At 31.9% G+C, this 57,671-nt stretch carries 58 protein-coding genes, 1 tRNA gene and 5 pseudogenes (1 of these 64 running past the window's edge); 50 read left to right on the top strand and 14 right to left on the bottom strand.

The window, feature by feature from the left end; translation table 11 throughout:
- Together purM and KAR67_RS07520 are read left to right on the top strand one after the other, a co-directional pair.
- Positions 1 to 271, top strand: partial view of a phosphoribosylformylglycinamidine cyclo-ligase gene (gene purM, locus KAR67_RS07525; protein ID WP_023362212.1) — the final stretch only. The gene continues 719 nt to the left of window position 1, outside the view; only the last 271 of its 990 coding nucleotides appear in the window; the start codon falls outside the window, past its left edge; the stop codon is at positions 269 to 271.
- 59 nt (positions 272 to 330) lie between these two features.
- The gene (locus KAR67_RS07520) at positions 331 to 1,308 is read left to right on the top strand and encodes a hypothetical protein (protein ID WP_002779495.1); all 978 of its coding nucleotides are present in this window, start codon (positions 331 to 333) and stop codon (positions 1,306 to 1,308) included.
- Here KAR67_RS07520 and dcuC read toward each other — a convergent pair.
- Positions 1,260 to 2,783 (bottom strand): C4-dicarboxylate transporter DcuC, encoded by a 1,524-nt coding sequence (gene dcuC, locus KAR67_RS07515; protein WP_002831351.1) that lies wholly within the window; start codon positions 2,781 to 2,783, stop codon positions 1,260 to 1,262. The genes KAR67_RS07520 and dcuC overlap by 49 nt on opposite strands.
- Positions 2,784 to 3,092: 309 nt before the next feature.
- Here dcuC and KAR67_RS07510 point away from each other — a divergent pair, with 309 nt between their 5' ends.
- From KAR67_RS07510 to KAR67_RS07500, 3 genes and pseudogenes are all read left to right on the top strand, one after another.
- A complete protein-coding gene (locus KAR67_RS07510; protein WP_041161619.1) occupies positions 3,093 to 3,395 on the top strand; it encodes a hypothetical protein in 303 nt (100 codons plus the stop codon).
- A 56-nt stretch (positions 3,396 to 3,451) separates the two neighbouring features.
- Entirely contained in the window at positions 3,452 to 3,847 is a 396-nt protein-coding gene (locus tag KAR67_RS07505) for a hypothetical protein (protein ID WP_051353860.1), read from the top strand.
- A 101-nt stretch (positions 3,848 to 3,948) separates the two neighbouring features.
- Positions 3,949 to 4,370: pseudogene (locus tag KAR67_RS07500) on the top strand (accessory regulator AgrC).
- 16 nt (positions 4,371 to 4,386) lie between these two features.
- Here KAR67_RS07500 and KAR67_RS07495 read toward each other — a convergent pair.
- Genes KAR67_RS07495 through cueO form a run of 4 tightly spaced genes read right to left on the bottom strand, consistent with a single transcriptional unit; the run spans position 4,387 to position 7,792 of the window.
- The gene (locus KAR67_RS07495; RefSeq protein ID WP_192801078.1) at positions 4,387 to 5,577 is read right to left on the bottom strand and encodes a molybdopterin molybdotransferase MoeA; all 1,191 of its coding nucleotides are present in this window, start codon (positions 5,575 to 5,577) and stop codon (positions 4,387 to 4,389) included.
- Positions 5,578 to 5,580: 3 nt separating this feature from the next.
- Positions 5,581 to 6,027, bottom strand: coding sequence for a molybdenum cofactor biosynthesis protein MoaE (locus KAR67_RS07490; protein ID WP_002779489.1), 447 nt, complete (start codon positions 6,025 to 6,027; stop codon positions 5,581 to 5,583).
- Positions 6,028 to 6,249, bottom strand: coding sequence for a MoaD/ThiS family protein (locus tag KAR67_RS07485; RefSeq protein WP_002779488.1), 222 nt, complete (start codon positions 6,247 to 6,249; stop codon positions 6,028 to 6,030).
- Position 6,250: 1 nt separating this feature from the next.
- On the bottom strand, positions 6,251 to 7,792 hold the full coding sequence (cueO, locus tag KAR67_RS07480) for a multicopper oxidase CueO (protein ID WP_002811072.1): 1,542 nt from the start codon (positions 7,790 to 7,792) through the stop codon (positions 6,251 to 6,253).
- Between the two features lie 123 nt (positions 7,793 to 7,915).
- On the opposite strand from cueO, the gene nspC reads away from it, so the two are divergent.
- The 6 genes from nspC (at position 7,916) to KAR67_RS07450 (ending at position 14,641) form a co-directional block, all read left to right on the top strand.
- Positions 7,916 to 9,064 (top strand): carboxynorspermidine decarboxylase, encoded by a 1,149-nt coding sequence (gene nspC, locus KAR67_RS07475; RefSeq protein ID WP_170876385.1) that lies wholly within the window; start codon positions 7,916 to 7,918, stop codon positions 9,062 to 9,064.
- Positions 9,065 to 9,395: 331 nt separating this feature from the next.
- On the top strand, positions 9,396 to 10,097 hold the full coding sequence (locus KAR67_RS07470) for a molecular chaperone TorD family protein (protein WP_002779485.1): 702 nt from the start codon (positions 9,396 to 9,398) through the stop codon (positions 10,095 to 10,097).
- Positions 10,072 to 10,263, top strand: a complete 192-nt coding sequence (locus tag KAR67_RS07465; protein WP_002779484.1) for a twin-arginine translocation signal domain-containing protein — start codon at positions 10,072 to 10,074, stop codon at positions 10,261 to 10,263. Before KAR67_RS07470 ends, KAR67_RS07465 begins: the two co-directional genes overlap by 26 nt.
- A complete protein-coding gene (locus KAR67_RS07460) occupies positions 10,263 to 13,067 on the top strand; it encodes a molybdopterin-dependent oxidoreductase (RefSeq protein WP_079263911.1) in 2,805 nt (934 codons plus the stop codon). Before KAR67_RS07465 ends, KAR67_RS07460 begins: the two co-directional genes overlap by 1 nt.
- A 3-nt stretch (positions 13,068 to 13,070) precedes the next feature.
- A complete protein-coding gene (gene fdh3B, locus KAR67_RS07455) occupies positions 13,071 to 13,712 on the top strand; it encodes a formate dehydrogenase FDH3 subunit beta (protein WP_002779352.1) in 642 nt (213 codons plus the stop codon).
- A complete protein-coding gene (locus tag KAR67_RS07450; protein ID WP_002781204.1) occupies positions 13,709 to 14,641 on the top strand; it encodes a formate dehydrogenase subunit gamma in 933 nt (310 codons plus the stop codon). Before fdh3B ends, KAR67_RS07450 begins: the two co-directional genes overlap by 4 nt.
- Before the next feature lie 1,350 nt (positions 14,642 to 15,991).
- Here the strand turns inward: KAR67_RS07450 and KAR67_RS07445 are convergent.
- Positions 15,992 to 18,232, bottom strand: a complete 2,241-nt coding sequence (locus KAR67_RS07445) for an autotransporter outer membrane beta-barrel domain-containing protein (RefSeq protein ID WP_002819964.1) — start codon at positions 18,230 to 18,232, stop codon at positions 15,992 to 15,994.
- A 153-nt stretch (positions 18,233 to 18,385) separates the two neighbouring features.
- Between KAR67_RS07445 and fdhD the strand changes: the two genes are divergently transcribed.
- From fdhD to putP, 6 genes are all read left to right on the top strand, one after another.
- Positions 18,386 to 19,168: a formate dehydrogenase accessory sulfurtransferase FdhD gene (gene fdhD, locus KAR67_RS07440; protein ID WP_002799829.1), complete on the top strand. Its 783-nt coding sequence runs from the start codon at positions 18,386 to 18,388 to the stop codon at positions 19,166 to 19,168.
- Complete coding sequence (locus KAR67_RS07435) at positions 19,161 to 19,892, top strand: winged helix-turn-helix domain-containing protein (protein WP_002790293.1); 732 nt, start codon at positions 19,161 to 19,163, stop codon at positions 19,890 to 19,892. Before fdhD ends, KAR67_RS07435 begins: the two co-directional genes overlap by 8 nt.
- A 124-nt stretch (positions 19,893 to 20,016) precedes the next feature.
- Entirely contained in the window at positions 20,017 to 20,589 is a 573-nt protein-coding gene (gene yedF / locus KAR67_RS07430; RefSeq protein WP_002779348.1) for a sulfurtransferase-like selenium metabolism protein YedF, read from the top strand.
- Between the two features lie 7 nt (positions 20,590 to 20,596).
- A complete protein-coding gene (gene selD, locus KAR67_RS07425) occupies positions 20,597 to 21,619 on the top strand; it encodes a selenide, water dikinase SelD (RefSeq protein ID WP_077289599.1) in 1,023 nt (340 codons plus the stop codon).
- A gap of 137 nt (positions 21,620 to 21,756) precedes the next feature.
- On the top strand, positions 21,757 to 25,260 hold the full coding sequence (locus tag KAR67_RS07420) for a proline dehydrogenase family protein (protein ID WP_162284624.1): 3,504 nt from the start codon (positions 21,757 to 21,759) through the stop codon (positions 25,258 to 25,260).
- A 14-nt stretch (positions 25,261 to 25,274) separates the two neighbouring features.
- A complete protein-coding gene (gene putP, locus KAR67_RS07415; protein WP_002779345.1) occupies positions 25,275 to 26,756 on the top strand; it encodes a sodium/proline symporter PutP in 1,482 nt (493 codons plus the stop codon).
- 141 nt (positions 26,757 to 26,897) lie between these two features.
- Here the strand turns inward: putP and yedF (KAR67_RS07410) are convergent, their stop codons facing one another.
- Positions 26,898 to 27,125: a sulfurtransferase-like selenium metabolism protein YedF gene (gene yedF / locus KAR67_RS07410; RefSeq protein ID WP_002816871.1), complete on the bottom strand. Its 228-nt coding sequence runs from the start codon at positions 27,123 to 27,125 to the stop codon at positions 26,898 to 26,900.
- A 3-nt stretch (positions 27,126 to 27,128) separates the two neighbouring features.
- Complete coding sequence (gene yedE / locus KAR67_RS07405; RefSeq protein ID WP_162284625.1) at positions 27,129 to 28,340, bottom strand: selenium metabolism membrane protein YedE/FdhT; 1,212 nt, start codon at positions 28,338 to 28,340, stop codon at positions 27,129 to 27,131.
- 156 nt (positions 28,341 to 28,496) lie between these two features.
- Here yedE and KAR67_RS07400 point away from each other — a divergent pair.
- The 19 genes from KAR67_RS07400 (at position 28,497) to KAR67_RS07310 (ending at position 45,050) form a co-directional block, all read left to right on the top strand.
- Positions 28,497 to 28,591: transfer RNA gene (locus tag KAR67_RS07400), tRNA-Sec, on the top strand.
- Positions 28,592 to 28,612: 21 nt separating this feature from the next.
- On the top strand, positions 28,613 to 29,863 hold the full coding sequence (locus tag KAR67_RS07395; protein ID WP_072214038.1) for an adenylosuccinate synthase: 1,251 nt from the start codon (positions 28,613 to 28,615) through the stop codon (positions 29,861 to 29,863).
- Positions 29,860 to 30,288: a flagellar export protein FliJ gene (locus tag KAR67_RS07390; protein WP_002779340.1), complete on the top strand. Its 429-nt coding sequence runs from the start codon at positions 29,860 to 29,862 to the stop codon at positions 30,286 to 30,288. Before KAR67_RS07395 ends, KAR67_RS07390 begins: the two co-directional genes overlap by 4 nt.
- Positions 30,281 to 30,799: a MotE family protein gene (locus tag KAR67_RS07385; RefSeq protein WP_002781188.1), complete on the top strand. Its 519-nt coding sequence runs from the start codon at positions 30,281 to 30,283 to the stop codon at positions 30,797 to 30,799. The genes KAR67_RS07390 and KAR67_RS07385 overlap by 8 nt, the downstream gene beginning before the upstream one ends.
- A 73-nt stretch (positions 30,800 to 30,872) precedes the next feature.
- Positions 30,873 to 31,424: a DUF507 family protein gene (locus KAR67_RS07380; RefSeq protein ID WP_131235412.1), complete on the top strand. Its 552-nt coding sequence runs from the start codon at positions 30,873 to 30,875 to the stop codon at positions 31,422 to 31,424.
- Positions 31,425 to 31,427: 3 nt separating this feature from the next.
- Entirely contained in the window at positions 31,428 to 32,546 is a 1,119-nt protein-coding gene (gene carA / locus KAR67_RS07375; RefSeq protein WP_002779337.1) for a glutamine-hydrolyzing carbamoyl-phosphate synthase small subunit, read from the top strand.
- Entirely contained in the window at positions 32,543 to 33,214 is a 672-nt protein-coding gene (locus tag KAR67_RS07370) for a sulfite exporter TauE/SafE family protein (protein ID WP_002781185.1), read from the top strand. Before carA ends, KAR67_RS07370 begins: the two co-directional genes overlap by 4 nt.
- Complete coding sequence (bumS, locus tag KAR67_RS07365; RefSeq protein ID WP_002779335.1) at positions 33,215 to 34,429, top strand: butyrate sensor histidiine kinase-like phosphatase BumS; 1,215 nt, start codon at positions 33,215 to 33,217, stop codon at positions 34,427 to 34,429.
- A 3-nt stretch (positions 34,430 to 34,432) separates the two neighbouring features.
- Positions 34,433 to 35,101, top strand: coding sequence for a butyrate response regulator transcription factor BumR (bumR, locus tag KAR67_RS07360; RefSeq protein ID WP_002779334.1), 669 nt, complete (start codon positions 34,433 to 34,435; stop codon positions 35,099 to 35,101).
- 128 nt (positions 35,102 to 35,229) lie between these two features.
- The gene (ccoN, locus tag KAR67_RS07355; protein WP_002781183.1) at positions 35,230 to 36,696 is read left to right on the top strand and encodes a cytochrome-c oxidase, cbb3-type subunit I; all 1,467 of its coding nucleotides are present in this window, start codon (positions 35,230 to 35,232) and stop codon (positions 36,694 to 36,696) included.
- A 12-nt stretch (positions 36,697 to 36,708) separates the two neighbouring features.
- Positions 36,709 to 37,374, top strand: coding sequence for a cytochrome-c oxidase, cbb3-type subunit II (gene ccoO, locus KAR67_RS07350; protein ID WP_002779332.1), 666 nt, complete (start codon positions 36,709 to 36,711; stop codon positions 37,372 to 37,374).
- A gap of 4 nt (positions 37,375 to 37,378) precedes the next feature.
- On the top strand, positions 37,379 to 37,642 hold the full coding sequence (locus KAR67_RS07345; protein ID WP_002779331.1) for a cytochrome c oxidase, cbb3-type, CcoQ subunit: 264 nt from the start codon (positions 37,379 to 37,381) through the stop codon (positions 37,640 to 37,642).
- The gene (locus KAR67_RS07340) at positions 37,642 to 38,505 is read left to right on the top strand and encodes a c-type cytochrome (RefSeq protein WP_002779330.1); all 864 of its coding nucleotides are present in this window, start codon (positions 37,642 to 37,644) and stop codon (positions 38,503 to 38,505) included. The genes KAR67_RS07345 and KAR67_RS07340 overlap by 1 nt, the downstream gene beginning before the upstream one ends.
- Positions 38,502 to 38,726 carry a DUF4006 family protein gene (locus KAR67_RS07335; RefSeq protein ID WP_162829289.1) on the top strand — a complete coding sequence of 75 codons (225 nt, stop codon included), beginning with the start codon at positions 38,502 to 38,504 and terminating at the stop codon, positions 38,724 to 38,726. The genes KAR67_RS07340 and KAR67_RS07335 overlap by 4 nt, the downstream gene beginning before the upstream one ends.
- Positions 38,723 to 38,824: a hypothetical protein gene (locus tag KAR67_RS07330; RefSeq protein ID WP_002779328.1), complete on the top strand. Its 102-nt coding sequence runs from the start codon at positions 38,723 to 38,725 to the stop codon at positions 38,822 to 38,824. Before KAR67_RS07335 ends, KAR67_RS07330 begins: the two co-directional genes overlap by 4 nt.
- Entirely contained in the window at positions 38,821 to 39,411 is a 591-nt protein-coding gene (locus KAR67_RS07325; RefSeq protein WP_002785855.1) for a hypothetical protein, read from the top strand. Before KAR67_RS07330 ends, KAR67_RS07325 begins: the two co-directional genes overlap by 4 nt.
- On the top strand, positions 39,404 to 39,928 hold the full coding sequence (locus tag KAR67_RS07320; RefSeq protein WP_002785857.1) for a FixH family protein: 525 nt from the start codon (positions 39,404 to 39,406) through the stop codon (positions 39,926 to 39,928). The genes KAR67_RS07325 and KAR67_RS07320 overlap by 8 nt, the downstream gene beginning before the upstream one ends.
- Positions 39,925 to 42,291, top strand: a complete 2,367-nt coding sequence (locus tag KAR67_RS07315) for a PD-(D/E)XK nuclease family protein (RefSeq protein WP_002810822.1) — start codon at positions 39,925 to 39,927, stop codon at positions 42,289 to 42,291. The genes KAR67_RS07320 and KAR67_RS07315 overlap by 4 nt, the downstream gene beginning before the upstream one ends.
- Complete coding sequence (locus KAR67_RS07310; protein ID WP_002799023.1) at positions 42,288 to 45,050, top strand: RecB-like helicase; 2,763 nt, start codon at positions 42,288 to 42,290, stop codon at positions 45,048 to 45,050. Before KAR67_RS07315 ends, KAR67_RS07310 begins: the two co-directional genes overlap by 4 nt.
- Here the strand turns inward: KAR67_RS07310 and KAR67_RS07305 are convergent.
- Positions 45,047 to 45,751: a WG repeat-containing protein gene (locus KAR67_RS07305; protein WP_060800821.1), complete on the bottom strand. Its 705-nt coding sequence runs from the start codon at positions 45,749 to 45,751 to the stop codon at positions 45,047 to 45,049. The two genes, KAR67_RS07310 and KAR67_RS07305, sit on opposite strands and share 4 nt — an antisense overlap.
- 322 nt (positions 45,752 to 46,073) lie before the next feature.
- On the opposite strand from KAR67_RS07305, the gene KAR67_RS07295 reads away from it, so the two are divergent.
- From KAR67_RS07295 to aph(3')-IIIa, 3 genes and pseudogenes are all read left to right on the top strand, one after another.
- Complete coding sequence (locus KAR67_RS07295) at positions 46,074 to 46,697, top strand: type A-13 chloramphenicol O-acetyltransferase (RefSeq protein ID WP_040564913.1); 624 nt, start codon at positions 46,074 to 46,076, stop codon at positions 46,695 to 46,697.
- Between the two features lie 103 nt (positions 46,698 to 46,800).
- A pseudogene (locus KAR67_RS07290) lies at positions 46,801 to 47,031 on the top strand (GNAT family N-acetyltransferase); the annotation flags it as partial.
- Positions 47,032 to 47,061: 30 nt separating this feature from the next.
- Positions 47,062 to 47,856 carry an aminoglycoside O-phosphotransferase APH(3')-IIIa gene (aph(3')-IIIa, locus tag KAR67_RS07285; protein ID WP_001096887.1) on the top strand — a complete coding sequence of 265 codons (795 nt, stop codon included), beginning with the start codon at positions 47,062 to 47,064 and terminating at the stop codon, positions 47,854 to 47,856.
- A 659-nt stretch (positions 47,857 to 48,515) separates the two neighbouring features.
- Here aph(3')-IIIa and KAR67_RS09705 read toward each other — a convergent pair.
- From KAR67_RS09705 to KAR67_RS09695, 3 genes and pseudogenes are all read right to left on the bottom strand, one after another.
- A pseudogene (locus KAR67_RS09705) lies at positions 48,516 to 48,629 on the bottom strand (zf-HC2 domain-containing protein); the annotation flags it as partial.
- The gene (locus tag KAR67_RS09700) at positions 48,622 to 48,888 is read right to left on the bottom strand and encodes a sigma factor-like helix-turn-helix DNA-binding protein (RefSeq protein WP_223201969.1); all 267 of its coding nucleotides are present in this window, start codon (positions 48,886 to 48,888) and stop codon (positions 48,622 to 48,624) included. The pseudogene KAR67_RS09705 and the gene KAR67_RS09700, both read right to left, overlap by 8 nt.
- 15 nt (positions 48,889 to 48,903) lie before the next feature.
- Positions 48,904 to 49,107 (bottom strand): annotated as a pseudogene (locus KAR67_RS09695) (hypothetical protein); the annotation flags it as partial.
- A gap of 36 nt (positions 49,108 to 49,143) precedes the next feature.
- Here KAR67_RS09695 and KAR67_RS07270 point away from each other — a divergent pair.
- From KAR67_RS07270 to KAR67_RS07250, 5 genes and pseudogenes are all read left to right on the top strand, one after another.
- Positions 49,144 to 49,437 carry a peptidase C15 gene (locus KAR67_RS07270; RefSeq protein ID WP_009145957.1) on the top strand — a complete coding sequence of 98 codons (294 nt, stop codon included), beginning with the start codon at positions 49,144 to 49,146 and terminating at the stop codon, positions 49,435 to 49,437.
- Between the two features lie 153 nt (positions 49,438 to 49,590).
- Positions 49,591 to 50,019, top strand: a complete 429-nt coding sequence (locus tag KAR67_RS07265) for a GNAT family N-acetyltransferase (RefSeq protein WP_025096305.1) — start codon at positions 49,591 to 49,593, stop codon at positions 50,017 to 50,019.
- A gap of 31 nt (positions 50,020 to 50,050) precedes the next feature.
- Positions 50,051 to 50,596: an AAA family ATPase gene (locus tag KAR67_RS07260; protein WP_060787550.1), complete on the top strand. Its 546-nt coding sequence runs from the start codon at positions 50,051 to 50,053 to the stop codon at positions 50,594 to 50,596.
- A 115-nt stretch (positions 50,597 to 50,711) separates the two neighbouring features.
- Complete coding sequence (locus KAR67_RS07255; protein WP_057031881.1) at positions 50,712 to 51,509, top strand: aminoglycoside 3'-phosphotransferase/choline kinase family protein; 798 nt, start codon at positions 50,712 to 50,714, stop codon at positions 51,507 to 51,509.
- 171 nt (positions 51,510 to 51,680) lie between these two features.
- A pseudogene (locus KAR67_RS07250) lies at positions 51,681 to 51,803 on the top strand (recombinase zinc beta ribbon domain-containing protein); the annotation flags it as partial.
- Here the strand turns inward: KAR67_RS07250 and KAR67_RS07245 are convergent.
- Both KAR67_RS07245 and KAR67_RS07240 read right to left on the bottom strand, forming a co-directional pair.
- Positions 51,791 to 52,258, bottom strand: coding sequence for a zinc-ribbon domain-containing protein (locus tag KAR67_RS07245; protein ID WP_225899383.1), 468 nt, complete (start codon positions 52,256 to 52,258; stop codon positions 51,791 to 51,793). The pseudogene KAR67_RS07250 and the gene KAR67_RS07245 sit on opposite strands and share 13 nt — an antisense overlap.
- On the bottom strand, positions 52,258 to 53,058 hold the full coding sequence (locus tag KAR67_RS07240) for a DnaJ domain-containing protein (protein ID WP_162284626.1): 801 nt from the start codon (positions 53,056 to 53,058) through the stop codon (positions 52,258 to 52,260). Before KAR67_RS07240 ends, KAR67_RS07245 begins: the two co-directional genes overlap by 1 nt.
- Positions 53,059 to 53,250: 192 nt before the next feature.
- Here KAR67_RS07240 and rplM point away from each other — a divergent pair, with 192 nt between their 5' ends.
- The 6 genes from rplM (at position 53,251) to KAR67_RS07210 (ending at position 57,438) form a co-directional block, all read left to right on the top strand.
- On the top strand, positions 53,251 to 53,676 hold the full coding sequence (rplM, locus tag KAR67_RS07235; RefSeq protein WP_002779321.1) for a 50S ribosomal protein L13: 426 nt from the start codon (positions 53,251 to 53,253) through the stop codon (positions 53,674 to 53,676).
- 2 nt (positions 53,677 to 53,678) lie between these two features.
- Entirely contained in the window at positions 53,679 to 54,068 is a 390-nt protein-coding gene (gene rpsI, locus KAR67_RS07230; RefSeq protein WP_002779320.1) for a 30S ribosomal protein S9, read from the top strand.
- Between the two features lie 120 nt (positions 54,069 to 54,188).
- On the top strand, positions 54,189 to 55,187 hold the full coding sequence (cadF, locus tag KAR67_RS07225) for a fibronectin-binding outer membrane protein CadF (protein WP_025096304.1): 999 nt from the start codon (positions 54,189 to 54,191) through the stop codon (positions 55,185 to 55,187).
- Positions 55,188 to 55,200: 13 nt separating this feature from the next.
- Positions 55,201 to 55,566, top strand: coding sequence for a GNAT family N-acetyltransferase (locus KAR67_RS07220; RefSeq protein WP_002303448.1), 366 nt, complete (start codon positions 55,201 to 55,203; stop codon positions 55,564 to 55,566).
- Positions 55,567 to 57,006 carry an aminoglycoside O-phosphotransferase APH(2'')-Ia gene (gene aph(2'')-Ia, locus KAR67_RS07215; RefSeq protein WP_001028144.1) on the top strand — a complete coding sequence of 480 codons (1,440 nt, stop codon included), beginning with the start codon at positions 55,567 to 55,569 and terminating at the stop codon, positions 57,004 to 57,006.
- A gap of 57 nt (positions 57,007 to 57,063) precedes the next feature.
- The gene (locus tag KAR67_RS07210) at positions 57,064 to 57,438 is read left to right on the top strand and encodes a GNAT family N-acetyltransferase (protein WP_079744545.1); all 375 of its coding nucleotides are present in this window, start codon (positions 57,064 to 57,066) and stop codon (positions 57,436 to 57,438) included.
- The last annotated feature ends 233 nt before the right edge of the window (positions 57,439 to 57,671 follow it).

Raw genomic sequence — 57,671 nt, 5'->3', positions numbered from 1 at the left:
TCATATTACAGGGGGTGGTTTAGTAGAAAATTTACCACGCGTTTTACCTCGTGGTATGGGTGCAACTATACGCAAACATCATCTTAAAACTCCTGAAATTTTTTATACTATAGGACAGGCTGTAGAAGAAAGCGAAATGTATAGAAGCTTTAACATGGGAGTAGGTTTAGTAGTGGTTGTAGATCCTTCTAATGTAAGTAGGGTTTTAGAAAATTCAGATGCCTTTATTATCGGCGAAATTTGCATTAATGAAGGTATTGTTTTAGAGTGAAAAGAATTTATTTTTTAAGATATTTTAAGAGTAAATTAAAAAAATAATAAGGAAAAGTGATGAAAAATATTGTCTTTCATTCGGATGGTTTTGGAGATTTATTAGTTTGTTTTAAAGCTTTGTATGCTATAAAGCAACTCTATCCAGAGTATAAATTATTTTTATTAACAAATGGATTAATGGAAAGTGATTTTTTAGAAAAAATTCCATTTATTGATGAAGTTTTGATTTATAAGGATGATTTTTTAGAAAAAATTCAAAGCAAAAATCCAGTAATTTTTATTACCACGCGAAGACAAGGTTTATATTTTAAAAAATTAAAATTTTTAAATGTTCAAAAATGTATAGTATTCCCTCATCTTATTAGTATAATTTCTAAAAATTTAACCACACCTTTACCATTTTTTAGAGCTAAAAAACATATGAGTGAAATTGTTTTAAAATTGGTTAGGATGATTAATACTAGGCATTTTGATAAAAATTTTAATCAAATTGATTTTTCTAAAATTAAAAATTTATTACCTTATGATGCAAGATTAAGTGATAATTTTTTTAAACAAATTGATACAAAATATGAAAAAATTATAGGTATTAATGCTTTTTCAAATAATAGCGAATATAGAGGATTTAATTTTTTTATAAAAGATTGGATAGGGCTTGCAAGGCAACTTTCTTTAAAATATCCTAAATTTTTATTTATACTTTTAAATTTTAGTACGAATTCTATTCAGTATAATATTGATCAGAATGCAAATTTGAAAGTTTTCTGTAATAATAAAAATATTGCTTCTTTGGTAAGTATTTCTCAAAAGCTAGATTTTTTAATTACTGTTGATACTGGAAATTTACATCTTTGTGATATTTTACAAATTCCTACTTTGGCTTTTACAAGTAGTCTTGCAGCTTATAGATTTGGAGGTGGAAGTTATGGAGGTAGATTTGATAAATTGATAGTAAAACCAGCTTGGCAAAAAGAATATAGAAAAATTTATGAAATTTTTACTAAAAAAGCAGAAAATAATTTAGAAAATTTATAGTTTTTATAAAATAATAAATATTTATTATTTAAAGATACTGCTATTTTTGTAGTGTTTTGTTCTTTTGGCAAAGGATTGGTTTGTGCTAGATAAAAGGCTACAAGCACATTTACAAGCATAGCGATAAGTAAAAGAGGAGTGGTTCGTTTTATAATATCCATTGGAGCTACTTTTGCAAATCCAGCTAAAGCTATGATTCCGCCTGCTATTGGTGAAGCTGCACGACCTAAACAAGATGCAATTTCTATAGGTAAAACAAAAGTGATAGGGGCAACGCCTAATTTTGTAGCTATATCAGGAGCTAATTTCCCAAAAGCATTAAAAGCAGCAATCCCACTTCCCATAATCACTGTAGCAAAATAAACTAAAAAGCTTAAAACAGTGATGCTTAAAAGTATGCCAAACCATGCAAAATTTCCTGTTCCAAGATTTGAAACCGCGTTAGCAAGGATATTAACTCCACCAAGTGCTTTAATGCCTTCAGCAAATACTCCAGCGGCGATGATTATGCTTACGACTGAGATAAAAATTTCAGCCATAGCTTTTAAAATCACCATCATATCTTCGCCTAATTTTCTAGCATTTCTGTGTCTTGCAAATTCAACAAGAAAAACTAAAGAAATGCTTAAAAAATTTGCTGTTACAACATCAAGCTTGATAGTAAAAAAATATGCTATAAATAAAAATACGACAGGCAGCCAAGGAAAGAGTATATAAAAAGTAGGACATTTAGGATCAATGATTGGTGGAATTTCAACTTCATCATTTAAAACACCTTTTTCTTTATCTCTTTTATCAACCCAAGCAAAGTAAAAAGGTATTAAGATAGCAATAACCATCACATAAGCAATCACGCTATAAATTTGATAATTTAAAAAAAGCCCCACGACATTATCGCTTTGTCCTACCATATCTGCCATATTGATTGAATTTCCATCTTTTGGACCATAATCAAGCGCAATCAAAGAAAGCACACATACAGCTGTAATAGGACGGATTTTAAGTGAGATTAAAACAGGATAAATACATGCTAATAAAAGCAAAAGAAGTCCAGCATAGCTAGAAATAACAATTTTTAAGGCCATTCCAACGATAAAAGTTCCGCTTAAAATCAAATATTTATTTTTGATTTTTCCTAAAGGTTTGTTTGCTAAAAAAGCGAGTTTAGCCGAAGCATTGATATGTTTCATATAAGCAGCAAAACCTGCCACACTCATGATAATAAGTCCTACTCCAGAAAGCTGACTTTTAAAAGTCGCTGTGATAAAAGCATAGCTATCAAGTAAAACATTCAAAAAGCTTGCATGTTCTCTGCTCGGGGCTTTTGGTATAGGTGTTCCTGTGATGTAAAAAGCAAAAATAAGCAAGATAATACCTGAAAGAAAAAATACAAAAATAGGATTGTATTTTTTAAGTATATAATAAGCAACGACAATTACCGCTAAAAGTGTAGAACATATCATAAAAATTGGCATGTTTTCTCCTATAATTAATATTTAAATTTCATGATTATTTTTTATATATTTAGTATTTAATTAATATTGTTACAAAAATAAACTTATATTAAAGTTATTTTTCATATTTTCATTATAAATATTTTCAAAAGGCATCTTGATAAGTTTGATATATAAGATTTTATAAGAGCATCAGTGTGAAGATCGTAAGAGATTTTGTTATGATTAAAATAATCTCAAAATAGCTTAAGTTGAAAATATTTTATATATAATGATTGTATTTTATACAAAATTCAGTAAAATATCCTTTTTAATTTTTAAGGAATTTCAATGCAAAATTTACATGAAATTTTACTTCAAAAAAAGATAAAAGAAATTCGCTTTAAAGCTATAGCAAGTATTGTTTGTGGATTTTTAGGTATCATTCCTTATCTTGGATTTTTATTTGCTCTTGCGAGTTGGATTTTGTTTTTTATCTTGCTTTATGATTTAAAAATCTATGGCGGTGCTAAAAATTTATTTAAAAATCTCTTTATTGCTGCAGAGATTGGATTTTTTGGTATTCTTATTAGCACAAGTTCTTTATTTGTGATTTTAGAACCTCGTACTCAGTTACAGCCGGATTTATTTTGATGGGGATAATACCTTTTTAGCCATTACTGTTTTTTTTAATATTATATATCCCAACTTTGGCTTTGATTTTTCCTTTTTTGAAAGCTTTTTACTATGAAATTGCTAGAGTAACAAAGCAAAAGTATTTCATTTATGCTTTTAATACCTATTATTTAGGGCTTCTTACTTTGATTATCGGTATAGGTTTGGTGTTTTTGCTAGCAAGTTTGGTTTTTTGGATTTTAGCGTGGGTTGAATTTAAAGAATTTGATAAGCAAGAAATTTCAAATAAAGAAAAATTTACAATCCCAACACAAAAAGTTATTTTCGATTTTGATTTAAAATGGATTAAAATTACAATGGTTTTGTCTTTGGTTTTGTTTTTTGTTTTTATTGGTTTAAAATTTACTCAAATAATTACATTTCAATCCATATGGAGAGAATTTTTTGATTTTGAGACCTATGTAGGTTAATACACAATCTTTTTTATATTCGATATGTTTTATTTTATATAGCAACATTTTTAGCTTTATTAAGTGTATTTTTATTTTGTAAAAAGCTAAAAACCTATAAAATGTTTATTTATTTTCTTATATGGCAGGTTTTGTTTGTTCTTGGATGGAATTTACGCTTTATTTTAAAATTAATAATGGGTGAAGATGTTTTTATTGAAAATTTTATTTTGGATAAAATTATAAGTGTAGCCTATATTATCATCGCCTTTTTCTTCTTTAAAACTTTAGTTCAAGCTACAAAAGAAAAACTTTTCTATCTTGTTTTCGCATTTTTTGTTTGTGGTGAAATTGTAAGTAAGTTATTTTTTGCTTTTATTCGGCTATTAGATAGTATAAGATTACAAGAAATGATAGTGGAGATAATATTTTATGTGGAGATAATATTTTATATCGGTATTCCATTTACGCCTGCTTATTTCATTTTATTTTAATTGTTTGGCTTAGTTTAAAAGGGCAAAAAGAAGTCAAAAAGGCGATTTAAACCTTTTTGACAAATTTCAAGGCATAAAGATAATATCCACTAAGCTTTCATTTTCTAAAATTTCACATTCTTTTGGCACCACCATAAGAGCGGCTTTATTGTTAAGATTGTTTATAATCGCACTAGAGCCTTCTTTTTTACCTTCAAGATTAGCTAAAATGCGTCCATTTTTAAATTCCACATTACAAGCGACAAATTCCAAATAAGGTGTTTTTTTCTTGTAGCTTCCTTGTAAAAAGGCTTTGCAAATATAGTCTTTAGGCTGAAGTAACCAAGAGTTTAAAATCTCTCTTGCGTAAAGATTAAACATTACCATAGCCGAGTAAGGAAAACCTGGTAAGGCGATGATGAATTTTTCATTAGCCTTGGCTATTTTGATATGTCTGCCTGGTTTTATGTCGGCTTTATCGATGATGATTTCGTATTCTTTGACGGCTTTTTTTAAAAAGTCAAAATCTCCCATAGAAACCCCGCCCGTTGTAACTAAAATATCACAACTTTGCAATGCATTTTCAAGGGTAGAAAAAGTAGCTTTTTCATCATCTTTTAAAAGCGGAAAAACCCTTGTATCACAATTTAAATTCTTAGCTAAGCTGGCTATAGCGATATGGTTTGAAGATCGAATTTGAGCGGGATTTTCTAAGGCTTCTCCTAGATCTTTGATCTCGCTTCCACTACTTAAAACCCCTACAATAGGCTTTATAAACACACTAATGTGAAAAAATCCAAGTTCAGCCAAAAGAGCTATTTCGCTATAGCTTAGCTTCGTGCCTTTTTTAAGTAAAATTTCATCTTTTTTATAGTTTTCTCCTACCGCACGCACGGCAAAAGCTTGGGGAACTTTTTTTTCTATAAAAAGAGTATCATTTTCTATGCGTATATTTTCAACAGGGACTAAAGTATCGCTTCCTTCGCTCATGAGTGAGCCTGTAAAGGTTTTTACACAAGTGCCATTTTGTACGCTAAATTGTGGCATAGTGCCCGCAGGTGTGAGGCCTAAAATTTTTAAAGGCTTGTCTTGATCTTCAAATTTGATCGCATAACCATCCATAGCCGAGGTTGGAAATTCAGGCTGATTTTTAGGGGCTTTTATGTCTTGAGCTAAAATGCGTCCTAAACACTCTGTAAGGGCTATTTTTTCAATCTTTTCATAGGTTTTGATATGAGAGTGTAAAATTTTTAAACTTTCTTCATAAGACATTAACATTTTTTATCCTTTTAAAAGTCCTGCACCGCAAAGTTTGGTTGATCTTTCTTTGGCATAAATTCTTTCTTTGTTTATTACATCATACTTCCAAATGGGTGCACTTGCTTTAAAATCTTCAACAAATTCATTAAGAAGTTTAAGCCCTAATTTTCTTTGTTTGCTTAAAATTCCTGCAAAATACGAGCTTTCATGAACCGCCACATCGCCTATAGAGTGAGCAAAAAGCAAGCTAATACCATCAAAATCTACTCTTTTTTGCCACTCATCAAACCATTTTTTTAAAAGCGGTTCATAAATATCAAAACTAAGTGCCTCAATACCTCCTTCTTCACGCACAATACCACAAAAAGTCAGTAAAGCACCGCAGTTTTTATCCTTGGAAAATTCATACCATTGGCTATAAATTTTAGGAATATCTAAAGAGCCTTGATAAAGTGTAAAATGTTTCATTTAGCCTCCACAAACTGGCGGTAAAAGTGCTATTTTATCACCATCTTTTAACTTGGTGTTTTCATCAAAAATGATTTCATCATTTAAAGATACAGCACAAAGTTCTAGCCATTCTTTTAAACTCTCATCTTTTTGCAAAATTTCTTTTAATTCTTTTAAATTTTTTACTTCAAGTTCTAAATTTTCTTTATTTATAGGGCCTAAAAATTCCACTTTTACCATTTTATTCCTTTACTTCTAAATTTCCCATCATTCCTAAATCTTCATGTTCTAAAATATGGCAATGATACATTCTAAGTCCTTTAAAATCTTGTTTCATTCTAAGTCTTAACTCTTCATTAGGACGCACATTTATAGTATCTCTGAAGGCTCTAAATTCGGCTTTTTGAACTTTGCCATTGAGTTTTGATGAGATGAGTTCAAATTGCGTGCCGTGTATGTGGAAAGGATGATCCATGTGAGATTTGTTTATCACTATCCAGTCTTCAACTACTCCAAGCTTGGAGCTTAAATCAATGCGTTTTAAATCATAGCTTTTGCCATTGATTAAAAACATAGACGCAAGAGCGATTTTTAATTCATTTTCACTTTTTCCCATCATTCCATGCATTTGCATATGATCTTCACTCATGATTATTTCTTTAAATTCCTTAGGTTCTTCTAAAGGTTTGAAAATTTTTAAATTTTTTGGAAGTTCTAATTTTTCTTTTTTTAGGTTAATATTGGCTAGAAATAGGGTATTAGATTCTTCTTTTACCATCATTTTATCCCTATCATAATAAGCACTTTCTAGCTTAAAATTCCCATCTTTTGGAGCGTCGATTAAAACTTCTACACGAGAAGCAGGACTTAAGAAAAGTTCTTCTTTATAAATAGCTTTTTCTATAAGTCCACCATCAGTACCAACAAGTATAAACTTAGCTCCTTGTATGCGTAAATTTAAATATCTTGCTGCAGTAGCATTATAAATGCGTATGCGTTCGTTTGTGGCGAGTTTGATTTTAGGTTTAAATTGTCCATTGATGAGTACAAATTCTCCTTCTCTACCATTTAGCCAATCATTTAGGTTGTTGTTTGGAATTTGAGCGTTTTCATCAAGACGCAAATCGCTAATCATCAAATCTTTTTCTTTTAAATGACTTAAAGCATCTTTTTTTGCTTTGATCACAAAAGCCCCTGCTAAACCCATAAAAACTTGTTTAGAAGCCGTATAATGAGGATGTGGATGATACCAGTAAGTTCCTGCGCTATCTTGAGGAATTTCAAAACGATATATTCTTTCTTCTCCTGCTAAGATAGGATCATGTGGGCTTCCATCTTGATCAGGTGGCACAGGAACGCCATGCCAATGCATAGTTGTAGCTTCTTTGAGTTTGTTTTTGACTAAAATTTCAAGTTTATCTCCTTCAAAAACTTCTATTTTTGGAGCAGGCACGAGGCCATTGTAAGTATAAAATAAGGTTTTTTTACCTTTGATAAGCTCTATATGATTTTCTTTGATTTCTAGGGTAGCACGAAAAATATTTTTTTCTTTACTTTCATTTTTGAGTAAAGGCAAGGCTTTTAAAATTTCTCCTTGGGGGAATTGTTTTGGATCTAAAAGTTTTAAATTTTTTGGAGCAAAGTTGATAAAAGAAGTATCTAAGTCATGATTTATAGAATGATTTTTATGCATGGAGTGCATATCGTGCATAGGATTTGCATAGGCTACACCCATACTTGCTAGAGTGAGTGCATTAAATTTTAAAAAATTTCTTCTATTCATTAGTTTTTCCTTTTGCTTGATTTTTTGTATTATAGTCATTATTTTTTTAACTTTAGTAAATATTTATTTTGAAAATTTGGTTTAATTTTGTTATGATTTTAGCAATTTAATCAAGGAAAAATAATGTTTTATGAAAAAATTCAAACTCCAGCTTATATTTTAGAAGAAGATAAATTAAGAAAAAATTGTGAGCTTTTAGCAAGTGTTGGTGAAAAAAGTGGTGCTAAAGTGCTTTTAGCTTTAAAAGGTTTTGCTTTTTCAGGAGCGATGAAAATTGTTGGAGAATACCTAAAAGGTTGTACTTGTAGCGGACTTTGGGAAGCAAAATTTGCTAAAGAATACATGGATAAAGAAATTCATACTTATTCACCTGCTTTTAAAGAAGATGAAATAGGTGAAATAGCCAGTTTATCTCATCATATAGTGTTTAACTCTTTAGCCCAATTTCATAAATTTCAAGCTAAAACACAAAAAAATTCCTTAGGTCTTCGTTGTAATGTTGAATTTTCTCTAGCCCCAAAAGAACTTTACAATCCTTGTGGAAGATACTCAAGACTTGGAATTCGTGCTAAAGATTTTGAAAATGTGGATTTAAATGCTATAGAAGGACTTCATTTTCACGCACTTTGTGAAGAAAGTGCTGATGCTTTAGAAGCAGTTTTAAAGGCTTTTGAAGAGAAATTTGGCAAATGGATAGGGCAAATGAAATGGGTGAATTTTGGAGGAGGACATCACATCACTAAAAAAGGCTATGATGTTGAAAAGCTTATTGCTTTGTGTAAAAATTTCAGTGATAAATATGGCGTGCAAGTTTATCTTGAACCAGGCGAAGCAGTGGGTTGGCAAACAGGAAATTTGGTGGCTAGTGTAGTAGATATCATAGAAAATGAAAAACAAATTGCTATTTTAGATACTTCAAGCGAAGCACATATGCCAGATACTATCATCATGCCTTATACAAGTGAAGTTTTAAATGCTAGAATTTTAGCCACAAGAGAAAGTGAAAAAATTTCAGACTTAAAAGAAAGCGAATTTTCCTATTTGCTTACTGGAAATACTTGTTTAGCGGGTGATGTAATGGGAGAATACGCCTTTGATAAAAAGCTTAAAATCGGCGATAAAATTGTTTTTTTAGATCAAATTCATTACACCATTGTGAAAAACACAACTTTTAATGGTATAAGACTTCCAAATCTCATGCTTTTAAATGCAAAAAATGAACTTCAAATGATAAGAGAATTTTCTTACAAGGATTACGCTCTAAGAAATTAAAATTTTTTGGAAGAATAATTTTATTATTTCTTTTTAGCATAAAATATTTTTTAAATGACAAAATGAAAGTTTTGTTTTTTAGGTTTAAATATTTTATGCAACTTTTTTTAAAAAACCTCATTAAAATACTATTTTATAGGCTTTTAAAGCTAAATTCTATTTTTTCAGATTAGGCAGATTTTTAAGAAAATTTCAGTTTATTTTAAAACAAATCATATTAAGATAAATCAGTCAAAAATAAGGATTAAGAAGGAAAATTAGGTGTAATTTGCATAATATTATTTTGCAAATTATTTAACGGCAAATCTTCAAAAATTTGAATGAGTTAAAAATGGATTTAGAAAAACTAAGATTAGCTAGAAGTCTTTATTATCAGTGCTTAGGAGAACTTTTCGTTTTTTCATTTTCTGAAAATAGATTGTGTAACTTAAAAGCTTATTTAGAAGCTATGCAAGAGAGTTTATTTGATGAAAGTTTAAGAACAAGCTTTGAAATTTTACTTCGTAATTTACAAGATGTACAAGATCTTCAAGCATTTTATAAAGAATACGATGAGCTTTTTTTAGCACTTAAAAACACTATTCCTATGACTTTTTCTTACATAGAAGAAGGCTTTGAAAATTCAAAAGCATTGCTTAATGTAAGGCAGATTTTAGCTAAAAGCACAATCCGCCGCAATGAAAAAATTTTTAAAGAAGCTGAAGATAGTGTAGGATTTTGTTTTGTTTTAATGAGTGAATTTCTAAAAAATAAGGAAGATGAACTTGCTAAGGCATTGTTTGAAAAAGTCATCAATCAAAGCATTGATGAATTTTTAATGCTTATTTTTTCAAATTCAAAAGCGAAGCTTTATAAAGAAATAGCAAATATTGCTGCGCAGTTTATAGAATTTGAAAGATATTGTTTTGAACTTGAAAAACCTACTATAAAACCTTCTAAGAAAGTTCAAAATGATTTATCTCGTTCTGAATTTTTAAGAAGAGAAGCAAATAAACAAAGGAGATCTCGTGAAAAATCGCAGGGAATTTCTTAAAAAATCTGCTATTGCTTTGGGTACTGCAAGTCTTTTAGGCGGTGCAAGTGTAGCTTTTGGGCAAGATGAAGAAAGAAAGGATCTTGTTAGAGGCAAAAGCAAAAAGAAGGAAGTGCTTTATCAAAGAAGTGCTAATTGGGAAAAATATTATATGAGGGCTGAATAATGTCAAGTATGAATGAAACTATCAAGCTTAATCGCCGTTCTTTTCTTAAAATGGCCGCGCTTTCAAGTTTGGCAAGTCCGTTGCTAGCTAGAAGCGAAACTTTAAGAGAAGCAAATGCGGATGAATTAAAAGAAGCTTATGAAGGAAGTCAAAAGATTAAGAGTGTATGTACCGCATGTTCTGTAGGCTGCGGAATTATTGCAGAAGTTCAAAACGGAGTGTGGTTGCGCCAAGAAATCGCACAAGATCACCCTGTTAGCTCGGGAGGCCATTGCTGTAAGGGCTCTGATATGATCGATATGGTGCGTTCTCATGTGCGTTTAAAATACCCTATGAAAAAAGAAAATGGAGAATGGAAACGCATTTCTTATGAACAAGCTTTAAGTGAAATCGGAGAAAAATTAGCAGCTTATCGTAAAGAAAATCCAGAAAGCGTTATGTTTTTAGGTTCTGCAAAACTAAACAATGAACAAGCTTATTATATAAGAAAATTCGCAGCATTTTTTGGAACCAATAATGTAGATCATCAAGCTAGAATTTGACACAGCGCAACAGTCGCCGGTGTGGCGAATACATTTGGTTATGGCGCTATGACAAACCATCTTGGAGATATTCAAAGAAGTAAATGTATTATTATTATTGGAGCAAATCCAGCAGTAAATCACCCTGTAGGTTTTAGACACTTCTTAAAAGCAAAAGAAAAAGGTGCTAAGCTTATCGTTGTAGATCCTAGATTTACAAAGAGTGCAGCAAAAGCAGATATTTATGCAAGAATTCGTCCAGGTACTGATATTGCTTTCATGTATGGAATGTTAAAAATCATTTTTGATGAAGGTTTAGAAGATACAAAATACCTTGATGAAAGAGTTTTTGGTATCGATAAAATTCGTGAAGAAGCTGCAAAATGGACTGCTGAAGAAGTAGAAAATGTAACAGGAATTTCTAAAGAACTCCTCATTCAAATCACTCATGAAGTAGCTAAAAATAAACCAACTACATTGATTTGGGCTATGGGCTTAACACAGCACACCGTAGGAACTTCAAATACGCGTTTAGCACCTATAGTACAAATGGTTTTAGGAAATATAGGTAAATTCGGCGGCGGGGTAAATATTTTACGCGGACACGATAATGTTCAAGGTGCTTCGGATATGGCTTGTTTGAGTGAAAATTTACCTGGTTATTATCCTTTAAATGAAGCGACTTGGAGATATTATGCCAAAATTTGGGGCGTGGATTATGAGTGGCTTTTAGGAAATTTTGTAAGCAAAGATTGGATGCATAAAACTGGACTTTCACTTGCTAGATGGTGGGCTGCAGCCTTAAATGGCAAAGATGGAAATGATAAAGTGGATAATGCAGGAACGTCTTTGAAAGCTTTGGTGGTAATGGGAAATGGTATCACTTCGACTGCACAGCAAGCTAAAGTTAAAGAAGGTTTGGAAGCTTTAGAACTTTTGGTTTTAGCTGATCCTTTTGTCAATGAAGCAGGAATTATTGCAGAAAGAAAAGATGGAATTTATCTTTTACCTGCTGCAACGCAGTTTGAAACAAGTGGAAGCGTAACAGCTACAAATCGTAGCGGACAATGGAGATTTAAGATCATAGATCCACTTTATGAAAGCAAAGAAGATCAAGAAATTTTATTTGAGCTTGCCAAAAAATTAGGTTTTTATGAAGACTTTACTAAAACCTTACGCGATGAAAATGGCAAGATTGTTTGGCCTGAAAATGCTACTAGAGAAATTGCAAGTGCAGTTAGAAGTATAGGACTTAATGGTTGGAGCCCTGAAAGACTTAAAAAACATACTTTAAATTGGGATAAATTTGATGAGGTGACTTTAGAAGGCAAAGACGAATTAGCGGGTGAATACTACGGACTTCCTTGGCCTTGTTGGAGTGATAAACATCCAGGATCTCCTGTGCTTTATAATACCGATATCGAAGTAGCAAAAGGTGGTATGGGATTTAGAAATAATTTCGGACTTGAGTATGAGGGTGAAAATTTATTGGCTAAAAATGCTCCGATAAATTCACCTATAGATACAGGCTATCCACAAATTACTAAAGATAATATAGAAAAAGTTTTAGGTATTACTTTAAGTGCCCAAGAAAAAGAAAAAATGGGTGCAATTTGGTCTTATGATGATAGTAATATCATAGCGACTAAATGTATAGAAAAAGGTATAGTGCCTTATGGAAATGCTAAAGCTAGGGCTGTGGTTTGGACATTTAAAGATCAAATTCCACTTCACCGCGAGCCACTTCATTCTCCAAGAAATGATTTGGTGCAAAAATATCCTAGTTTTGAGGATCAAAAAGCGCTTTATCGTGTGGATACAAAATTTGTTTCTGTGCAAAAGGCTAAGGATTATTCAAAAGAATTCCCACTCAACCTAGTCACAGCAAGACTTGTGAATTTAAATGGTGCAGGTATGGAAAATAGGGCCTCGATGTATCTTACTCGTTTAACACCTGAGATGTTTTGTGAGATAAATCCTGAACTTGCAAGCGAGCAAAAGATTAAAGCAGGGGATATGATTTGGGTGCATTCTCCAGAAGGAACTAAAATTCATGTGAGAGTCAAGCTCAATCCAGGTGTAGCAAAAGATATGATTTTCTTACCTTTCCATTTTACAGGTGTGATGCAGGGTGTGGATTTAACGCACAATTTCCCTAAAGGAACTAAACCTTATGCAAGTGGAGAAAGTGCAAATACGGTTACAAATTATGGTTATGACATTATGTGTCAAATTCCTGAAACCAAGGGCGGCTTATGCCGTATCTCAAAAGATGGGGTGTAAAAGATGAGTAAGGTAAATTTTGCAAATTTAGAAAAAGAACGCTTGAAATTCTTTTGTGATAATGAGCGTTGTATTGATTGTAATGGATGTTCGGTAGCTTGTGATGAAGCGCATGAACTTCCTATCAATATCCGTCGTCGTCGTGTCATCACCCTTAATGAAGGAGTACAAGGAAAAGAGGTGTCTACTTCGATTTCTTGTATGCATTGTGATGATGCACCTTGTGCTATAGTTTGCCCTGTGGATTGTTTTTATATCCGTGCAGATGGTATTGTTTTACACGATAAAGAAATTTGTATAGGTTGTGGTTATTGTCTTTACGCTTGTCCTTTTGGTGCTCCACAATTTCCAAAAGATAGCGTATTTGGTAACAAAGGCATTATGGATAAATGTACGATGTGTGCAGGTGGACCTGAAAGTACAAATTCGGAAAAAGAAAGAGAGCTTTATGGACAAAATCGTATCGCTGAAGGAAAAGTGCCTGTATGTGCAGCTATGTGCTCAACCAAAGCACTTTTAGTAGGTGAAAGCTCTAAGATAGAAGAAATTTATCATAGCAGATTGCAAAGTAGGGGTTATGGAATTGCTAATCCTTCGCAAAGTATAGAATGGAAAATTGCTTACATAGGAAAGGAACGCTTATGAAAAAAATATTGATAACACTTTTAAGCACTTTTGTAAGTTTGTTTGCCTATGGCAGTGAACGAATGGGACAAGATACACAAATTTGGGATTTTCATCGTATTACAAATATTCCAAATTATGATACTTTTGGTAAGCTTTGGACAACTTTGCAAGGTGAGTATATAGCTACTATAGCTTTGATTGCAATCATTGCAGTTCTTTCAGCTTTTGCTTTGCATTATATGGTGATAGGTCCAAAACAATTTTCTCATGATGGAAAGAAAATTTATGCCTTTTCTTTATTTGAAAGAATTTTTCATTTTATCGCGGCTATTTCGTGGGTGATTTTGGTACCTACGGGTTTTGTGATGATGTTTGGTGCAACTTTTGGAGGCGGCGTATTTGTAAGAGTATGCAAAAACTTACATGCTTTTGCAACGATTTTATTTATCATTTCTATCATTCCTATGTTTTTATGGTGGATAAAAAGAATGCTTCCTGCTAGTTATGATATCAGATGGATGATGATAGTGGGTGGTTATCTAAGCAAGGTAAAACGCCCTGTTCCTGCGGGTAAATTTAATTTTGGGCAAAAATCTTGGTATTATATTGCCGTATTTGGTGGATTTTTGATGATTATTACAGGCGGCTTTATGTATTTCCTTGATTTTAATTCTACTGCCATTCAAGGTCTTTTTGGTTTAACACAAATTGAGCTTTTAAGACTTTCAGCTATTATTCACAATTTCTTGGGAATTATTTGTGCAGTATTCTTTGGAATTCACATTTATATGGCGGTATTTGCTATTAAAGGAAGTATTCATTCTATGGTAAGTGGATATAAAGAAGAAGAAGAGGTTTATATCTTGCATAGCTATTGGTATAAAGAATTAAGCAGTAAAAAACAAATTGAACCTAGTTTTTCTTACGATCCTAATGTAAAAATTTAAAATCTCTCTTTATCCGAGAGAGATTTTTTAATTTTTTTTTTTTTTAATATTTTTAAATTTAAAATATTTGTAAATTTTTACTTAAATATATAATTTAAAAGTATAAATTAAAATTCACTCTTTGTAATGAATTTTTTTCTCGTTAATGCGGATAGGCTTGATGAATAGATTAGATTTATGCTAATTTTTTTCATCTTTTCTATCTACAGTAGAATAATTAAAAAAGAATTTTTATACATTAGAAAATATCTTTGGAGCAGAAGTTATTTTTTGGTAACTTAAGAAAAAATATACAATCAAAAGAATGAAAACTCAAATGGGGCTAGTAAATCCAAAAATAACCAAAGGTTTTTAATGTAAAATCTATCCCAACCAAGAATAAAGAAAACTACTAAACTATCAATGTTTTACTTATTCATAATATTTACTTTAATTTATAGTAAGAATAATGGAATAAAAACAAAGACTTAGGCAAGAAAGATGAGCCAATTAAATTCTAAAGTACTAAAAATCAGCGACTATACGACAACAAGAATAAATATCTTTAGAGCTTTAGAACAAGCACTAAACAAAGGTTAAAAGTTTAAATTAGCTAAGCAAAGCTTTAAATGGAGTTTTTTATCCGAGCAAAATAGTTAAAGAAATGAAAAATAATCTTTAGAGAATGACATATGAAAAAAAGTATTTCTTGATACAAATATTTTTATTGATTTTTTGACGAAGCTAAGGTAAATAATAACAAGCTAAGTAACTAATATATTTTAATATCAAACGAAATAAATAGTATTTTCAGAAGATCTGATTTTAATCATTGCTTATTTAGTAGACAAAAACAAGTTACTAGAGTTCTTATGTCTTTTTTTAAAGCACGATAACAAATTCATATTTTGAAATAGTATCGTTTAGTCCAAATATTATTAATATAGCTTGTGATTTTCATTTGTAGAATAAAGGCGATTTTGAAATTATTTGCAATATTTTTGCGCAGAAAAAGAAAATTGCTGTGCAGTTTACATTATGGATAAAAATTCTAATGATGAATATATTAAAAAAATAAAGATAAAATTAAAAAGAGAAGAAACTATAATATTGATTTTTCTCATTATCAATACGAGTTTTTTGAGTTATCGCCTATGCTTATTAAAAAGAATAAATTGCAAAATTTTATATTAAGTCACAATAAAGAGTAATTTTATTATTTATAATAAATAAATTCTAAAAATTATTTTCAAATATTTTTAAAACAAAAAGCAAAGCAATTTATCTTTTGCTTTGCTTTTCAAGATTTTAAATCTTTCTTGGTTAAATTTAGTTTAGCATATTAAAGAATTAGAGTCTCTTAAAAATTAATTAGAATTTATATTTAAAACCTAATTGACCACTTACATAAGTTTCATTCTTACCATCTGTTTTACCGGCTAATATTTGTTTAGCTCCAATGCCTGCATTTAAGCTAAATTGCTCGCTAATATCAATATTGCCACCTATAATGATTTGTCCATAAGTTTTTTTCTTGTCATCACTTTTTACGCTAGGTAATGCTACTCCGTTTAAACTCGCTACAAAATCATCTCCGTTATTCATTACATATTGTTCTATTTTTGGAGTGATAAATAAATATGATTCTTCGCTCATATATTTTCTAATTTCAGTACCTAGCTCCAACGAAAGAGAGTTGTTGCTAGTACTATCAACATTTTTTCCTGCAATTCCATTTTCTTTGTAGCTTGGAGTGTATGCATAGTAGTAATTTGCTCCGGCAAAAGGTTTGACAAATAAGGTATTATCGCTAAAATCAAAAACATACCCCATGTTGGCACTTAAACCAAGAAATTTTCTATTAAAATCAGCACTATTTGTAGTGTTAAATCCTCTATTTGTAATATCTTGATCTGTTGTTGAAATTTGAGCATAAGCTTTAACATTAACTTCTACTTTAGGACTTATATAGATGTTAGAATAAGCACCAAATTGGAAATTATCTGATTTTTGTGTTAAAAGATTATCTTTTATTTCAGCATTTACATAAGTAAAATAAGCACCTATAATAGCATCATCGTTAATTTTTCTATCCATACCTATAGTAGCTCCATATAAAGCACTGCTATCTCCATCTATGATGTTTGTACCACCTATTACATTACCCCAAATGCTGTTTTCATAATTATCTACATAATTTCCTCTATAATCGTTAGCAGCAAATCTCATTTGAGATAATTTTGTAGCATAATTTCCATAAGGATTATTCAACATAGCTACACGAGAACCTATGGATACATCATTTGAAATATTAATAGTTGAGTTTATACCTGATGAAGCTTGATTTATATTTGATATAGATTTAGCTGAATCTTTTATGTCATTTGCTATTTGTTCTCCAGCTTTGTCAAATTTAATACTACCTATTGCATTAAAGTCTTTACCGAGTGTAAGTCCATCTAAAATTTTAGAAACAAAATCTTTATTAGAAGCTGAAACGCTAGAATCGTTTTTAATGTAATCATCGTTAGAGATTATTTGATCTCCAGCATTACTAATCATATCTTGAATTTGTTTTATTTGCTCATCAATTTTTGCGATAGCTTCATCAATTTTTTCTTTATTAGTACCTTCTTCATTTTTGGCACCTTCTAAATCAGTTTTAATTAATTCTAGATATTTTTTATCATTTTCTAGAATCATTTTGTTGTTATCTACATTTTTATTTGCACCACCGCTAATTAAAAGCTTATTATCTTTAGTAGAAAGTTTATATTCAATAAAATCTTTTATATCCATAGCTCTTACAACTTCATAATCAAGCCCTAAGTCTTTGTTGCTCATACCAACAATACTTTCAAAATTTTTACTTATATTTGCACTAGCTTTATTTGAATTTGTTATGTCTTCATTAAATCCTTCGCTTGCACTCATGAAAACATAATTATTTAAAGCTAAGTCTCCAAAACTTGTTGCTCCTATGGAAAAGTTTGAATTTGTGATATTTGCTTTACCATTTATTTGTATGTGGTTTTGACTTTTGTTGCCACCTACGGTAAATAGAGTAGATTGATCTGCTGTAAAATTTCCATTTACTTCAAGAGATCCTTGTAGGCCATATCCATCACCGATTAAAATGGCTGAAGATTTTATATCATCTAAAACACCCTCTGTGGGAGCAGATGAACCTTTTATGTTAAAATCTCCATTTACGATAGATCTTCCATTTGTACTTTGAAATATAACATCTATAGCTTCGGTTTTTTTAGCATTGATAGTATAATTTGTTACATAGGTAGAAATATCTCCATGTGAAATATTTTTAATAGCAAGATCATTAGAGCCTAAATTAATATTTACTGTTGCAAGATCTTCATAGCCTTCTTTTGCTATACTATTAGGTATATCTGTATTGTTGATATTTATGGTTAGATTACCATTGGTATAATCATTTTTTAAAGTAAAATGTTGTCCATCGTTTGTTTCAAAATGATTCTCCATGCTACCATCGCCATCAGCAATAGTAATTTCTTGAGCTAAAGCAGCACTGCTTAATAAAGCACTAATGCTAACACTCATTAAAACTTTACTTGTATGATAAGAAAGTTTCATTTGATTACTCCTTATAAATTTAAATTTGGAAAAGACATTATACCCCCCCCCCTCTATAAATTTAGGTTTAAGGTAAATGAGATTTTAAAAATAAAGAAGTATTAAATTTTGTGATATAATATTTGTAATTTTATAATTACAAAAGAGATGACAATGGAACCCTTATTTACAACTCAAATTTTAAAATATAAAGGCAAAGATTTATTTACTTGTGATGATACTTTAGTGCGTGAAATCAAGCTTGAAATTTTTATCAATGATGAAAAAGTAGGCGCTTTAATGGCAACTCCTGTAGATGAGCAAGCTTTGGCGGTGGGGTATTTGATGAGTGAAAATATCATTGCTAAGGTGTCTGATATAGAAAGCATAGAAACTAAAGATGATGGCATGAGTGTGCATATTAAAGCCAAGATTGATAAAGAAAATTTAGCTAAACTCAATGCTGAAGGTGTGGTGATAAGTGGTTGTGGTAGAGCTCATACAGCCAATATTGACCCACAAAGTATAGAAGCAAGTAAAATTACAAGTGAGGCAAAATTTAATAAAGATGAAATTTTAAAACAAATGAGTGAATTTTATACTCAATGCGATCTTTATGAAAAAACAGGTTGCGTGCACACAGCCAAACTTTTTGTCGATAAAGATACCTTTTTTATAGGCGAGGATATAGCCCAACACAATACCATAGATAAAGCTCTAGGAAAGGCAAGACTTGCGGGAGTAGAGTTTAGTAAATGTTTTTTAATGGTCAGCGGAAGGCTAAGTTCTGAAATGGTGGCTAAAGCAGTGATGCACAAAATTCCTGTTCTTATTTCGCGTACAGCCCCTACTTGTTTAGGTGTCATGATAGCAAGAAAATTTGATTTAACACTTTGTGGCTTTGCAAGGGGTGAAAATATCAATATTTATAGTGGAGAAAATAGAATCAATGGATAAAAATAAAAAAATACTAGCTTATATGAAAGAGCTTTTAAATAGCAATGAAAAGCTTGATTGCGGAACGGCTTTTAAAATCGCTAAAAAATTTGATGTAGCTATAGAAGAGATAGGTAAAATAGCAGATATCAATGGAATTCGCATTGATAATTGTGAGCTTGGGCAATTTGGTCATCTTGATTTTGAAAAAGCAAAAATAGAAGTTTTAAGAAAGGTAGAGCCTAGCTTAGATGAAAAGCGTAAAATTTTTTGTAAAGATGCAAGAAATATTGCCAAAGAGGGTTGCGGATTAAAATCAATGCGTTCTGCTTTAAAAGCATATAAAATCGATGTAAAATATTGCCAACTTGGTTGTTTTAAAGAAAAAAAAGGCAAGCAGTTTGTAGTTAGGACTAAGACTTGGATAGAAAATGCAGACGGAGATTTGCTTTTTGGAAAAGGAAAAACCGAGCTTTTAGAACTCATAGGGCAAACAGGAAGTTTGCTTCATGCTTCAAAACTTATGGGGATAAATTATAAAAAAGCTTGGATGCATTTACAAGTTTTACAAAAAAATTCTCAAGAAATTTTAGTAAGTTCAAGACAGGGTCGCTCTAAAGAGTCAGGCACCAAACTTACACCAAGGGCTATGGAACTTATGGAAAATTACGCTACTTTGCAAAAAGATATCGAAGAATATGCCAATAAGCGTTTTAAAGAATTATTTTTTAAGCATAAAAAATAATTGCTAGGTTTGGTTTTGTAATTTTAAATGCAAGTAATTTTAATAAACTTGCATATTTCCTTGATTTAAAGACAAAAAAAGCAAGAAAGTATTATTATTTTGTTTATTAAATGAAGGAGAAATAATGAGAATTGATTGTAGAAATCTCGAGTGTCCTAAGCCTATTGTTGAGACAAAAAAAGCACTCCAAAATCTTCAAAATAATGAAATTTTAGAAATTGTGTTAAATTCTGTTATTTCTAAAAATAATGTTTTGAAATTTTTAACTTCTTTGAATTTGCATGCTGATATTGAAGAAAATAATAATGAATTTTATATAAGAGTAAAAAAACAAGAACTTGATTTTTCCAAGGCTAGTACAGATGAATACAATGTTTTATTTTTAAAGACAGACAAAGTAGGCGATGGCAAATTAGGAGAAAATTTACTTGTAGGTTTTTTAAGTACTTTAAAAAATGTAGAAAATATCCCAAGTAAAATTCTTTGTGTCAATGAAAGTGTTTTTATCAATGTAGATGAGAACCATAGGGCTCATTTAGCAATGAAAGAACTTGAAAAATTAGGTGTTGAGATTATAAGCTGTGGAGCTTGTTTAGAATTTTTTGGAAAGAGCAAGGAGCTTAAGATAGGAAGCATTGGCAATGCTTATGAGATTTTAAATGAGCTTTGTGGCAAGGCAAAAATCATCACTTTATAAGGAAAATATGGAATACAAAAACCAGAATCTAACGCACTTTGTAAAAGCAGCAGGTTGAGCAGCGAAATTAAGCCCGGGTGGTCTTAAAACAATTTTAAATTTCATGCAAACAAGCCCAGCTTTACTCAGTGATATCGGCAATAATGAAGACGCAAGTGTTTTTCAAATTAGTCCTGAATTAGCCTTAGTGCAAACGCTTGATTTCATCACACCTATAGTAGATAGTGCTTATCATTTTGGTGCTATTGCTGCAGCCAATGCCTTAAGTGATGTGTTTGCTATGGGTGCAGAGGTGATTAATGCTTTAAATATAGTGGGTTTTGATACTTGCCATCATGAATTAAATGTCTTGCAAGAATTATTACAAGGTGCAAATGACAAGGTTCAAGAATGTGGTGGCATTATCGTGGGTGGACATACTATAGAAAGTGGTGAGCTTTTCTTTGGACTTAGTGTAACAGGAAAGGTACACCCTAAAAAATTTATTGCTAATAATACCGCTAAAGAAGGGGATTTGATTCTTTTAACCAAGCCTCTAGGGACGGGTATTTTAAGTACAGCTTTAAAAGCTCAAATGTTAGAAGAAAAACATTTAGATCGTATGCTTGAAAGCATGATGGGTTTAAATTATAAATCCAGCCAAATTGCACTTCGTTTTGGGGTTAATGCGATGAGTGATGTTACGGGCTTTGGTTTCTTAGGACATTTAAGAGAAATGTTAAATGATAGCATTTCATTTATGATTTTTAAAGATAAACTTCCTTATTTAGAGGGCGTAAAAGAATATTTTGATATGGGTTTGATTCCTGGTGGAGCTTATAAAAATTTAGATTTCATTCAAGAGTTTTACCCTGGTTTAAATGAGGAAGATTTACTGCTTTGTGATCCTCAAACTTCAGGAGGGCTTTTAATTTCTATAGAAGAGAAAAAGGCTTTAGAATGTCTTAAGGCTTTAGAAGATGAAAATATTAAAGCCAAAATTGTTGCCAAAGCAGTAGCTAAACAAGATGATAGATTTATATTTTCTTAATTTTTGTTACTTATATACTCATAAAAACTTTTTTTAATCTTTTTTTATACATTTTTTAAAATTTAAAATATCATTTTTATTTTATCTGTAATATCATTTTCATTTAGAATACTATTTTATCCTTAGGAGATGTAAAAATGATACAAAAGTCCTTAGCTTTAGCTGAAGAATTACAAGGAAAAATAGAAGCAAACATTTCAAATTCTGAAAAAGAATTCCATGCTAAAATGCAAAAGCTTCTTAATAATCCTGAAAATAAAGTCATGCTGATCGAATTGCTTGACCGTTCTTTTAGATGTAAAGATAAAAGAGCAAGTTTTGAGCTTATTGAACATACTTTAAATAAGTATGGTATAGCAGATTTTTTTAGTGCCTTTGAGAAATTCTTACTCTTTAGCTTTTTAAATTTTGGTAAATTCGCACCTAATTTAAGTGTGCCATTTTTTGTAAAACATTTAAGAGAAGATACTAAAGCTATGGTTTTGGATGCAAATCCTAGTGTTTTAGAACCTCATATGCGCAAAAGAAAAGATCAAGATAATATCACTTTAAATGTGAATTTAATTGGCGAAGAGGTTTTAGGCGAAGCAGAAAGCAAATACCGCATTCAAAAATATGAAGAAGCTTTAAAATCAAGCTATATTACTTATATTTCGATTAAAATCACTACTATTTTTTCACAAATTAATATTATTGACTTTGAATACTCCAAGGATGAAGTGGTTAAAAGACTTGATCATCTTTATGCTTTAGCCTTAGAAGAAGAAAAAAAGCAGGGTGTGAGTAAATTTATCAATCTTGACATGGAAGAATTTAGAGATTTGGAACTAACCGTTGCTGCCTTTATGGAAAGTGTGTCTAAATTTGATATTAAAGCAGGTATTGTTTTACAAGCTTACATACCTGATTCTTATGAGTACCTTAAAAAACTTTTTGCCTTTTCAAAAGAAAGAGTTTTAAAAGGAATGAAGCCCATTAAAATTCGCTTTGTAAAAGGTGCAAACATGGAAAGCGAAGAGACGATTGCAAGTCAAAGAGGATGGGAGCTTCCTACTTTTTATAAAAAAATAGACACAGATAGCAATTATAACAAAATGCTTGATTTTGTTTTAGAGGGAGATAATTATAAATATATCAATGTGGGTATCGCAAGCCACAATATCTTTGAAATCGCTTATGCTTACACACGCATCAGTGAAGCAGGAGCTCTTGATTCTTTCACTTTTGAAATGCTTGAAGGTATGAGTTTGCAATGTTCTTATGAATTATCTAAAATGCATGATTTAATTCTTTATGCACCTGTTTGTGATGAAGCACATTTTAATAATGCCATTGCTTATCTTGTAAGACGCCTTGATGAAAATACAAGCGAAGATAATTTCATGAGATATTTTTTCAATCTCAAAGTTGGGGATAATAACTGGAATGTGCAAAAAGAACTTTTCTTAAAATCTTTAGAAGGAATTAAAACGCTTGATAATAGCACACACCGCACCCAAGATAGAAACAAAGCTCCAAATATAGTAAGTGCTTATGAAAGTGGAATGTTTAATAACGAAAGCGATACGGATTTTATTTTGCCACAAAATAGAGCATGGGCTAAAGTCATAAGAGCTAAATATGAAAATTTAGAAAATTATGATGTAATGCCTGTAATCGGAGATTTGGAATTTGATAAAAATACTTTAAATATTTTAGAAGTTAAAGATAAAATCAAAGATAGAATGATAGGAAAAGCTTATTTAGCAGGCGAAAATGAAATCAAAAAAGCTCTTAAAGTAGCTAAAAATTCTAATTTTAAAAATACAAGTTTTGATGAAATTCATGCTATTTTAGCTAAGGCTGCAAATTTGATGAGAGAGCGTCGTGGGGATTTGATAGGTTTGGCTGCACTTGAAGTAGGAAAAACTTTCTTAGAAATTGATCCTGAAGTAAGTGAGGCTATTGATTTTACTGAATTTTATCCACATTCTTTAAAGGTTTTAAGAGAGCAAAATAAAAATACTCAATTTAGCCCTAAAGGTATAGGAGTAACCATAGCTCCTTGGAATTTCCCTATAGGTATTTCAGTTGGAACCATAGCAGCACCATTAGCAGCGGGCAATGTCGTAATTTACAAGCCTTCTTCGCTTTCAACTTTAACAGGCTATATGCTTTGTAAATGTTTTTGGGATGCAGGAATTAGCAAAGATGCTTTAATTTTCTTACCTTCAAAAGGAAGCGATATTTCTAAATATTTACTTGTTGATGAAGCAGTGAAATTCTCTATTCTTACAGGTGGAGAAGATACGGCTTATGCTATGCTTAAAGCAAATCCTACCTTGCTTTTAAGTGCTGAAACGGGTGGAAAAAATGCTACGATTGTTTCTAAATTTGCAGATCGTGACAGCGCGATTAAAAATATTATCCATTCTGCTTTTAGCAACAGCGGTCAAAAATGCTCGGCTACTTCTTTGCTTGTTTTAGAGGAAGAAGTTTATGAAGATGAAGAATTTAAAAAGACTTTAGTAGATGCAGCTGCTTCTATGGCTGTAGGAAATCCTTTTGAATTTAAAAATAAATTAGGCACATTAGCAGATAAGCCTAGTGCTAAAGTAGAAAAAGCCTTAAATGAACTAGCGCCTTATGAAGAATGGGCTTTAAAACCTCAATTTTTAGAAAACAATCCTTATTTGATGACTCCAGGGATAAAATACGGCACCAAAAAAGGTGATTTCACTCATATGAATGAGCTTTTTGTACCGATTTTAAGTGTAATGAAAGCAAAAGATTTAAAAGAAGCTATAGAGATAGTCAATTCAACAGGCTATGGTCTTACTGCAGGATTTGAGAGCTTAGATGAAAGAGAATGGGAGTATTTTCACACTCATATAGAAGCAGGAAATATCTATATCAATAAACCTACAACAGGAGCTATAGTACTTCGTCAGCCTTTTGGTGGGGTGAAAAAATCTGCTATAGGTTTTGGTAGAAAAGTGGGAATTTATAATTACATAACCCAGTTTTTAGATATAAGCACAAGTGAAGCTGATGAGAATTTGCTCAATAACGAATTTGTTAAAACTTTAGAAAAAATAGATCTTGGCACAAATGAAGAAAATAAAAAAGCTTTAAACAATGCTATTTTGATGGCAAAATCTTATGCGTATCATTACAGAAATGAATTCAGTGTTTCAAAAGATTATGTCAATATACGCGGCGAGGATAATCTCTTTTCTTATACTAAGATTAAAAATTTAGCTTTTAGAGTGTGTGAGAATGATAATTTGCAAGATATTTTAGGAGTTATCATTGCAGCCAATATCTTAAATATCCCATTGAGCGTGAGCTATGAAGAAAACGATAAAATTTCTTTAGTAAAAGAACTTTGCAAAGCTATAAATCTAAACCTTGAAATCACAAATGAAAGCAAAGCTCAATTTGTTTCAAGATTGAAGAATTTTGAGAGAATTCGCTATCATGGAAAAGTGAGTGTGGAAGATGAAATTTATCAAGAAGCGGCAAAAGAAGCTAAGATTATTATCAGAGAAAAACCATTATTAAATGGTCGTTTTGAGCTTTTATTTTATCACAACGAAAAAGCTTTAAGTGTATCTTTCCATCGCTATGGAAATTTAGGCATTGGAGCGTTAAATCATTAAACCAAGGAGTAAAAATGGAAACAGTTCAAATTAATACCCCCATAGCGATAATGTTTGTGGCATATGCTGCTTTAATGCTTTATATAGGTTTTTATTTTTATAGGCAAAATAAAAATACAGAGGATTATTTCCTAGGTGGGCGTTCTTTAGGTCCTGTAGTTTCTGCACTAAGCGCAGGGGCTTCTGATATGAGCGGTTGGCTTTTGATGGGTTTGCCAGGGGCTTTGTATGCAAGTGGACTTATAGAGAGTTATATTGCTATAGGACTTAGCATCGGAGCTTTATTGAATTGGAGTTTTGTAGCAAAAAGACTTAGAATTTATACAAGTGTGATTGCAAATTCTATTACAATACCTGATTATTTCGAAACAAGATTTGATGATGATAAGCATATTTTGCGTATAGTTTGTGCGATTGTCATTTTGATATTTTTTACCTTTTATGTTTCATCAGGACTTGTGGGTGGAGCAAAATTATTTGAAGCAACTTTTGGTATAAGATATGAATATGCGCTTACTACTGGGACGCTTATTATCGTTGCTTATACTTTTTTAGGCGGATATAAAGCAGTTTGTTGGACGGATTTGCTTCAAGGACTTTTAATGATGGGTGCATTGATCGTTGTTCCTGCTGTTATGCTTTATCATTTAGGTGGTTTTGGTGAGGCTATGGCTGTTATAGAAGAAATTAAGCCTAATGCTTTATCCATGGGTGAGGGTATAGGAGCATTAAGCATTGTTTCTGCACTTGCTTGGGGCTTGGGATATTTTGGACAACCTCACATTTTGGTGCGCTTTATGTCTATTCGCTCTACTAAGGATATTCCTGCGGCTACCTTTGTAGGAATTTCTTGGATGGTGATTTCTTTGATAGGTGCTTGCTTTATAGGTCTTTTAGGGATAGCTTATGTGCATAAATTTGAGCTTACTCTTCAAGATCCTGAAAAAATCTTTATTGTAATGTCGCAACTTTTATTTAATCCATGGATAGCAGGTATTTTACTCAGTGCTATTTTGGCTGCTATTATGAGTACTGCAAGTTCACAACTTCTTGTATCAAGCTCTACCATAGCAGAGGATTTTTATAAAAGAATTTTCAACAAAGAAGCATCTAATAAAACTGTGATGAATTTGGGAAGAATAGGCGTTTTACTGGTAGCATTGGTTGCTTTTGTGATTTCAACAGATAAAGAATCAAGTGTTTTAAGTATTGTAGCTTATGCATGGGCAGGATTTGGAGCAAGTTTTGGTTCTGTAATGCTTTTCTCTTTATTTTGGAGCAGAATGACAAGAATAGGAGCGATTTTAGGTATGATAACAGGAGCTGTTATGGTTGTTCTTTGGAAAAATTATTTAGCAGAACTCTTTAATTTCCCTATTTATGAAATAGTTCCAGGCTTTGTAGCTGCTTCAGCAGTGATAATCATTGCAAGCTTACTTACTCAAGTACGCCCAGGAACTAAAGCTGCATATGAAAGAATGTTAAAAGAACTTTAAGATTTTTTAGAAAATGAGGATATTTGTTTAAATATCCTCCAAATTTCCTACTTTTTTATCTCAAAATGAAATTTTTTGCCCCAGCTTTTAAAATTAAAACTAGAGCAAAAGTTTATCAACTCTTTAAATTTGGAGCCAAATTTAAGGCTTTTGGATTAAGAACCGAAGTGTGGGACCATTTTGATCGATTTCAAGAATTTTAAAACCACGATTTTTTGCATCTTGAGGTATAGAATTGATACTTTGTGGACAATCGCAAAGCACTTCTAGGGTTTCTCCGCTTTTAAGTTGCGGCAAGGCATCTAGCGTAGCAATAGCAGGATAAGGACAAGCTTCACCTTCTAAATTTAAAGTATAAGTAATTTTCATTTTTTATCCTTTTTGATTTAGTTTTAGAAAGAAGTGTTTTTTATAAAATAAAACACAAGCAAACATTAAAATAAAAAGAGCTAGATTTATGAAAAACCCACCCAAATTTCCAAATTCATTGAGCAAGTTAATTTTTACGCCCTCTTTGAAAGCGCTAGGTAAAAAGTCATAAGTTAGAGCCAAAATCATCGTTCCTATGATGTTTGCAATACCCACTATCATAAAATGACTTTGTCCCTCGCAAGCACGATAAGTCCATCCGCATTCACAACCCCCTGCGAAAACTATACCAAAACCAAATAAAAATGCCCCAATAGCCACAGCAGGAGAGAGTTCGATGAGTTTGCTATTGTGTCCATGTAAGATGAAAGCAAAAGCGATCAAAGAAGCGATTATCATACCGATTAAAGCGCCTTTTATAGCATTTTCCCTACCAAATAAGAATAAATCTCTAAAACAAGCAGTAAAACAAATTTGTCCTCTGGAGATGATAAAACCAAACGCAAAGCCAAAAATGAGTGCTAAAGCTAAAAGACTTTGTTTGCTTTGTGTGCTTATATTGCCATTAACAAGCATAAGATAAAACACCCATATTAAAAATGCTACAAAAAGAATACTACCTAAAACAAAATGAAATTTCGCACGCGAGTTTTGTTTGAGCAAAGGAATGTTTTCTTTATTTGCACATTGTAATTTTGCTTTAGGTTTAAAAAAGGAAGTGTTACAAAGTTTTACACCAAGATAAATTCCCAAAACCATAAAAACACCAAAAAACCAAGTATGCAGTGAAAAATAAGGCAAGCCTGTAAAAAAGTTTGCCAAGTTACACCCAAAGGCAAGTCTTGCGCCATAGCCTGAAAGAATTCCACCTACTATAGCTTGAAAGATTCTTATATTGCTAGCGGGTAAGCGAAATTTGACTTTGTTGGCTAAAAGTGCGGCTACTAAACAACCTATAAACATGCCTATAAGCATGATTCCATCGGTTCTCGTTAAAGGAGTACCATTTAAATTTTGCTTTTGATAATAAGAATATCCATTCAAATCCATACCTAAAAGCTCTAAAAATTCTCCACCCCAACGCGTCATTTCTCCCGTAACAGCCCAAACACCACCAAAAATTCCAAAGTATACTGCACTTAAAATTCCAAGTGTTATCATAGCACGGGAATTATCCCAAAAATTGATTAAATATTTTTGTTTGAAAGAATTCAAAGAAGTTCCTAAATACCGTAATCATCAAACCTTGATGCTAAAAAAAGAGTGAGATTATAACCTAATTTTAAACTAAAGTCAAAAATCAGTGATGCTTTGATAAAATTTGAAAATTTATTTTGTTTTTCATTTAAAAATAGCTATAATTATAACTTTGGAAGATTAGCGTATCTGGTGATCGTCACTGACTTCAAATCAGATGAAAGGGTAGTTGACTATTCTTTGGGGAGTTCGATTCTCTCATCTTCTCGCCGTAAAATTTAAGGAAAATAATGAGTAAAGCAGATATTATTGTTGGAATTCAATGGGGTGATGAAGGTAAAGGCAAAGTAGTAGATAAATTATGTGAAAATTATGACTATGTGTGTCGCAGTGCAGGGGGACATAATGCAGGACATACCATTTGGGTAAATGGTGTAAGATACGCACTTCATCTTATGCCAAGTGGAGTTTTGCATCCAAGATGTATTAATATTATCGGAAATGGAGTTGTGGTTTCTCCTGAAGTATTGATTGCTGAAATGGCTCAATTTGAAAATTTAAAAGGTAGATTATATATCAGCGATAGAGCTCATTTAAATTTAAAACATCATTCTTTAATAGACATTGCAAAAGAAAAGCTCAAAGGCAAAAATGCCATAGGAACAACAGGTAAGGGTATAGGACCTTCTTATGCAGATAAGATTAATCGTACAGGACATAGAGTTGGAGAGCTTTTAGAACCACAAAGACTTTGCGAGGCTTTGATAAAAGATTTTGAAGCTAATAAAACTTTTTTTGAAATGCTTGAAATTGAAATTCCAAGTGCTGAAGAATTGCTTGCTGATTTAAAACGTTTTAATGAAATTTTAACTCCTTATATTACAGATACTACAAGAATGCTTTGGAAGGCTTTAGATGAAGATAAAAGAGTACTTTTAGAAGGAGCTCAGGGTTCTATGCTTGATATTGATCATGGAACTTATCCTTATGTTACAAGCTCAAGTACTATTTCAGCAGGCGCTTTAACAGGACTCGGGTTAAATCCTAAAGAAGCGGGAAATATTATAGGTATTGTAAAAGCTTATACAACGCGTGTGGGAAATGGAGCTTTTCCTACTGAGGATAAGGGTGAAGATGGAGAAAAAATTGCGCAAATTGGAAAAGAAATTGGCGTAAGCACGGGACGTAAAAGACGCTGTGGATGGTTTGATGCAGTTGCTGTAAGATATACAGCAAGACTTAATGGTCTTGATGCTTTATCTTTGATGAAGCTTGATGTTTTAGATGGTTTTGAAAAGATAAAAATTTGTCGTGCTTATGAATATAAGGGCATGGAAATCGACTATATACCAAGCGATTTAGAAAATGTTCAACCTATTTATGAAGAAATAGATGGTTGGGATAAAGTTTTTGGTATAAAAGATTATGATTTATTGCCAGAAAATGCTAAAAAATATATAGCAAGACTTGAAGAGCTTGCAGGGGTTAAGGTAAAGTATATTTCTACTAGCCCTGAAAGAGATGATACTATCATCTTATGAAAAGTAAATATAATTCTGTTGTAAAGGTAAGAAAACAACAACTTGATAAAGCAGAATCAAATCTTAATCAAGCCAAACAAAGACAGCTTGAACATGAAAAAGCTTATGAACTTTCACGCCAAGAGTGTGAAAGTTTAGGCGTATTGCCAAAATCAGGATCTATAGCAGAGTTAAGATCGAATTTAAGTATGGCGCAAGTAGGACGCGAGGCTTTGGCAAGAGCTAGGGAGAAAGTAGAACTTTCTAAAAAAGAAATGAATCATTATCAGTTTTTATATCAAAAAGCACATTTAGATTATGAAAAAATGAAGGTTTTAGAAGCCGAGGAAATTAAACAAAAGCAAAAAGAACTTGCCAAGGCTGAAGAAAAATTTTTAGATGAAATTGCAATCAGTCGTTTTTTCAAAGGAGAAAAAGATGATTAAAAAATTTATATTGTTAGTTTTTATTTCAAGTGTAGTTTTTGGAGCTGAACAAGATTGTGAGCAGTATTTTGAAGCTAGAAAAGCTCAAATTGAATTGCAAACTAGAGAATTTGATGAAGCAAGGCAAGCTTTAGAAGCTTATAAAGCTTCTTTTGAAGCTTTGCAAAAAGAAAGGCTTGAAGTCTTAAATCAAAGAGAAGCCGAAGTAAATGCGACTTTAGCACAGATTGAAAGTTTAAAAGAACAAAATACAAAACTTTTAGAAGAGCAGCAAAAAATTTTAAATTCTATCAATGAAAAAACAGAAGGTAGGATTAAAGAAATTTATTCGCAAATGAAAGATACTGCAATAGCTGATGTTTTAACCCAAATGGATGCTGAAGATGCGAGTAAAATCATGCTATCTTTAGAGTCTAGAAAAATTTCAGGAGTGCTTTCTAAAATGGATCCTGCAAAAGCGAGCGAATTGACCTTATTGCTAAAAAATATGGATAATAATAAAAGCAATTAAAAATTTAATTTTTTAACATTCTTTTACCAAAAATATATTATTATTTCAAAATTATTAGTGAAAAGGCTTGAAAATGCGTATAAAATTGCCACATATACCTTATATTACAAATAAAATAATGTTAGATATTGCACATTCCTCTTTTGTTGAAATTAAAGACAATATTGAAAAGTTAAACCCTTGCATTAAACAAATTTTAGAAGATGATCTTATGAATGAAAGAAAGCTAGATGAAAGAGTTAAAGAGCTTTTAGAACAACAAGAAAATGAAATGGAGCTTATGCAAGTAGATCGTAAAAATATGTTTTGGCTTGTTAAGAAAAAATTAGCTCCTGAATTTGGTGTGATTTTAAATTCTGAAGATAGACACAATCATTTAGCGCATAGAATTTTAGAAGAACTTATAGAAAATGATTATATTAATTTTGTGGTAAGCGAAAATAGAGTGAAAAATTTAATTTTTTCTAGCATAGATGACTATCTTAAAATTTATGAAAAATTAGAAGATGAGGTTTATGAAAAAATAAGCAATTATAAAACAAAACCTATTCCAGGTAGCGAAGAATATGAGCTTATTTTTGAAAAACTTTACCAAGAAGAGCTTAGAAAAAAAGGAATGTTTTAAATTATGAAAGCTTATATTTATATAGAAAATGATATTTTTTTAACTGCTAAGGCTTTTGGCAAGGGTGGAACTTTTTTTGGCGAGCTTGTATTTAATACTTCTTTAACAGGTTATCAAGAGATAATATCTGATCCTTCTTATGCAGGGCAATTTATCGTATTTTCTATGCCAGAAATTGGTATAGTGGGAACCAATGAAAATGATAATGAAAGCAAGGAAATTTTTGCAAGTGGCGTTTTGATGAGAGAATTAAGCCCTACTTTTTCTAATTTTCGTGCTCAAAAAAGCTTACAAGAATACTTAGAAGAACATGGAAAAATAGGAGTTTATGGACTAGACACTCGCTATTTGGTAAAAATGTTAAGAGACAGCGGAAATTTAAGAGCAGTTATCTCAACTGAAATCTCTAGCAAAGAAGAATTAAAAGCAGCTTTGGAAAAATCTGCAAAAATAGATGAGATTAATTTTGTAAAAGAAGTAAGTACTAAAAAATCCTACGCTCACAAACATGGAGTTTGGAATAATGCTACCCAAAGTTACAATAAGGCTAAAAAAAATACAAAAAAAGTTGCTGTTATTGATTATGGTGTGAAAGCAAACATTCTCAATGAGCTTGTGGAAGTGGGTTTAGAAGTAGAAGTTTTTCCTTATAATACCAAAGCAGAAGAACTTATCAAGCTTTATCAAAAAGGTCAAATTCAAGGTGTATTTCTTTCAAATGGACCAGGAGAGCCAAAAATTTTAAAACAAGAAATTGCTGAAATTAAAAAATTAGCCGAGGCTAAAATTCCTATGCTTGGAATTTGTTTAGGGCATCAGCTTTTAAGTAATGCTTTTGGATATGAAACTTATAAAATGAAATTTGGACAACACGGAGCTAATCATCCTGTGATCAACTTAGAAAACAAAAGTGTTGAAATCACTGCTCAAAACCATAATTATAATGTTCCTGAAGAGCTTTGCGAAGTAGCAATTATAACGCATAGAAATCTTTTTGGAGATAATGTCGAGGGTGTAAGGTATAAAGACTATCCTATTATTTCGGTGCAGCACCATCCTGAAAGTTCATCAGGTCCGCACGAAAGTAAATATATTTTTAAAGAATTTATGAATTTAATGTGAATTTCCTTCCTCTAAATTTTGACTTTTTGGCTATATTTAGTGTAGCCTTTTTATCGAGCTTTGGGCATTGCTATTCTATGTGTGGGGGATTTATTTTAGCTTTTATGAATTTAAATTCAACTCACAAAAATTTGTTTTTATTAACTTTTATTTATCAATTATTTAGAATTTTTTCTTATATTTTATTGGGAATAATCTTTGGGATATTTGGAAATTTATTAGCTATAAATGCCAAAATTCAAAGCTTATCCTTTTTTATACTCGGTGTGTTTATGGTAATTTTAGGTTTTTCTTTAATTTTTAGAGGTAAAATCCTTGCTTTTATCGAAAATCGCGCTTTTTTTGAGTATTTTATAAAAAAGATTATTAAAAAATCTATGGGTTTTAAGGGTGTAAAATCGGCAATGATTTTAGGTTTTGCTAATGGGTTTGTTCCTTGTGGTTTGGTGTATTTTTTTCTAGCGAATGCAATGAGTAGGCAAAATGTTACAGAAAGCATTTTGGTTATGCTAGTTTTTGGTCTTTCAACCCTTCCAGCAATGCTTTTTTTTGTCAAAATATCACAATATTTGGGTGTATTTTTGAAAAAAGTATTTAATTATTTATCTTATTTCATTATTGTAGCTTATGGAATAGGTTTAGCTTATATGGGTTTTAAGGCTTTTTAAATGGCAAATTCAGTTGCCGAGCAAGTTTTAAAAGTAATAGAAAAAAAGACAATTTTCTTTAAGATCAATTTGCAAGGTATAATTATCGATGCAAGTGAAAAATTTTGCAAGATAAGTGGTTATAGTAAAAAAGAGTTGATTGGAAAGCATCATTTTATTTTAAAACATCCTGATGTTAAAGAAAGTTATATCAATCAACTTTTAGGAAAACTTTGGCAAAAAGAAGCTTATTGGGTGGTTTTTAAAAATGTCGATAAGCTAGGCAAAACTTTTTATCTTGACGCATTTTTAATTCCTATTGTAGATAATAAGGGTGATTTAAATGAAATTATTGCTTTATCTTATGATATTAGCAATTCTTTTAAATTAAATGAAGAACTTGTATTAAATCATGCGAAATTGCGTGAAATTAGTGTAAATCTTGAAAAGACAGCTAAAGAGCGCAAGGAAGAATTTGCAAAACTAAGCAAAGATTTTGAGTATAAGCTTAAAGTTGCTTTAGAAAAAAATGAGAAAGATACAAAAAAGATTTATAAAGAAATTTTAAATTCTTCTATAGAGCAGATGATTAGCGATATTGCACATCAGTGGAGACAACCTCTAAATGAGCTTGGTATTGCTATGTTTCAAATGAAACAAAATGTTCAAGATGAGAAGGGTTTTACCGAAATTTATCTACAATCTAAAAGTACGATAAAAAATATGTCAGAAACAATTGATATTTTTAGAACTTTATTTAAAAATAATGAAAACGAAAAAAATCATGTTTCTTTAAGAGAAATTTTAAATAAGGTAATTGGCATTGCTTTTGAAACCATAGAAAAACATCAAGTTAATACTCGAATAATCTCAAAAACAGATTATAGAGTTATAGCGCATGAGAATGGCCTAATGAGAGTTTTTTTAAATTTAATTATAAATTCCATAGAGGCATTTAAGACTCAAAAAGTAAAAAATATTATATTTAGTTTTTCCAAATTTGGAAAAAATTATATTAAAGTCAAGGTTAAGGATAATGCAGGCGGGGTTGATGAAGATATTTTAGACAAAATTTTTCAACCCTATATTACAACTAAACATCCTAGTCAAGGTATAGGAGCGGGACTTTACATCAGCAAGCAAATCGTAGAGAGTTTTGGTGGAAAAATTCAAGTTAAAAATATAAAAGATGGTGCTTGTTTTGAGATATATTTAAAGTTGCAAGAGGGGAATTAAATTATGAAAGAATTGGTTATATTGGTTGTAGAAGATGAAGTAAAAATTAGAGAATCGCTTGTTAATGTTTTATCTTCTCGTTACAGCAAGGTAATAGGTGCACAAAATGGTGATGAGGGTTTAAAGAAATTTAAAAAATTTAAGCCCGATTTGATTATTACAGATATTGCTATGCCTATCATGGATGGGCTTGATATGGCAAAAGAAATTAAAGAAATAGCAAATGATGTTCCTATTGTAGTGCTCAGTGCTTATTCGGAAAAAGAAAGATTGTTGCGTTCTATTGATATAGGTATAGATAAATATTTAATCAAACCTGTAGATGTAGATGAACTTTTTAAAGTTTTGGATTATTTAGTGGGTGAAAAGATAGAAACTAACGCGCTTGTTGATATTTCTAAAGAGTATCAATTCAATAAGACTAAAAGAATATTAATTCATAAAGGACAAGAAATTGTTTTAACCAAAAAAGAGCTTGCTTTTATTTCATTGCTTTTAAAGCAGCCTGGGGTTTTGGTATTGCATGAAGATATTAAGAAGAATGTTTGGATAGGTGAGCATGTTAGCGATACTGCGGTTAGAACTTTTATAAAAAGAGTAAGAGATAAAGTTGGAGAAAAATTTATTAAAAATGTTCCAGGTTTGGGATATAAAATCAATATAGAAAATTAGGACAAAAAAATTCTTTAAAATATAAAAAATAACAAATGATTAACAAAAATATTGGCTTTAAGAAAAAATGTATAATTAATAGTCTATAATATAAACTTGTTATCTTAAAAATTTTAAGGAGAAAGTCGATGCACCCAGGTAATGCATTAAATTACGACTATACAGTTGCAAAATACTTTATGTTTGCGACTATATTGTTCGGGATTGTAGGTATGGCTATAGGAACTCTTATAGCTTTTCAAATGGCATATCCTAATCTAAACTATTTAGCAGGCGAATATGCTACTTTTTCAAGACTTAGACCGCTTCATACTTCTGGTGTGATTTTTGGTTTTATGCTTTCAGGGATTTGGGCAACTTGGTATTATATAGGACAGCGTGTTCTTAAAGTAAGTATGGCTGAATCCAAATTTCTAATGGCTATAGGCAAGCTTCATTTTTGGCTTTATATGATTACCATGATTGTAGCTGTAATTTCTTTATTTGCAGGTGTAAGTACCTCTAAAGAGTATGCTGAACTTGAGTGGCCTTTAGATATTCTTGTTGTGCTTATTTGGGTTTTATGGGGTGTAAGCATTTTTGGACTTATTGGAATTCGCCGTGAAAAAACCCTTTATATTTCTCTTTGGTATTACATAGCTACATTTTTAGGTATTGCTATGCTTTATCTTTTTAACAATATGGCAGTTCCAACTTATTTTGTTGCAGAAATGGGTAAATGGTGGCATAGTGTATCTATGTATGCAGGGACAAATGATGCTTTAGTTCAATGGTGGTATGGGCACAATGCGGTTGCTTTTGTATTTACTGTGGGTATTATTGCTCAAATTTATTATTTCTTACCAAAAGAAAGCGGTCAACCGATTTTCTCTTATAAACTTTCTTTATTTGCGTTTTGGGGCTTGATGTTTGTTTATCTTTGGGCAGGTGGACATCACTTGATTTATTCAACTGTGCCTGATTGGATGCAAACTATGGGTTCGGTTTTCTCTATCGTGCTTATCTTACCTTCTTGGGGTTCAGCGATAAATATCTTACTTACTATGAAGGGTGAATGGAGTCAACTTCGTGAAAGTCCTTTGATTAAATTTATGATTTTAGCATCAACTTTCTATATGTTCTCAACACTTGAAGGCCCAATTCTTTCAATTAAATCAGTAAATGCTCTAGCTCACTTTACAGATTGGATTCCAGGACATGTTCATGATGGAACTTTAGGTTGGGTTGGTTTTATGACTATGGCAGCACTTTATCATATGACTCCTAGAATATTTAGAAGAGAGCTTTATAGCAAATCTTTAATGGAAGCACAATTTTGGATTCAAACTACAGGTATAGTGCTTTATTTTGCTTCTATGTGGATAGCAGGTATCACTCAAGGTATGATGTGGAGAGCTACAGATGAATACGGCAACTTGCTTTACAGCTTTATTGACACTGTTGTAGCTATTATACCTTATTATTGGATTAGGGCAATTGGTGGTTTATTATATCTTATAGGATTTTTCATGTTTACTTATAATATTTATAAATCAATTGCTTGTGGAAAAGTGCTTGATAAAGAGCCAAAAAGCGCTTCGCCTATGGCTGCATAAAAAGGAGAGAAAATGTTTAGTTGGTTAGAAAAAAATCCATTCTTTTTTGCTGTCGCTGTTTTTATTGTGATTGCTTATGCTGGGATTATTGAAGTGCTGCCAAATTTTGCAGAAAATGCAAGACCTATAGAAGGAAAGAAGCCTTATACGGTTTTACAGCTTGCAGGACGCCAAATTTATATCAAAGATAGCTGTAATGCTTGTCATTCACAGCTTATTCGTCCTTTTAAATCTGAAACTGATCGTTATGGTATGTATTCTGTCAGTGGCGAATTTGCTTATGATAGACCTTTTCTTTGGGGTTCAAAAAGAACAGGTCCTGATTTAATGCGTGTTGGAAATTATAGAACTACAGACTGGCATGAAAACCATATGTGGGATCCTGTTTCAGTTGTTCCAAATTCTATTATGCCTGCTTATAAGCATATGTTTAAAAACAATGCCGACATGGAAACTGCTTATGCAGAAGCTTTAACTGTTAAAAAAGTGTTTAATGTCCCTTATGATACTGAAAATGGAACCAAGTTAGGTACTTGGGAAGAAGCACAAGCTGAAATAAAAGCCGAAGCACAAGCTATAGTTGATCAAATGAAAAATCAAGAGGTAAAAGATGCTTTTGCTAGGGGCGAGATTAAAGAAATCGTTGCTTTAATCGCTTATTTAAATAGCTTAAAGTAAAAATATGGAACATTTAGTGATTATTTGGAATGTGATTAAAAATTTGGTCACTTTGAATTTATCAGCAGTGCAAAAACATGAATGGGAAATTTTTCAAGGTTATGGATTTTTTCTATTTGTAATGTTTTTATCAATAGTATTGTATTCTTATTGGTATCATCTTTATAGGGCAGAAAAAAAAGGCGAGAGAAATTATGAAAAATATGCAAATCTCGCTTTGAGCGATGATATCGATGATAGTGTTTTAGAAAGTAAAAGGAGTGCTTGATGCAATGGTTAAATTTGCAAGATAATGTTAATTTATTATCTTTCATTGGAGCGATTCTTATTATATTGATTACTCTTGTAGTCGTTGGTAGAATGTTTAAATATATGAAAGAGAAAAAAGGTGAGGCAGAATTAAGTGAGCATAGCTGGGATGGCATAGGAGAATATAAAAATGCGATTCCAATAGGCTGGGCTGTTATATTCTTTCTTACCATAGTATGGGCAGTTTGGTATTTTTTATGGGGATATCCTTTAAATTCTTACTCAAGTATAGGTGAGTACAACGAAGAAGTTAAGGCTTACAATACTAAATTTGAAGAAAAATTCCAAAACTTATCTACTGAAGATAAGGTAGCTATGGGACAAAATATCTTTTTGGTTCAATGCTCTGCTTGTCATGGAATTACTGGTGATGGTATCAATGGAAAAGCTCAAAATTTAAATATTTGGGGTAGCGAAGAGGGTTTAATCGATGCGATTAAACATGGTGCAAAAGGTATGAATTTCCCAGGTGGAGAAATGCCTGCTGCTGCGGATTTGGGAATTGCTGAAGAAGATATTCCTGCGATTGCTGCTTATGTAGCAAAAGAGCTTTCTGCTATCAAGAAAACTTCTAATGAAAATTTGGTTGCTAAAGGAAAAGAGGCTTATGCAACTTGTGCAGCTTGCCATGGTGAAGATGGAAAAGGTCAAGATGGAATTTTCCCTGATCTTACAAAATACGGCTCAGCAGCATTTGTTGTAGATGTTTTACATAGTGGTAAAACAGGCTTTATTGGAGCTATGCCAGCATTTTCTATATTGAATGATACTCAAAAAGAAGCTGTTGGTGAGTATGTAATTTCTCTTTCAAGGGGTGAATAATGGAAAACACTAATAGATGCGTATTTTCTCTTTCAGGTGTTACGGGTATGCTGATTGCTACCGTTTTATTGCTTGCAATTTTAGTAGGTTTAACCATTTGGGGTCTTAAAGCTCAACAAGAAGTAATGCAACAGCCCTACAGCCTTAAAGATATCCAAAATGTTAAAATGCTTGGTTCAAAAGAACAAGATCATAAAAGCATAGGAGGGACAGCGCAATGAGTAAAGTTTTAGAATATTTGATTGTTATTGGCTTAGTTGTGACTGCTGCGATTACTGCATGGTCGGTTTTAACTGCAAACCATCTTCATATAGGATGAGAAAAATACTACAGGATGGCTTATTAGCCATCTTTTTATTTTTTATACCTGTGCAAATTCTTGCCCTTGAGCCTGTAGTTTTTAATGAAAATATACTTAACCAAAAAGTTGTTGATGAGATTAATCTTATCGGTAAAGAACTTCAAGAAAAAAGCGGAATTTTTGCCGGCGTAGCAATTGGCGATAAGAGCGATTTTCAAACTTTATTAGACTTGCATAAGCAACTCCCACAATCTTATGTTTTGCTTGTTTTATCTAAAAATTCTCATAAAGTCGATATCATAGGTTCTAAAGGAGCTTTAACTTTAATCGATAAAGAAGCTGTGCTTAGTCCTTATCCAGGAACAGGATCTATTTTGCCTATTTTAGCGACCAATAAAGGCGATATTTATAATGCGGCTATTTTAAATGGCTATGGAGATATGGTTGATCGTTTAGCACAAGCTAGAGGGATTGAATTGCAACACTCTATAGGCAATGCAAACCGCGATACTATCAATATTTTAAGAATTTTAATCTATGGCTTTATTTGCTTTGCGTTGTTATACTACGCTCAAAGAAGAATGAAAAGGAAGAAAAATGCTTGAAAGTAAAAAAACCTTTTGGCCTTATGGAATTTTAATTTCGATTTTTGCTATTGTGGTTGCTTGTGTGGCAACTATTATAGTGGCAAGCAATTATCCTGTATATGAGGATGATTTTTATTTTGACTCTTACCAAAATGTTGAAAATAATTATAATATTATCCAAAAACAACAAGAGCAATTTGATACCTTGTTTAAGGTTGAATTTCAAAATGATAAGATTGATTTGATTGGTAAAAGAAAGATTGCAAGTTATACAATCAGTGCAGATTCTTATCTAGCGCAATTTAAAATAACAGCCTTAAACGATCAAGCAAATATACAAAATTTAAAGAGTGAAATTTTACTTACAAGACCTCACACAAGAGAATTTGATCAAAAACTTTTAGGGCAAATTCAAGATGGAGTTTTAAGTGTATCCTTGCCTCAGCTTGAAAAAGGTAGATGGCAACTCAAAATCAAACTTAGCACAGATGATGAAATAACAGGCTTTTTTAGCTATGAATTAAATGCTCAATGATACTAAGAATATTTAGTTCCTCAAGAAAGATTAAAGAATATCAAGAAAAAGCAAAGGCCAAAAACGCTTTACTTGATTCTGCTTTTCTTGTATCAGATTTTTTAGATCGAGTATGCGTGGTAAATTCTTTTAAAGCAAGCTCTTATGAGAGCTTGCTTTTAATGCAAGAAGCTTGTTTAAAAAGTAAAGATTTAGAAAAAAAACTAGGTATTTCAGCTGAATTTTTTGCTTTTTTGAAAAATAACGAATACCTTTTTTCTTTTTTTAAAGAATTAAGTTTAGAAAAAAAAAGTATACAAGATCTTAAAAACAATGACTATTACGCAACTTATAATGAGCATTTAGAAATTTTAGACGAGGTTTATACAAATTATCTTCTTTTGCTTAAGCAACACAATTTATACGATGATTTATCCTTAGCTCAAGAATATAAACTTAATTTAGATTTTTTAAACGAATACGAAAGTATATATTATGATTTACAAGGTTTTTTAAGCAAATTTGAAGAGGATTTGTTGTGTGAGATTTCTAAAATCAAAAGCACAATCATAAGCTTTAAAACAAGCAAATTTAATCTTGAATACCTACTAGAACTTGACTTTTTAAAAGATATACACTTGGAACTTGATATGTTTTATGAAGTCAATCTTTCACAAAAAAAGATTTTAAAACAAGAAAAACTTTCAAATCCTAACACTTTAGTCAAGCTAAAGGCTTTTGAGCTTAGGTCTTTACAATGTGCTTTTGTTATGGATGAAATTTCTAATTTTGTCCGAGCAGGAATAGATCCTGAAAAGATAGCTGTTATCACTCCTGATGAAAGTTTTTGTGAGCTTTTAAAACTTTTTGATAAAAACAATATGTTAAATTTTGCTAGTGGAGTAAGCATTAAAGAAAGTTTGTTTTATCAAAAGATCAAAGCCTTATATAATGGAGCAAATTCAGACGCTTTTATCTATAAGATAGATGAGAATTATTTCGAACAAGAAAAAATGATTTTTGATTATCATAATACTTTGTTGCATTATTTAGAACTTCAATTTGAAGATTTTAGAACTCGCTTTGATCAAATTTGTGATTTGCAGTATTTTGAAAATTTAATCCACAGTTTTTTAAAAGATGAAAGTCAAGAGCTTATGAATTTGGTGCAAAAAGAGCTTTGTTTTATAAAGGACTTGCTCAAAAACAAATCCTTAAAGCTTAAAGAACTCATGCAACTTTTTTTCATGCAATTAGATCAAATAAAGCTAAGTTATGTGGGTGGTGGAAAAGTCACTGTTATGGGACTTTTAGAAAGCAGGGGACTTAGTTTTGATGGTGTTGTCATACTTGATTTTAATGAAGATTTTGTTCCTAAAAGAAGTATTAATGAGTTGTTTTTAAACAATGAAGTGCGTAAAAAAGCAGGGCTTATAAGCTATGAAAGAAGAGAGAATTTACAAAGACTTTATTATGAAAATTTGATGAAAAATGCTAAAAAACTTAGCATTAGTTTTGTGGAGAATGAAGAGCAAACTCGATCGCGTTTTTTAGATGAGCTTGATTTTAATTTTTTTGAAGAAAAAACCACACCTTCTAAAGCCTATTTAAATGCTTTAAAACTCGACTATCAAGGCGTAGAGTTAAATTTAAATCCTATAAAAGTACCTGTTTTAAAACACGATATTTTCGAAAAAGAATTATCGTTTAGTCGTTTGAATTTATTTTTATATCAAAAAAGAACTTATTTTTATCGCTATATTTTAGAATTACCTGAAGCTAGAGCCTTAAGCGATGAAAGCAAGGCTAAAAATCAAGGAAATTTTATCCATAAAATGCTCGAGCTTTATTATAAGAATTATTCTAAAAATAATTTTAACCTAAAAATTTTCAATGATTTGTTAGAGCAAGAATATCCAAAATACAGCATTAGCGAACTTGAGCTTGAAATTTTTAAATTAAAATTTATACAATTTGCCGAAAATGAAAAAGAGCATTTTAAATTAGGTTATAAGGTGATTGAGCAAGAAGAGGAACATCATAAAGCTTTAAATATCCAAAATCATACGATCAGGCTTAAGGGTATTGTTGATCGTATTGATAAGCTTGAGGATAAACATTTTATCATTGATTATAAAAGTGGAAAAGTCCCTGAAAAATCCTTTCAGCTAGCTTTTTATAAGGCTTTATGCGATGAAAATGCGGAAGCAAAATTTTATGATTTAAATCAAATGCAATTTGTTGAAGAAAAGGCCAAAAGCTTGGATGAGCTTAAAGAATGTCTAAAAGATTTGCTTGAGCAAAGAGAAGAAGAGATTGAATTTGAAAACGATAAAGATGAGTATTGCCCTTATAAAATCATCTACAAAAAGGATTTTAGATGAAATTTAAGCCTTTTTTAGCCTTAGAAGCAAGCGCAGGAAGCGGTAAAACTTTTGCCTTAAGTGTGCGTTTTGTGGCTCTTATTTTACAAGGAGCAAAAATAAATGAAATTTTAGCTCTAACTTTTACCAAAAAAGCAAGCAACGAAATGAAAAAAAGGATTATCGAAACTTTTTTAAATTTGGAAAAAGAAAGTAAAAAAAGCGAGTGTAAAGAGCTTTGTGAGCTTTTAGGGTGCGAAGAAGACGAGCTGATATTTTTAAGAGATAAGAAAAAACAAGAGTTTTTAAGACAAGAGCTTAAGATAAGCACATTTGATTCTTTTTTTAGTCGAATTTTAAGAGCCTTTGCTTTAAATTTGGGATTAAGTAGTGATTTTGATACAAGTGAAGAAAAGCTCGATGTTAGGGCTGTTTTTTTAAAATTACTCAACCGCCAAGAATTAAAAGATTTAGCTTATTATAAGGTGAGTTTAGAAGATAATCATGATTTTTTTGAAGAGCTTGAGAATTTCTATGAAAATGCGTATTTTAAAGAATGCGTAAGGATTCCTAATCCTTCAAAAGCTTCTATCAATCAAGCCTATGATGATTTAAGGGTTTATTGTTTAAGCTTAGATCATGTCAAAGGATATAAATATTTATGCACGCATTTTAAAGATGAAGTGCTTCAATTAAGCCAATTTGCAAAGTCAGATCTTTTGAATTTAACAGGTGCTCCAAAATACTTGCAAGAATTAGAAGATAGCGATGCTAAATTCAGCCAAAAAAGAAAAGCATTCATCAAAGCTTTAGATGCTTATGCTAAAGAGCTTGAAGAATATAAGATCGCAAATTTAATGAATCTTTTAAGCCATTTTAGCAAGGCTAAAGATATCATCCAAAAAGATAAAAATACTTTAAGCTTTAGCGATATTAGCCGAAGGGTGCTAGATCTTATCAGAAGTGATTTTAAAGATATGATTTATTTTCGCTTGGATGGCTATATTTCTCATTTATTAATCGATGAATTTCAAGATACTAGCGTGGTGCAGTATCAAATTTTAAGACCTTTGATCGCCGAGCTTGTTTCGGGCGAGGGCGTGAAGAAAAATAGAACCTTTTTTTATGTGGGCGATAAAAAACAAAGTATCTATCGTTTTAGAAAGGGTAAAAAAGAACTTTTTGATTTGTTGCAAACTGAATTTAAACAAATTCAAAAAGATCAACTCACGATCAATTACCGCTCTAAACAAATTTTGGTTGATTTTGTCAATAAAACCTTTCAAAGCAAGATTAAAGACTACACCCCTCAACTTTCTTTAGAAAGCAAAAAAGGTGGCTTTGTGCGTGTGATCGAGTCGCAAGAAACAAAGGTGGATAAAGATCAAGCTAAAGAAATTCAAGATAAAACCCTAGAAGCTTTGCTAGAGCAGCTTAAATTTTTAAAAAGTAAAAATATCATTTATGATGATATTTGCATTTTGTGTTGGAAAAATAACGATGCGGATATGATTTTGGATTTTTTACACGAGCAAGATATCCCAGCCTTTACTCAAAGTAATATTTTACTCGAAAATAAAGCCTGCATAAGAGTGCTTTTAGAATACGCTAAATACTGCATTTTTGGCGATAAGTTTTACTTGCATTTTTTAAAAGAAATGTTAGGTTTTGAGCCTTTGAAATTAAAGCTTGATTTGGCAAAAAGTGCTGTGCAAAATGTGCTTTATTTGATCAAAGAATTAAAACTTGATCTTAATGATATGGCTTTGATTCAGTTTATAGAATACGCTAAAAGCAAGGATGATTTTTTAAAGCTTTTGTTTGAGCCTTGCACTTTAAAAATTATGAGTGAGCAAAATAGAGGTATAAATATCATGACTGTGCACAAATCCAAGGGCTTGGAATTTGATCATGTGATTTTACTTGATAGTCTTTCAAAAAACAATCCCAACAATAAAACCATAATGCTTGAGTACGATATCGATCAAGGTTGGGAGCTTCACATAAAAGATAGCTACCGAAAAGCGACTCAAGAGAGCGAATATAAAGCTTTTATAGATAAAATCACAAAAGCAGATTACGAAGATGATATCAATAAGCTTTATGTTGCTTTTACAAGGGCAAAAGACAATCTTATCATCATCAAAAGAAATGCCTCGTTTCAAAGTGGAAATTATCCAAGTTATTTAAACACTATGCTTGATATTGAAATTCAAGAATTAGGCGAGATAGAAATTCAAACCAATGACACCCACTTGCCTCAAAAAGAAAGCTTTCAAGCCTTAATGGAATTTGAAAAAATTCCTTTGCAGGATATAGAAAGAAAAGAAAATACAAGCTCGGATGAAATTTATTTTGGAAATGCTTTTCACTTTTTTATGCAGAATTTAAAGCTTCCACAAGGAGAAAATTTTGACATTCTTTGTCAGAAGGTGAGTGGTAAATTTAGACATTTTTTAAATCACGATGATTTTGAAAGGCTTTTTAAAAGGATAAAAAATTTACTTGCTAATGCCCAATTTCAAAAACTCATCGAAAATAAAAAATTGCTCAAAGAGCAAGCTTTGAGTTTTCAAGGTGAGATTAAACAGCTTGATTTGCTTGCTTTAGGCGAGGATGAAGCTATCATTATAGACTATAAAACGGGTTTGAATTTCAACAAGCATAAAGAGCAGGTTTTGCTTTATAAAGAAGCTATAGAGAAGATTTTGGCTAAGAAATCAACTCAAGCTTTTTTAGTTTATGTTTTAGAAGATAAGGTGGAGATAATAGAGATTTAATAGCGTATATCATCAAATTTAGGCTCGATTACAATTTTTCCACTTTTATCTATTAAACCGTATTTTCCATTTAACTCTACTTTTGCTAATCCTTCTCTAAAGCTCCAAATACTATCAAATTTAGGCTTGATTACGAATTTCCCACTTTTATCTATTAAACCAATTTTTCCATTTAACCCAACACTTGCTAATCCTTCTCTAAAATCCCAAATATCATCAAATTTAGGTTTGATTGCAAATTCTCCATTTTTATCTATAAAGCCCCATTTGCCATTTAACCCTACTGCTGCTAATCCTTCGCTAAAATCCCAAATACTATCAAATTTAGGCTTGATTACGAATTTCCCACTTCTATCTATAAAACCCCATCTTCCATTTAACTTAACTCCTGCTAACCCTTCACTAAAATACTCACCACTATCAAATTTAGGCTTGATTACGAATTTCCCACTTCTATCTATAAAACCCCATCTTCCATTTAACTTAACTCCTGCTAACCCTTCACTAAAATACTCACCACTATCAAATTTAGGCTCGATTGCAAATTTTCCACTTCTATCTATAAAACCGTATTTTCCATTTAACTCAACTTTTGCCAATCCCTCACTGAAGCCCCAAATATCATCAAATTCAGGCTTTGCTATAATTTCCCCGTTTTTATCTAAGAAGCTCCACTGTCCATCGATTTTTACCGTGAACATAATGGACGCGCGCATTCCCGACAACGCCGGAAACAAGCCGTGCCACGAGCTTATAATAAAAGAGGGAAGAGAAGCGTATTTTTCCTCACTTCCGGTGAAGGATATCGAGAAAAATCTAAATGATAACGGAATTCCGTCGTCGGTATCGTATGGAGCGGACAACGAGTAAAAGAGTGACCGCCGAGATAACCCATTGCTCGGCGGTGTTCCTTTCCAAGTTAATTGCGTGATATAGATTGAAAAGTGGATAGATTTATGATATAGTGGATAGATTTATGATATAATGAGTTATCAACAAATCGGAATTTACGGAGGATAAATGATGCAATTCACAAAGATTGATATAAATAATTGGACACGAAAAGAGTATTTCGACCACTATTTTGGCAATACGCCCTGCACATATAGTATGACGGTAAAACTCGATATTTCTAAGTTGAAAAAGGATGGAAAAAAGTTATACCCAACTCTTTTATATGGAGTTACAACGATCATCAATCGACATGAAGAGTTCAGGACCGCATTAGATGAAAACGGACAGGTAGGCGTTTTTTCAGAAATGCTGCCTTGCTACACAGTTTTTCATAAGGAAACTGAAACCTTTTCGAGTATTTGGACTGAGTTTACAGCAGACTATACTGAGTTTCTTCAGAACTATCAAAAGGATATAGACGCTTTTGGTGAACGAATGGGAATGTCCGCAAAGCCTAATCCTCCGGAAAACACTTTCCCTGTTTCTATGATACCGTGGACAAGCTTTGAAGGCTTTAACTTAAATCTAAAAAAAGGATATGACTATCTACTGCCGATATTTACGTTTGGGAAGTATTATGAGGAGGGCGGAAAATACTATATTCCCTTATCGATTCAAGTGCATCATGCCGTTTGTGACGGCTTTCATGTTTGCCGTTTTTTGGATGAATTACAAGACTTGCTGAATAAATAAAATCCCAGTTTGTCGCACTGATAAAAACCCTTTAGGAACTAAAGGGCGCACTTCTATACTCTCTGTCGAGAGTAGTGCGTCCTGCGGAGCTTCATTCCCGGTCAGCGCGCTTATCAATATATCTATAGAATGGGCAAAGCATAAAAACTTGCATGGACTAATGCTTGAAACCCAGGACAATAACCTTATAGCTTGTAAATTCTATCATAATTGTGGTTTCAAAATCGGCTCCGTCGATACTATGTTATACGCCAACTTTGAAAACAACTTTGAAAAAGCTGTTTTCTGGTATTTAAGGTTTTTTGTTATAATTAGCTTCTTGGGGTATCTTTAAATACTGTAGAAAAGAGGAAGGAAATAATAAATGGCTAAAATGAGAATATCACCGGAATTGAAAAAACTGATCGAAAAATACCGCTGCGTAAAAGATACGGAAGGAATGTCTCCTGCTAAGGTATATAAGCTGGTGGGAGAAAATGAAAACCTATATTTAAAAATGACGGACAGCCGGTATAAAGGGACCACCTATGATGTGGAACGGGAAAAGGACATGATGCTATGGCTGGAAGGAAAGCTGCCTGTTCCAAAGGTCCTGCACTTTGAACGGCATGATGGCTGGAGCAATCTGCTCATGAGTGAGGCCGATGGCGTCCTTTGCTCGGAAGAGTATGAAGATGAACAAAGCCCTGAAAAGATTATCGAGCTGTATGCGGAGTGCATCAGGCTCTTTCACTCCATCGACATATCGGATTGTCCCTATACGAATAGCTTAGACAGCCGCTTAGCCGAATTGGATTACTTACTGAATAACGATCTGGCCGATGTGGATTGCGAAAACTGGGAAGAAGACACTCCATTTAAAGATCCGCGCGAGCTGTATGATTTTTTAAAGACGGAAAAGCCCGAAGAGGAACTTGTCTTTTCCCACGGCGACCTGGGAGACAGCAACATCTTTGTGAAAGATGGCAAAGTAAGTGGCTTTATTGATCTTGGGAGAAGCGGCAGGGCGGACAAGTGGTATGACATTGCCTTCTGCGTCCGGTCGATCAGGGAGGATATCGGGGAAGAACAGTATGTCGAGCTATTTTTTGACTTACTGGGGATCAAGCCTGATTGGGAGAAAATAAAATATTATATTTTACTGGATGAATTGTTTTAGTACCTAGATTTAGATGTCTAAAAAGCTTTAACTACAAGCTTTTTAGACATCTAATCTTTTCTGAAGTACATCCGCAACTGTCCATACTCTGATGTTTTATATCTTTTCTAAAAGTTCGCTAGATAGAGTTCTATATTAGAGATGTAAAGAGTTTTGGTGAAGAGGTTTGTGAGTATGGCTTTTATAACCAGGGTGCAATGAGAAGCACTAACAGCAGCTAGCTTAAGAACGCATAGGATATACTTTTTATGGAAGTCACAGAGGAGGAATAAAATTTGAACAGGATTAACAGAGTAAAGATGCATAACACCATGAACATTTTCCTCGTTATCAGCTGCGAAAAAGATCAGCAGGTGATTGTCTATTGTTTGCCACGAGACTGCACGAACCGGAGTTCCTGCTTCCACACCGGAAATAGTGTTGCCTTCCGGTGAAGGAATATAGTCACATACCGCTTCCAGCCTACCGGCTTCTGTATTGGCATAATGAAACTCCAAATCATAGAGCCACCCTATACAAAACAGGGCAACAAGTGCGGAAAGAATTGCCGCTATTAAGCGAGTGCGTTTAACACGCTTTAAAAATCTAAGTGCACGCTGTGGCGCTTTTTCAATAGGAACCTGCCTGCGCATATCCTCTTCAAGCTGGCGGCAGGCCGCACAATGCTCAATGTGTTCTCTGACCATAGCAGAGGTCTCTGTCTCGGTCAATTCTTCAAGATAGGATGGGAGTAAATCCCTGACTACGCAGCAGTCAAGATTGGTTTCACGCATTGTTATCACCTCCGATAATCTTTACAAGTTTTTCCTTACCACGATAAAAGCGCACTCGAGCCCATACTTCGCTGTGCCCAAGAATGTCACCGATGTCACGGAAAGAGAAATCACCGGCTAATCGCAGATGGATTACTTCACGAGTTTCGGCATCTAACTGTTGCATTGCTCGATATAGTGCAAAACGCTCTTGCCGGTTCTCAAACTCTTTCGTGGGATTATCAGGAGCCGCAACATGAGTAAGTTCGCTTTCTTCCACAAGAGTGGTGTGCTTACTTGCGATTTTTTCTTGTACTGCGGAAACAGTATCTTTGATTGAATGCGTAGTTGTATCTATAACATTTAATTCATAGATTCCCAAATTGGAAAATTGCTTCCACATTGTTTCAACTAATTCAATATTTGTTTCTCTGTCTAACTTTGAGCGTTCGATAGCTCGCTTCATAGTTTCTTCTTTACTTGCCCTTAAAACGATATACAAGGCGCGGAAATTTTAAAGCTCGAAGTGCCGACGGTGTTTGGAAAGGCAGGAGAGGTTCTTAAAAAAGCGGTGGAGCAATACAGACCCGACGCGGTGGTGTGCGTAGGTCAAGCCGGAGGGAGAGCCGCCATTACTCCTGAGATGATAGCCGTGAACATAATGGACGCGCGCATTCCCGACAACGCCGGAAACAAGCCGTGCCACGAGCTTATAATAAAAGAGGGAAGAGAAGCGTATTTTTCCTCACTTCCGGTGAAGGATATCGAGAAAAATCTAAATGATAACGGAATTCCGTCGTCGGTATCGTATGGAGCGGACAACGAGTAAAAGAGTGACCGCCGAGATAACCCATTGCTCGGCGGTGTTCCTTTCCAAGTTAATTGCGTGATATAGATTGAAAAGTGGATAGATTTATGATATAGTGGATAGATTTATGATATAATGAGTTATCAACAAATCGGAATTTGATGAGGTGTAATTATGGTAAGAATTGCAACAGTAAATGATGCAGAGCAATTAAACATCTTAAATGATGAATTTAATGGTGAGAGCGAAACAAGCATAGACAATATTAGAAATTCCCTTATGAATAATAAACAGGAAGTTGTTATCGTTGCTGATGAAGATGATATGTTAGTTGGATTTGTTTGTGTTCAGCTTAAAAAATCGTTCTGCTATGATGAATATATGCCTGAAATTACAGAAGTGTATGTTAAACCAGCATACAGAAAAAGAGGCTTAGCGAGTGAGATGATTACTTTTGCAGAGGCTTATTGTAGTAAGAATTATTCACTTCACCAATATGAACTTCTAACAGGACAAGAAAATCTTGTTGCACAAACTGTATATAATAAACTTGGATATGTAGATGATAATGAACTTCATTTATCAAAACGAGTTAAGAGATAGTCAAATCGGAATTTGTGGAGGTAAAATATAGATGAATCAAGGTAGAATTATTGTAATCACAGGTGCGCCGGGGACAGGAAAAACTACAACGGCATCTGCTGTTGCAAAAGAATCAGATTTGGAAAAGTCTGTGCATATGCACACAGATGACTTTTATCATTATTTGAGTAAAGGGGCAATACCACCGCATTTGCCAGAATCAAATGAGCAAAATTTGATTGTCATTGAAGCGTTTTTAGAAGCTGCGAAGCGATATGCTCGTGGTGGATATGATGTAATTGTAGATGGCATTGTAGGACCGTGGTTTTTAGAGCCGTGGCTCAACATTGTTCAAGAGCATTATAAAGTACACTATATCGTTTTAAGGGCAAGTAAAGAAGAAACCATGAAGCGAGCTATCGAACGCTCAAAGTTAGACAGAGAAACAAATATTGAATTAGTTGAAACAATGTGGAATCAATTTTCCAATTTAGGAATCTATGAATTAAATGTTATAGATACAACTGCGCATTCAATCAAAGATACTGTTTCAGCAGTAAAAGAAAAAATAGTAAGCGGTACGGCCTTACTATTTTAGACAATTATTGGTGGTAAGTTTGTTAAAATTAGAACATTCAAATTGCCTAATCAAGAATTGCCAGAAAATGTTTATTATTATGACTCTATTTAGTTATTAAGAATGAGGTGCAAAGATGGATATTATAAGTAGAAAATACATAAATGAAGGCTTTAATAGTAAGGCATATATTATAAATGATGATTATATTTTACTTGATGGAGTAAATCAAAATTCATATAAAAACTATCAAAAATATGTGAACGTAATTAATCAAATAAGTAATGTTAAATCGTTGGAAATACCAAGAATTATTGAATTGATTGAGCCTTGCGAAGAATATCCAAATGGCGCATTAATTTATAAAATGATTAAAGGACATACTTTTAGAAAAGAACATATTGAAATAGTTAATTTAGATAATATTGCTAAAAAACTCGCTGAATTTATGGATGAATTATATGAAATAAGAGTTGATTTTGATAAAGATGAATATATAAAAAATGAATTAGAAATAACTGAACAAAGTGTTATTGAATTAAAAGAATATTTAAGTGAATCTAATTATGAAAAAATATTATCTTGGTTTAATGAATATAAAAACTATTTATTAACATTTAATGATTATCATTTTATACACGGAGATTTATGGTATGAGAATTATATTCTTAACGATAATAACGAATTAGTTGGAATAGTGGATTTTGAAGGCTCTGGTATGGGTGATCCTGCTTATGATATTGCTGCACTTTATTATTTAGGAACAGATTTTATAAATAAGGTATTAAGTTATTATAAATATACAGATGAAGATTTAATCAAAAGAGTATCAATGTTAATAAAGGCACGTGAAATTGCTGATTTTGATGATATGGTTAAAAACTATCCGGAAGAAGTAGAAGAACAAGTTGATAAAATAAAGAAAGTTTTATAAATGGTGGTACAAATGGATATATATGATTTAATGAAACAAGTTAATGAGTGGGTTAAAGAAATATTATAACTTTTGAAAATGGTAAGTGTGTATCAGATATTGCATATTGTGCATTTAAAGATGGAAAAGTTATAGGAGTTGCAGGTGCTGATAAGATAAATGATGGGATTTGGGAAGTCGCTGACGGTACGCTACACAAACGCAAAATATCCCCAGCAGATTTACTCCTGCAAGACCTACAATGCCTTTGGAAAGAACCACTGCACCCAGCACCGGATTGACTATGACACCCTTATTAAATCACCGCTTACAAAGATACCAGCAAAACAAGCTTTACCATCTCCATCATCGCATTTTTCTTTATAGATAGTTTGGAGCATTTTACAGCTACTTGCATCATCGTAGTGGCATTTTCCCTCAAGTTTGTTTATATAAACTCTGCTGTATTTTCCACCATAAAAATACTGATATATGCTTAGCGAAGCTATCAAAAAGAAACTCACCATGCTAATTATGATTTTGCTTTTATGTTTTGAGATAAATTCTTTTCTTTGTTTGAGACTTTTTTCTCTTTCTTCTTGAGCTATTTTTCTTTTCTCTTCTTCTAGTCTTCTTAATTCTTCTTGTTTTCTTCTTTCTTGTTCTAGTTTTTCTTCTGCTTGCGGATCGTATAAATCACTATTTCCACACTCTTTGCAGAATTTAGCTACATCTAAATTTTTTGTATTGCAATGATTACAAATAAGCATTATGCACCCCTTGTTTCTTTGATGATTTCATAGGCTAAATTGATCTTTTTCATCATCTCTTGAGCTATTTTTAAAAGTTCAGGTGGAAGTTCTTTGGAGTGGAGATTGTCATAGTGGTACTCTTTGGCTAATTTTCTATAATTTTTCTTGATAGTTTCAAAATCATCCTTAGGATGAGAATTTAAAATTTCATAAGCTTGTTCGAGAGTGATTGTAAATTTGTCTTCTTTTGGTTGTTCTTGCTGTGCTTTTTCATGGGTAAAATTATAAATTTGTTCATATTTTAGCTTTACTTCTCTAAATTTTATAAGGTTTAATCCAAGTCCTACGATGATATTTTCCATAAGAGCATTTTCATTTGCGCTCATTTTTGCATCATAATATATCAAATCAAGCAGTAAACATATGAGAAAATCGATTTCTTTCTCGTAAAATCTTGCACTAGTGCAAAGTTCATGGATACTTCTGCCTTGATTTTTTTCATACTCAAAAATACTTGCATAAGTATTTCTAAATCCACTGTATTCTTTAGAATAAAACATCTCTATCTTATCGAGTAAAGAAGATATAAATTTGGATAAATCTTTTGTGATGATTTTATCATCTGCTTTTGCAACTTTTGCCAAAAGCGCTACTATGATAGCGGGATTTTTACTGTAAATATAATCAAGCCTTTGTCTTGCGGGATGATTTAACCCTTTTTCACAAAATATACAAAATTTAGCATCTTCTTCAGGGTTTATCTTAAGACAATTTTTACACTGAAGATACTCTTGAATTTTAAATTTTAAAGAAAGCAAAATAAAACCTTATTTTTAATATAATAAAAAGTAATTTTAACAAGGATATGCTTAAAATGTAATATTTTATCTGTGCTAGCGAGATAAAAATAAAAAGGCTACTAAACTTTAAATATTCTTAAATTAAGTATTATTTAAGTAAAAATAATTATAATCTCATTTTCAAAAAATTTTTGGCAAAGGTAAAGAATTATGACAAAGATAACAAAGCCAAACGAAGTTAAACGAGAATGGATTGTTTTAGACGCAGAAGGCAAACGCTTTGGTCGTCTTTTAACTGAAGTAGCAACAATTTTAAGAGGTAAAAACAAACCTTGCTTTACTCCTAATGTTGATTGTGGTGATTATGTGATTATCATCAATGCTTCAAAAGCTGTATTTACAGGTGCAAATAAAGCAGAAGATAAGCTTTATCACAGACATTCAGGATATTTTGGAAGCGTAAAAAGCGAAAAATTCGGAGATTTACTTGAAAAAAATCCTGCAAAATTATATAAATTAGCAGTTAGAGGTATGCTTCCTAAAACAAATTTGGGTAGAGCGATGCTTAAAAAATTAAAAATTTATGCGGGTAGTGAGCACCCACACACTGCGCAAATTGCTAAAGAAGGAAAATAATCATGGCAACAACATATGCAACAGGTAAAAGAAAAACTGCTATAGCAAAAGTATGGGTAAAACCAGGTAGCGGTAAAATCAGCGTTAATGGTATCGATTTAAATACTTGGCTTGGTGGACATGAAGCGATCAAGCTTAAAGTAGTTCAGCCTTTACTTGTAACTAAGCAAGAAACTTCAATGGATATCAAAGCAACGACTTTAGGTGGTGGTTATAGTGCTCAAGCAGAAGCTTTAAGACACGGAATTTCAAGAGCTTTAGCGGCTATGGATGCTGATTTTAGAGCTTTATTGAAACCTAAAGGACTTCTTACTAGAGATAGCAGAACTGTTGAGCGTAAAAAATATGGACGCCGCAAAGCAAGAAGAAGCCCACAATTCTCTAAACGTTAATCTTTGGCGGGATTTTCCCGCTTTTTATATTTTATCTCTATTTACTATTTATTTTTTTATATTTTATGATATAATTGAACTTCGTACTACTTAAGTGAATTTATCTATGAAAGGCTTTTGATGAGAAAGTTATTGCTATGTTTAGGGTTGGCAAGCGTTTTATTTGGTGCAGATAACAATGTAAAATTTGAAATCACTCCTACTTTGAATTACAATTATTTTGAAGGTAATTTAGATATGGATAATCGCTATGCACCAGGGATTAGACTAGGGTATCATTTTGATGATTTTTGGCTTGATCAATTAGAACTAGGTTTAGAACATTACTCGGATGTAAAATATACAAATTCTACTCTTACCACCGATATTACTAGAACTTATTTGAGTGCTATTAAAGGCATTGATTTAGGTGAGAAATTTTATTTTTATGGTTTAGCTGGTGGGGGATATGAGGATTTTTCTAAAGGCGCTTTTGATAATAAAAGTGGAGGATTTGGTCATTATGGAGCAGGTTTAAAATTTCGCCTTAGTGATTCTTTAGCTTTAAGACTTGAAACAAGAGATCAAATTTCTTTCCATGATGCAGATCATAGTTGGGTTTCAACTTTGGGCATTAGTTTTGGTTTTGGCGCTAAGCAAGAAAAAGTTGTAGTGGAGCAAACAAAAGAAGTAGTTAATAAACCTCAAGTTGTAACCCCTGCTCCAGCTCCTGTAGTCTCACAATCAAAATGTCCTGAAGAACCAAGAGAGGGTGCTTCGCTGGATGAGAATGGTTGCGAAAAAACAATTTATTTAGAGGGACATTTTGATTTTGATAAAGTAAATATCAACCCAGCCTTTGAAGAACAAATCAAAGAAATTGCTCAAATTTTAGATGAAAATGTAAGATATGATACTATTTTAGAGGGTCATACTGATAATATAGGTTCTAGATCATACAATCAAAAACTTTCAGAAAGACGCGCTAACAGCGTTGCAAAAGAGCTTGAAAAATTCGGTGTAGATAAAAGTCGTATCCAGACAGTTGGTTATGGTCAAGATAAGCCACGCTCGAGCAATGACACTAAAGAGGGTAGAGCAGATAATAGAAGAGTAGAGGCTAAATTTATTTTAAATTAATGAAGATGATAATATGGTTTTTGATATTGATAATTTAAAAGGATTTCTTAATGATACCAGTTCATTTGGGTTTATAGCTAAAGAAAATAATAAAATTATAGGATTTGCATATTGCTATACACTTTTAAGACCTGATGGAAAAACAATGTTTTATTTACACTCAATAGGAATGTTACCTAACTATCAAGACAAAGGTTATGGTTCAAAATTATTATCTTTTATTAAGGAATATTCTAAAGAGATTGGTTGTTCTGAAATGTTTTTAATAACTGATAAAGGTAATCCTAGAGCTTGCCATGTATATGAAAAATTAGGTGGTAAAAATGATTATAAAGATGAAATAGTATATGTATATGATTATGAAAAAGGTGATAAATAAATGAATATAGTTGAAAATGAAATATGTATAAGAACTTTAATAGATGATGATTTTCCTTTGATGTTAAAATGGTTAACTGATGAAAGAGTATTAGAATTTTATGGTGGTAGAGATAAAAAATATACATTAGAATCATTAAAAAAACATTATACAGAGCCTTGGGAAGATGAAGTTTTTAGAGTAATTATTGAATATAACAATGTTCCTATTGGATATGGACAAATATATAAAATGTATGATGAGTTATATACTGATTATCATTATCCAAAAACTGATGAGATAGTCTATGGTATGGATCAATTTATAGGAGAGCCAAATTATTGGAGTAAAGGAATTGGTACAAGATATATTAAATTGATTTTTGAATTTTTGAAAAAAGAAAGAAATGCTAATGCAGTTATTTTAGACCCTCATAAAAATAATCCAAGAGCAATAAGGGCATACCAAAAATCTGGTTTTAGAATTATTGAAGATTTGCCAGAACATGAATTACACGAGGGCAAAAAAGAAGATTGTTATTTAATGGAATATAGATATGATGATAATGCCACAAATGTTAAGGCAATGAAATATTTAATTGAGCATTACTTTGATAATTTCAAAGTAGATAGTATTGAAATAATCGGTAGTGGTTATGATAGTGTGGCATATTTAGTTAATAATGAATACATTTTTAAAACAAAATTTAGTACTAATAAGAAAAAAGGTTATGCAAAAGAAAAAGCAATATATAATTTTTTAAATACAAATTTAGAAACTAATGTAAAAATTCCTAATATTGAATATTCGTATATTAGTGATGAATTATCTATACTAGGTTATAAAGAAATTAAAGGAACTTTTTTAACACCAGAAATTTATTCTACTATGTCAGAAGAAGAACAAAATTTGTTAAAACGAGATATTGCCAGTTTTTTAAGACAAATGCACGGTTTAGATTATACAGATATTAGTGAATGTACTATTGATAATAAACAAAATGTATTAGAAGAGTATATATTGTTGCGTGAAACTATTTATAATGATTTAACTGATATAGAAAAAGATTATATAGAAAGTTTTATGGAAAGACTAAATGCAACAACAGTTTTTGAGGGTAAAAAGTGTTTATGCCATAATGATTTTAGTTGTAATCATCTATTGTTAGATGGCAATAATAGATTAACTGGAATAATTGATTTTGGAGATTCTGGAATTATAGATGAATATTGTGATTTTATATACTTACTTGAAGATAGTGAAGAAGAAATAGGAACAAATTTTGGAGAAGATATATTAAGAATGTATGGAAATATAGATATTGAGAAAGCAAAAGAATATCAAGATATAGTTGAAGAATATTATCCTATTGAAACTATTGTTTATGGAATTAAAAATATTAAACAGGAATTTATCGAAAATGGTAGAAAAGAAATTTATAAAAGGACTTATAAAGATTGATTATATAATATATGAAAAGCTATTATAAAAGACATTAGTATTAAATAGTTTAAAAAAATGAAAAATAATAAAGATGAAAACTACAATTATCATGAGATGAAAGACTATGTTTTTATCGGAGCATATGAGGGAGCGGATTGTATTGGATTAGCAATATTGACTCCTGTATTCAATCCCTGTCTTTTTTTATACGACTTGAAAGTCAAATGCAAAATGCGTGGTAAAGGTATTGGTAAACAGCTAATTAAGGCATCTTATCAATATGCCATAGCAAATGGGTATGCAGGTTTGTATACTGTTGGTCAGGACAACAATTTGAATGCGTGCTTGTTTTATTTGGCTTGCGGTTTTGAAATTGGCGGACTTGATACTAAAATATATGAAAACACAAAGCAGTCGGGAAAATTTGATATAACCTTTTATATGCACTAAAAATAAGTACATTAAATGAATTCAGGTTTATCGGAGAGATAGCAAAGCCAGCCGAGCCAGTCAACGGTCAAGATGAACGGCGCATAAATGCGCCGCCGTTGACAGTCCCGCCCGTCTTTGCTAAAGGGTAATCAAGGCGGGAAAGCCCTAAAATGGCTTCACACCTATTTCAATAATTGGAGGAGATAAAAATGAGATCAGAAAAGGAAGTTTATGATATTGTTTTGAATTTT

Source organism: Campylobacter sp. JH32 (assembly GCF_017846535.1).
Taxonomy (GTDB): Bacteria; Campylobacterota; Campylobacteria; order Campylobacterales; family Campylobacteraceae; genus Campylobacter_D; species Campylobacter_D coli.
The sequence above is the reverse complement of the archived record's forward strand: the minus strand, read 5'-3'. Positions and strand labels throughout refer to the sequence as shown.

Excerpts from the sequence above, each read along its gene's own strand:
- KAR67_RS07420 (WP_162284624.1), top strand. The coding sequence starts at position 21,757 with ATGATACAAAAGTCCTTAGCTTTAGCTGAAGAATTACAAGGAAAAATA.
- cadF (WP_025096304.1), top strand. The coding sequence starts at position 54,189 with ATGAGAAAGTTATTGCTATGTTTAGGGTTGGCAAGCGTTTTATTTGGT.
- KAR67_RS07265 (WP_025096305.1), top strand. The coding sequence starts at position 49,591 with ATGGTAAGAATTGCAACAGTAAATGATGCAGAGCAATTAAACATCTTA.
- KAR67_RS07495 (WP_192801078.1), bottom strand. The coding sequence starts at position 5,577 with ATGTTAATGTCTTATGAAGAAAGTTTAAAAATTTTACACTCTCATATC.
- KAR67_RS07520 (WP_002779495.1), top strand. The coding sequence starts at position 331 with ATGAAAAATATTGTCTTTCATTCGGATGGTTTTGGAGATTTATTAGTT.
- KAR67_RS07450 (WP_002781204.1), top strand. The coding sequence starts at position 13,709 with ATGAAAAAAATATTGATAACACTTTTAAGCACTTTTGTAAGTTTGTTT.
- KAR67_RS07435 (WP_002790293.1), top strand. The coding sequence starts at position 19,161 with ATGGATAAAAATAAAAAAATACTAGCTTATATGAAAGAGCTTTTAAAT.
- cueO (WP_002811072.1), bottom strand. The coding sequence starts at position 7,792 with ATGAATAGAAGAAATTTTTTAAAATTTAATGCACTCACTCTAGCAAGT.
- KAR67_RS07340 (WP_002779330.1), top strand. The coding sequence starts at position 37,642 with ATGCAATGGTTAAATTTGCAAGATAATGTTAATTTATTATCTTTCATT.
- KAR67_RS07385 (WP_002781188.1), top strand. The coding sequence starts at position 30,281 with ATGATTAAAAAATTTATATTGTTAGTTTTTATTTCAAGTGTAGTTTTT.
- fdh3B (WP_002779352.1), top strand. The coding sequence starts at position 13,071 with ATGAGTAAGGTAAATTTTGCAAATTTAGAAAAAGAACGCTTGAAATTC.
- rplM (WP_002779321.1), top strand. The coding sequence starts at position 53,251 with ATGACAAAGATAACAAAGCCAAACGAAGTTAAACGAGAATGGATTGTT.
- KAR67_RS07245 (WP_225899383.1), bottom strand. The coding sequence starts at position 52,258 with ATGCTTATTTGTAATCATTGCAATACAAAAAATTTAGATGTAGCTAAA.
- KAR67_RS07390 (WP_002779340.1), top strand. The coding sequence starts at position 29,860 with ATGAAAAGTAAATATAATTCTGTTGTAAAGGTAAGAAAACAACAACTT.
- bumS (WP_002779335.1), top strand. The coding sequence starts at position 33,215 with ATGGCAAATTCAGTTGCCGAGCAAGTTTTAAAAGTAATAGAAAAAAAG.
- carA (WP_002779337.1), top strand. The coding sequence starts at position 31,428 with ATGAAAGCTTATATTTATATAGAAAATGATATTTTTTTAACTGCTAAG.
- KAR67_RS07305 (WP_060800821.1), bottom strand. The coding sequence starts at position 45,751 with ATGTTCACGGTAAAAATCGATGGACAGTGGAGCTTCTTAGATAAAAAC.
- KAR67_RS07470 (WP_002779485.1), top strand. The coding sequence starts at position 9,396 with ATGGATTTAGAAAAACTAAGATTAGCTAGAAGTCTTTATTATCAGTGC.
- putP (WP_002779345.1), top strand. The coding sequence starts at position 25,275 with ATGGAAACAGTTCAAATTAATACCCCCATAGCGATAATGTTTGTGGCA.
- KAR67_RS07510 (WP_041161619.1), top strand. The coding sequence starts at position 3,093 with ATGCAAAATTTACATGAAATTTTACTTCAAAAAAAGATAAAAGAAATT.
- KAR67_RS07210 (WP_079744545.1), top strand. The coding sequence starts at position 57,064 with ATGAAAAATAATAAAGATGAAAACTACAATTATCATGAGATGAAAGAC.
- rpsI (WP_002779320.1), top strand. The coding sequence starts at position 53,679 with ATGGCAACAACATATGCAACAGGTAAAAGAAAAACTGCTATAGCAAAA.
- ccoO (WP_002779332.1), top strand. The coding sequence starts at position 36,709 with ATGTTTAGTTGGTTAGAAAAAAATCCATTCTTTTTTGCTGTCGCTGTT.
- KAR67_RS07345 (WP_002779331.1), top strand. The coding sequence starts at position 37,379 with ATGGAACATTTAGTGATTATTTGGAATGTGATTAAAAATTTGGTCACT.
- KAR67_RS07260 (WP_060787550.1), top strand. The coding sequence starts at position 50,051 with ATGAATCAAGGTAGAATTATTGTAATCACAGGTGCGCCGGGGACAGGA.
- KAR67_RS07445 (WP_002819964.1), bottom strand. The coding sequence starts at position 18,232 with ATGAAACTTTCTTATCATACAAGTAAAGTTTTAATGAGTGTTAGCATT.
- KAR67_RS07295 (WP_040564913.1), top strand. The coding sequence starts at position 46,074 with ATGCAATTCACAAAGATTGATATAAATAATTGGACACGAAAAGAGTAT.
- dcuC (WP_002831351.1), bottom strand. The coding sequence starts at position 2,783 with ATGCCAATTTTTATGATATGTTCTACACTTTTAGCGGTAATTGTCGTT.
- KAR67_RS07330 (WP_002779328.1), top strand. The coding sequence starts at position 38,723 with ATGAGTAAAGTTTTAGAATATTTGATTGTTATTGGCTTAGTTGTGACT.
- yedF (WP_002779348.1), top strand. The coding sequence starts at position 20,017 with ATGAGAATTGATTGTAGAAATCTCGAGTGTCCTAAGCCTATTGTTGAG.
- nspC (WP_170876385.1), top strand. The coding sequence starts at position 7,916 with ATGTTTTATGAAAAAATTCAAACTCCAGCTTATATTTTAGAAGAAGAT.
- KAR67_RS07485 (WP_002779488.1), bottom strand. The coding sequence starts at position 6,249 with ATGGTAAAAGTGGAATTTTTAGGCCCTATAAATAAAGAAAATTTAGAA.
- KAR67_RS07220 (WP_002303448.1), top strand. The coding sequence starts at position 55,201 with ATGGTTTTTGATATTGATAATTTAAAAGGATTTCTTAATGATACCAGT.
- KAR67_RS07490 (WP_002779489.1), bottom strand. The coding sequence starts at position 6,027 with ATGAAACATTTTACACTTTATCAAGGCTCTTTAGATATTCCTAAAATT.
- fdhD (WP_002799829.1), top strand. The coding sequence starts at position 18,386 with ATGGAACCCTTATTTACAACTCAAATTTTAAAATATAAAGGCAAAGAT.
- yedF (WP_002816871.1), bottom strand. The coding sequence starts at position 27,125 with ATGAAAATTACTTATACTTTAAATTTAGAAGGTGAAGCTTGTCCTTAT.
- ccoN (WP_002781183.1), top strand. The coding sequence starts at position 35,230 with ATGCACCCAGGTAATGCATTAAATTACGACTATACAGTTGCAAAATAC.
- KAR67_RS07315 (WP_002810822.1), top strand. The coding sequence starts at position 39,925 with ATGATACTAAGAATATTTAGTTCCTCAAGAAAGATTAAAGAATATCAA.
- KAR67_RS07325 (WP_002785855.1), top strand. The coding sequence starts at position 38,821 with ATGAGAAAAATACTACAGGATGGCTTATTAGCCATCTTTTTATTTTTT.
- KAR67_RS07320 (WP_002785857.1), top strand. The coding sequence starts at position 39,404 with ATGCTTGAAAGTAAAAAAACCTTTTGGCCTTATGGAATTTTAATTTCG.
- KAR67_RS07310 (WP_002799023.1), top strand. The coding sequence starts at position 42,288 with ATGAAATTTAAGCCTTTTTTAGCCTTAGAAGCAAGCGCAGGAAGCGGT.
- KAR67_RS07255 (WP_057031881.1), top strand. The coding sequence starts at position 50,712 with ATGGATATTATAAGTAGAAAATACATAAATGAAGGCTTTAATAGTAAG.
- bumR (WP_002779334.1), top strand. The coding sequence starts at position 34,433 with ATGAAAGAATTGGTTATATTGGTTGTAGAAGATGAAGTAAAAATTAGA.
- KAR67_RS07395 (WP_072214038.1), top strand. The coding sequence starts at position 28,613 with ATGAGTAAAGCAGATATTATTGTTGGAATTCAATGGGGTGATGAAGGT.
- KAR67_RS07380 (WP_131235412.1), top strand. The coding sequence starts at position 30,873 with ATGCGTATAAAATTGCCACATATACCTTATATTACAAATAAAATAATG.